This window comes from Vibrio sp. A11 (assembly GCF_013048705.1).
GTDB classification, from domain to species: Bacteria; Pseudomonadota; Gammaproteobacteria; order Enterobacterales; family Vibrionaceae; genus Vibrio; species Vibrio metschnikovii.
The window spans coordinates 173,015-228,425 of record NZ_VHSI01000007.1 but is presented as its reverse complement, the minus strand read 5'-3'; the positions used below and the strand labels follow the sequence as shown (position 1 = coordinate 228,425).

The window sequence follows — 55,411 nt, the reverse complement described above, 5'->3', positions numbered from 1 at the left end:
CTGAAGTGCTCTTTGATGGTATTAATATTCATGGCAACACCTTAAAAAAGGAGCATAAGATCACAGCCCGCACGTCAGGTCAAACTTAACCTCGCATTGCGCAAAAAACGTTCATGATCTTGCCCTGCTTAGAAGGTATTCTAGCTCGGCCAGATCAGAATTTCTTATCTATATTAAAATTAATGTGTACTCCAGAGTTATGGATCGCCGCACAAATAAGAAGACGAGCGCTAATGATGGCATGGACTCCGGGCTTGGTCATGGATTATTCTCGCGCACTACATCGTATGGTTCACGCAACGACGGTTCCGTGGTATAAACGCCGCTTGTGGAAAATGAGGAAACTAAATTTAAATTTATCCACAAAATAAATTCTATTCATTATTTTTATTAATTTCGACAGGCATCAATTTTATGCAGAAAGTATATATTATATTAATGGTTTCTATCCTTGCAGAAACCATGGCAACAACGATGATGAAAGCTTCTTATGGTTTTACTCGATTTCTGCCGAGTTGCTTTGTGGTTATCGGGTATTGCATCTCTTTTTATGGTTTATCTCAAGTCGTACAAACCATGAATATTGGCATCGCTTATTCGATATGGGCAGGGATGGGTATTCTACTGGTTTCTATCATGTCGTTTTTTATTTATAAACAAAGTTTAGATGTCCCAGCATTAATTGGTATCACTTTCATTGTCGTAGGTATCATGATTATACAAATATTCTCTAAATCCATCACTCATTAATCGCTACCATTAATGTGAGCGATAAGGAATCTTTTTCAAAGAAAAAGACATCAACAGACATTTCCAGACAATCATCGATGTCAATCTTAAGTAAACTTCACTTAACCAAGGTCTTACACCTTTATCAATAACGTTTATAGAGTAAAAATCAATGAAAAAAAACATCGTGATGATCATAGCAGGGTTATTATTACTTTCAGGTTGTGCAACACCTTATCAAACAGAAAAAAACTTTTGGTCCTTTGGTAAAGGATTCGATGTACAAGCCCTTGCTCAAGATACTTGGCAAATCAGTTTTATTGGTAATGATTACACAGACAGAGCCATTGCTCGTAAGTATATTTTGCGTAAAAGTGCAGAGTTAGCGAGTCAAGCTGGGTATGCTTACTTCACCCTCTTGGATGAAGATATCAATGTTGATTCTGTTGCTAAAAACCAAATTTCACAGGCTGAAAATAAGCAAAAATGGTTGTATTCAACCACCCAGATCACCAGTGAAACAACCATCATGGCAATCAGCAAAGGGCTTCATCAACCTTCAGATGCTTATAAAATGGTTTATGAAAGCCAGTTTATTTTGAATAGCATTAAAGTCGAACAATAACGAGCGTGAATAAACAACACCGATCGTCGCTAAGCATACATTCACTTAGTGACGATCATAAATATCAGCGTTGATAACGATCCGTTAGTAGGCAACTCCGACTCGTTGCTGTGCAAACGACGCGGTATCTAACATATCCAGCATTGCCACTGCATAATCACTGACCGAAATCCGACTGTGGCCATCTTGATCTGCGAGTAACTGATCACCGCCAATGCGGTAAGCTCCTTGCTTATCTCCGGGGAAAATCTCAGCCGCAGGGCTAACAAAGGTCCAATTCAGTGGACTATCGCTACTTCTAAAAATCGCCAAAGCTTCGCCTTGTGCTAATGCTTCTGGTTTATATTCGCTTGGAAAGTCCGGTAAAGAGACCAGTGAAACGCCCGGTGAAACTTCTAACGAGCCGGCTCCCCCAACCCAAAGTAAACGTTTTACTCCAGCTTGAGGTAATGCACTCAATAACTGCTCAGCAGTCTTGGCAACAATACTATGATCCCCACTTGCTCGACCGCCAATGGACACCATAGCGACATCTATATCTGCAAATAACTGAGCAAAATTGGCTTGATTGTGTACATCAAACTGACGTACTTCGACATTCGCATCGGTCATTTTAGCGGGATCACGCACCATAGCGACAACATCGTGCCCACGAGACAGTGCTTCTTGTACTAAATGACTACCGATCCAACCCGAGGCTCCAACAATAGCAACTTTCATTTTTTAACACCTTAATGTTTAATTTATCAACAGATGCTAGTGTAGTCGCCTCTGAGCGAGTGATAAATGGTAAGAAAGGATGTAGATTGTATCTAACTAAGATACTAATGAGAGAGAAGCATGGATAAATTAACCGCAATGCGCAGCTTTGTAGAAGTCGCCAACATTGGTAGTTTCACTCAAGCGGCAGAAAACCTTAACTTAAGTCGCTTACAAGTCTCACGCCATGTACAAGAAATTGAAGATTGGTTAAAACAGCGTTTGCTGCATCGGACGACACGCAAAGTGAGCCTAACAGCATCTGGGGAAGAAGCGCTAAGACAGTGTGAAAAAATCCTCAATCAAACGGCAGAATTAGAAATGCGAGCACTAGAGCAATCGCAGTCATTGTCTGGGCGAATTCGTATTTCGGTACCAATTGGCTTAGCACGTTATCTACTGCTTGATGCGGTTGAAGCGTTTACTGATCTGCATCCACAAGTAACGATTGATATTCTTGCTTCCGATCGCTTAGCTCAACTGGTTGATGAACGGGTAGATATTGCGCTGCGATTCACTAATCAGCCTGACGAACAATTAATTGCTCGACGTCTTTTTCAAGTCGATACGGTTGCTTGTGCTGCGCCGACTTATCTTGCTCAACATCAACCGATTGTACAGCCGAGTGACCTAACTGAGCACAACTGTTTTGTCCATCTTTCACATCATAAATGGGAGTTTCTTCGCCATAACCAAACCTACAGTGTCAATGTCAATGGTACGATTCGAGCCAACGATATGAGCCTAATCTGCCGGGCAACATTACACGGTAAAGGCATTGCCCTGCTCCCTTGTGATTTAGCCAATCGCTACTTAAAAGATCGCGCTCTAATCCAGATATTACCCGACTACCATTTAGCAACCAGCGCATTGTGGGCGGTGTATTTATCGCGCAGCTATCAGTCGCCTCTAGTGCGGCAATTTATCGATTTTGTCAGCACACAATGGGACGATCTAGACATGACGATCCCTTCATGAAAATGGAGGTAAATCAAACCGATGCTCAAGAAAACGCTTTCCTAGACGAGTAAATAAACATAATTTTTCCCTTCCGTTCGCAGTAAATGGAACGCCGACTATACTCAATAGGTAATAGCGTGGATGAGGATTAACTATGTTTAAAAGTATCAAAGTGATCTTTTTTAGCCAAATTGTGTTGGCTATTACTCTGATTCTATTGGGAATGGGCGCAGTAAAATATAATGTTTTCCAAAAGCAGCTCTATCAAAGCCTAAGTGCGAATATTGAACATGCTACTCATCGCTTATCGATCAGTCTACCTAAGCCGATTTGGGACTTCGATTTTGACTCAGCGAAGGCAATTGTATTATCAGAGCTCAATGAGCCTGCGATTAGTGCAGTACAGATAAAAGACAATAATGACAAATCCATAATCTTTTATCTCAATCATCCTGAATACCCCGAGATCACCAATATTGATCCCAAATCGTATACAGGAAAAAAAGAGCAGGAATTCTTTATTGATGATTTTGGTAATATCAAAAAAGTCGGTTCGATTGTTTTATATTACAATGATTTTGCTATCGCCGAACAATTATCTGAATTGATGCAAAAAGTTATCATCGAGATACTAATTCTGGACGTTTTGCTCTCTTTAATCACTCTTTTACTGTTGCGTATCACGGTATTAAAACCTCTTGCTAACCTTACCGATAGGGTCATGGACCTTGCTTCTGGAGATGGCGATCTCACACAACGGATTGAGCCTGCCAAACTCAACGAATTTAAAGATATTACCTTAGGGATCAATCGATTTACCGAGTCTTTAGAAACCATTGTTCAAAAAATCATCCAGTCAACGGAACACCTGCATCAATCCTCGCTCGCCAGTAAAGAGATTGCGAGCGACAATGCCGTAAAACTCAATCAACAACAACACACGTTAGATTCTATCTCACACGCTGCGGTTGAGATTCAACACTCGATTCAACAAGTTAATGAATCAGCTTTAGACAGCGCCCAGCACGCCAGCTCATCCAGCACGTTAACCGACTCGATGCACAGTACGATTGAAACCACCTCGCACGAAATGAAGAAAATGCAGGAGAAAATGCTATTGCTTAACAGCAAAATGACCACTCTTTCTCAAGAAGGTGAAAAGATTAACACCATTTTAAATGTGATTAATGACATTTCAGAACAAACCAACCTACTGGCACTCAACGCAGCCATCGAAGCGGCTCGAGCTGGCGAACAAGGTCGAGGATTCGCGGTGGTCGCCGATGAGGTCCGTAACCTAGCCGTGAAAACTAGCCATTCTACTGAGCAAATTAAAACCAATATCAATGCTCTCAATGAAGCCACCTCAATGGTTGAAAAAGAGTTACATGACATCGCACTGACTCTAGAAAAAACCTCTGAACGCTTTGGAGAGTCTCACTCCGTTATCGAAAAAATGAACCTGATGGCAAAAACCATCAAAGAGAAAAATCAACACGTGGCCGATCTTGCCAAAAGTCAAAATGTATCGATTGCCTCGATTAGCCGCTCATTACTTGACGTCGTTGACGCATCCAAAGCCGTGGCTGATGGTGCTCAAACCAACTTAGGTATGTCAGTAGAGGTGATCAATATTGGAGAAGAAATCAAACAACAAGTCGCTAAATTTAAAACCCATTAATTTCCGGTGAGAGGAGGTAATCGTTCATTACCTCCTCTAGGGATACCACTTCAATCGTCATCAAGAGGGAACACCATGAAGTCAATTATCACCGCCAGTTTATTGGCCGTATCTTCTTACAGTTTTGCATCAAGCTTAAACGATCTAAATTTTATTACTGAAATCTATCCGCCCTTTAATTATGAAGAACAAGGGAGATTAACGGGAATCGCTATTGATGTGCTTGAATCAGCCTCAGAAGCCGTCAATGACCCTGTCAAACGCGAAAGCGTACAACTTCAACCATGGGCGAGAGGTTACGCTGCGGCGTTAGAAACGCCAAATACAGTTCTATTTTCCATGACACGTACTGAAGCTCGAGACAACCTCTTTAAATGGGCGGGGCCGATTGTCGAAAGTCGAGTCGTGCTCTGGGCACCAAAAGCCAAAGGCATCAAAATTTCCACACCGAGCGATCTCAATAATTATCGCGTGGGTGTGGTGAGAGAAGATATCGGTGAGCAACTGCTGCGTAATCTCGCGGTCAATCCTAATGCGTTAAGACCTTCAGCATCACCGGAAATGGTCGCAAGGCAATTGGATGCTAATCGCATCGATCTGTGGGCTTATGGCGATAATGTCGGTGTATTTATTATGCGTGAACAAAATATCGATCCCAGTCTGTACGAAATCGTCTACGTACTACATGAATCGCAAACCTATTTCGCGTTCCATAACAGTACTAACGAGCAATATGTTGAAAAACTGCAGAACGGAATTAATCTCATCAAAGAGAGCGGTAAGCTCGATGAAATCATTGCCGGTTACCGTTAATAATTAGCTCTACAGAGTTGCTATTTTAGACTGGTGAATAAAGCCTATCTTGATCTGAAAAAATAAGGATCATAAAACAATTAAGGCTGGTAGCATCTTATCTACCAGCCTTAGTTTTATTGAGTGCGTTTGTGCTTCGGCACGTAATTAAGAATTGATATTGGCACTGGATGCTTAGGCTCAAATCCTGCGATTTCTCGCCGTTCAATCAAATGCCCTAAACGGCTCTCTATCATGCATAAGTTTTTGAAGTTGTCTTTCGATACCAAAGAAATCGCTTCGCCTTGTGCCTCAGCTCGACCTGTCCGTCCGATACGATGGACATATTCATCGGCGGGAAACGGCAGATCATAATTGACCACTCGCGATAATTCATCGATATCGATACCACGCGCTGCGACACCGGTCGCAATCAAATATTTGATCTTTCCGGCTTTAAAATCTGCTAACAGTTGCTCGCGTACTGCTTGGCTACGACCGCTATGAAACGCTTCAGCGGCAATGCCTCTTTTTTCTAATTGCGCAGCCAATTTGGCAGCGCCGTGTTTGGTCTCGATAAAGATCAGCGCTTGGTCCCATTGATATTCATGGATTAAATGACTCAACAATGCTGATTTTTGATCTTTATCGACCGTAATAAGCCACTGGGTAATGTTGGACTTCGAGGCTTGGTTCGCTGCAATGCTGATCTCATGAGCTTCACCCACCGCAGTTTTAGCCAGCTCACGAACCTTATTCGATAAAGTCGCGGAAAAGAGTAAAAATTGCGCTTCCGTTGGCAAACGTTGAATGATTTTGTTAATCGCTTCAATAAAGCCCATATCGAGCATGCGATCCGCTTCATCCAGCACAACCACTTCAATTTCATCAAAATGTACCGCTCGTTGAGCGTACATATCAAGCAGCCGTCCGGGGGTGGCAACCAACACATCCACACCGTCAATCAGTTGCTGTTTTTGTGCCTGCTCATCAACGCCGCCATACATCGCTAAACTGGTTAACGCTGTGTATTGAGCATACTGTTTGACATTATCCGCAACTTGGATGGCAAGCTCACGAGTCGGCACTAAAATCAGCGCGCGAATACGTTTTTTGCGCTGAGTTTGTCCTTGCATCAATCTATCTAAAATCGGTAGCACAAAGCCGGCTGTTTTACCGGTCCCAGTTTGCGCGGCAGCAATCAGATCTTGGCCTTTTAAAATAACCGGGATCGCTTGCGTTTGAATGGTGGTCGGAGTTTGATAACCAAGCTCAGCGACTGATTTGATCAGTGCTTCGTTTAGCCCAAGTTGTGTAAATGACATAGCAGACTCTAAATAAAATGGCGTAGAGCAAAAACGCTCTACAATATCGCTCATTCTAACATGAAGAATGCGATGCTGTTGATCTTTCGAGATTAGTGATTTCGAAGCCGTTCAACAGCACCTCGGTATGAACGCTTTACTTGCTTCATACCTCATTTAAGTCAGACATGATGTCGCATGTGATCACGCCAATTTTTGCTGCGCTATCAAACGGTATTGGACGATGTCTTCGATAGTCAGTACGGGCATATTGTGTAAAAGGCCAAAGGCAACTATCTCTGGCGTTTTAGCCATCGTACCGTCCGGATTGGTTACCTCACATAACACACCAGCGGGCAATAATCCTGCCATTTGCATTAAATCTACCGTACCTTCAGTATGACCACGTCGCGTCATAACACCGCCTTTACGGGCACGTAGCGGAAAGACATGACCTGGGCGGGCTAAATCGTCGGGTTTCGCTTGCGGATTAATCGCGGTTTTAATCGTGGTCACACGATCTTGAGCGGACACTCCAGTGGTCACACCATGACGAGCTTCTATCGATACCGTAAACGCGGTTTGGTTTTTGCTGTCGTTGACGGGCACCATCGGTGGCAGTTCGAGTTTATTGGCCTGCTCATCGGTTAAACATAGGCAGACAATCCCGCTGCATTCGCGGATCATCAACGCCATTTGTTGGTCGGTCAACTTTTCTGCAGAATAGATAATATCGCCTTCATTTTCACGATCTTCATCATCAAGCAATAAAACACCGCGCCCTTCACGTAAAGCGTGTAACGCGTTTTCTACTCGAGTGATTGCATCGCCAAATTCGGCAAGTAGTGACAACTGATTCATGGTTTACTCCTAATAATGACCAGAATCAGGGCAGTTTTATGAGGCAAAACGAAAGGCACCATAATGGCAAGCTGAGTAAATCCTCGCTAGACACTATTGGCGTATTTGTCATTCTCTCTCATCCGGACTATGACCGTCGGCTCTGGCTTCTCACCAGATCTGCTGACCTCGACGAATCGAGCGCTCGTGGGCTGGCCCTAATGGACATACCACCGGTGGGGAATTTCGCCCCGCCCTGAGAATTTTAATGTAATGAGTTAAGGTCAAGCTAAAGGCCTCCTTTAACTTGACGCTTATTATGGTAATACTTCACGCCTCGTTTGCAAAGCCACAAGCGGATAGATTTGAGACATGCAGACACAATAAAAAAGCCCCATGATCGACATGAGGCTTGATAGAATTTACCTGTACCACATTAATCTAATTCAACTAAATTCTTTTGAAAGGTTTTGTGCTGCGCTTTAACCGCATCTTCTGGTTCACCGGTTAGCAAACTAACAGCCACAATCGCTAGGGTTGAAAAGAGTATCCCAGGAACGATTTCATATACATCAAACCAACCGCCAGTCAGCTGCTTCCAAACCACAATTGTCACACCACCAACGATGATCCCCGCTAAAGCGCCATTACGATTCATACGCGACCAGTACAGACTGAGCACTAATGCAGGACCAAAAGCAGCACCAAAACCCGCCCAGGCATAAGAGACTAAGCCAAGCACTGAGCTATCCGGTGTCATGGCCAACACTAACGCGACGATTGATATCAGCACAACGGAAAAACGTCCTACTTTAACGATCTCTTCTGAAGTCGCCTCTTGTTTGAAAACTTGCTTATAAAAATCTTCCGCTAGGGCAGACGAAGAGACCAACAGCTGTGAATCTGCGGTACTCATGATGGCCGCTAAAATCGCCGCTAGGAGAATACCAGCGATGACTGGATGAAACACAGCGTTAACCAGCAGCATAAATATCCGCTCACCATCATCGAGCTGAATCGACCCATTTTGCGTAACATAAACTAGGCCAACTAAACCCACTAACATCGCTCCAAACATCGACAGTGCCGTCCAAAATACAGCAATCCAACGCGCTGTAGTTAAATCCTTGTTTGAACGAGCCGCCTTAAAACGAGCCAAAATATGTGGTTGACCAAAATAGCCAAAGCCCCAAGCCACGAGGGAGAGAATAGCAATACTTGAAAGAGGCTTACCTTGAATATCATCCCATAGAGTCAATAATTGCGGGTTAATCGCGCTCAAATCTGAACTCAATTGACTAAAGCCACCATTCATTGCGGTGATCGGGACAATCAGCAACGCCGCTGCCATCAATAAACCTTGCACCAAATCGGTCCAAGATACGGCCAGAAAACCACCAAATAAGGTATAGGACACCACGCAAATCGTGCCAATGATCACCGCCGTGGTGTAATCAATCCCAAAGACGGTTTCAAATAATTTACCACCCGCGACTAAACCTGAACTGGTATAGAAAAGAAAAAATAACAAAATGAAAAAGGCTGAGATGGTTTGAATCAGTTTCGATTTATCATTAAAGCGCCGCGATAAAAACTCAGGCAATGTCAGGGCGTCGGTGGTAATACTGTAAGTGCGTAACCGTTTTGCTGTAATTAACCAGTTAGCCCATGTTCCCAAGAGTAAGCCCCCCGCGAGCCAAAAGGCTTCAATCCCTGCCGCATAAGCGTAGCCGGGTAAACCTAATAACAACCAACCACTCATATCCGATGCCCCAGCCGAGAGCGCAGCTGGCCATGGCCCAAGGGAACGGCCCCCTAGAAAGTAGTCTGATGAGTTTTTGGTTCGCTGATAGGCAAACACACCGATCGCCAACATCAATATCAGATAGATAATGAAGGTGGTCGTAATAGCAAAGCTATTTTCCATTGATATTTCCTCTATTTACTAAGATCGCTTTCCCTCCTCTCTTATTTAACAAGAGGAGGGTCAGGATTAATGGGCTTCGTTGCCTAACTCTAAGAGCGTCGCGTTACCACCCACTGCTGTTATATTTATAGTGCGCGTACGTTCGGTAATAAAACGCAGCGATAAGTGTGGATCGTGTGCCACGGGAATCGTGGTGAGATCGGTTTCTGAAACAAGATTAATAATGGCACCAGTACGCTGAGCAAGTTGGCGATTAAGGCGATGTTCAAACGAGGCAGAGCCAACGTAGCCAACACTGCGAATGTCTGATTCAATTAATGCCTGATACGCATCCAACGGGCTAAACTGCAGTAAATTAATCGGTAAGGACGACTGCTGATTAGCTTCCGTTAAGGCTGCTATAAGCTCTCGGTCATCACTGCAGATAATGACGCTATTGCCCGCCACCAACGCACAGCATAACTGGGCCACTAATGCTTGCTTAGCCGTTATACTCACGTCATTTTGGATAAGTAGCGTGACTCCTCGCCCTGCGGTATACAGTTCATTGGTTTCGCCCGTAGGACCAATCAAGGAGTGTAAACGCGCCAGTAATGCACTGGCTTGCTCAAGGTGAAAAGAGACTACATTGGCTAATCCAGGCATACTTTCTTTTAACGATGATTTCAATGACAGTAAGCACTCACATTTAAAATCAAAATCGGTTAAGTTCCAGTTTTCCCAAGCTGAGAAAGCATCGGTAAAACGGGTGACTTGATGTACCATAAATGACTCCTTAGTTTTATCGACTAGCTATATTGTGCTTGAGTAAAACGATATAAATAATGCGGCCCACCCGCTTTCGGTCCGGTGCCAGATAACCCTTGACCACCAAATGGCTGCACTCCAACCACTGCACCAACCTGATCGCGATTGATATAGCAGTTACCGACTCGCGCATGTTTCTCTATCCAACGGTAAGTGGTTTCGTTACGGCTATGAATCCCCATCGTCAAGCCGTAACCAGTAGCATTGATCTGCTGAACTACCTGAGCCAGCTCGTTGGCTTGGTAGCGAACAATATGCAAAATAGGTCCAAACTGCTCCTCACTTAAACAATCAATTCCTGAGATTTCAAACGCCGTTGGTGCTACGAAATCGCCATATTGACAGTCCTCAGCTAACGTTAATTGCGCAATTTTTTTCTGAGTCTGGCTCATGTGAGCAATGTGTTTCTCTAAACCTTGCTTTGCCTTCGCATCAATCACTGGGCCGACATCGGTACTGTGCAAATAAGGCATCCCGACCGACAGCTCCTGCATCGCACCTTGGATCAAACTAATCACACGATCAGCGATATCTTGCTGCACAAACAATACCCGCAGTGCTGAGCAGCGTTGACCCGCCGAAGCAAAGGCAGAACGTAACACATCGCGCACCACTTGCTCGGGCAGAGCCGTACTATCCACGATCATCGCATTTTGCCCTCCCGTTTCAGCAATCAAAGGCACAGGCGTCGACTCTCGCTCAGCCAATGTTTGATTAATCCGCTGAGCGGTAGCTGTCGATCCCGTAAACACCACACCAGCAATCGCAGGATGTGAAGTCAACGCATGGCCTATCTCCGAGCCGCGACCAGGTAAAAATTGAATTGCATAGTGAGGGAAGCCCGCTTCAAGCATCAGTTCAACGGCACGCGCAGCGATCAAGCTGGTCTGCTCGGCTGGTTTCGCCACCACGGTATTACCAGCGACTAAAGCTGCCGTAATTTGTCCAAGGAAAATCGCTAATGGGAAATTCCACGGGCTAATACACACAAATACGCCTCGTCCTTGACGCGAAACTTGACGTGTTATGCCATCAAAACTGCTGATGGTGAACGGAGCCAACCCTTCGACTTGATTCGCGTAATAACGACAAAAATCTACGGCTTCACGAACTTCATCAATTGCATCATGAATCGTTTTTCCCGCTTCCTGATGACAAAGCGCACAAAGCTCGGCCAAATGCGATTCCAGCAAATCGGCTAATTTCAGAAGCTTTTCAGCACGTTGCTGATCAGGAGTCTGCTGCCATTCTGAAAATCCAGCCTGAGCAATCGCAATGGCTTCGGAAACATGATCATGGGTTGCATGATAAACTTGCCCAACGTCAACACGGCGATCATAGGGAGCGGTGACTGCAACCGGAGAAGTGCATTCCTTGATCATGCTTTCGATCTGTGACTGACCATTGAGTATCGGTCCTGCTTGCCATTGTTGACTCAAATAACCATGCACTTGATCTTCGAATGGTTGCGCTTCACTTTGAATATCAATATTGATCCCATCTGAGTTTTTGCGTTCAGGGAAAATCTGTGGCGGCAGAGGAATGTTAGTGTTGTGTAACGTCTCAAACGCCAATAACGCATCAACCGGATGCTGAGTTAAGCTCTCAACCGGACAGCGCGCATCGACTAAACGATGGACAAAGGAGCTATTCGCGCCATTTTCTAATAAACGGCGGACTAAATAAGGCAACAGATCCTTATGGCTACCAACGGGGGCGTAAATACGTACCGATTGCTGGTACGCTTTCATGGCATGATGATATAAGCCGTCACCCATCCCGTGTAAACGCTGAAACTCAAATTCTTTATGGCTTGCCATGACCGCAATCGCCGATACAGTGTGAGCGTTATGAGTCGCAAATTGAGGAAAAAGATGTCCGCGAACCCCATCACTCAGTAAAAAACGAGCACAGGCTAAATAGGACACATCGGTCGCTTCTTTGCGGGTAAAAACGGGGTAGCGTTGATAGCCTCGTTGCTGTGACCATTTAATCTCACTATCCCAATAAGCGCCCTTAACGAGACGTACGGGGATACAACAACTGTATTGCTTTGCCAGCGCAGTCAACCACACTAAAGTCGGTAACGCCCGCTTAGAGTACGCCTGTACGACTAAGCCAAACTTTCCCCAACCTTGAATTTGTTCACTGCAATACAATTTTTCAAATAGTTGTAACGACAGCTCTAGGCGATCCGCTTCTTCGGCGTCAATGGTGATCGCCACATCCAATTCCATCGCTCGTTCTAATAATTGCAGCAAAGTCTGGTAAAGCTCATCCATGACACGGGCTTGATTAGCCACTTCATAGCGAGGATGTAAGGCTGATAGCTTAATGGATACCGATGGGGCTGGGCTGGTATCCAAACCATATTGGTCTCGGCCAACCGCCTCAATCGCCATTAAATAATCTTTTAAATATTTATTGGCATCGCTGGTGGTTAACGCTGCTTCACCCAACATATCAAACGAATAGGTGTAACCTTTATCACGCATTACCCGGCCATTTTTTTGCGCTTCGCTGATCGTGCGACCCAATACAAACTGATGACCCATGATTTTCATCGCTTGATGCATCGCCTTACGAATGACTGGCTCAGAAAGTTTATTGACCAAACGGTTTAAGGCTTGAGCCGGACTTTGCGCTTGGTTGTCACCCAAGCCAATGACTTTACCAGTCAGCATCAATCCCCAGGTCGAAGCATTGACAAACACAGAATCCGAATTTTTCAGGTGTGATTTCCAATCGGCGACCGATAATCGGTCTTTAATAAACGCATCCGCTGTTGGTGCATCAGGGATACGCATCAGAGCTTCTGCAAGACACATCAATAAAATACCCTCTTGAGTGTCCAAGCTGTACTCTAAAAGCAGAGCATCGATCATCTGCACCGATTTCTTGTCTTGGCGAATCGCCGCGATCAATTGTGTCGTTTTGGTCGCAATCAACACTTTTTCTTCATCGCTAGGCGTTGCCAAAGGCAGTAATTGCATTAGCCATTGAGATTCGTCCACCATATAAAGTGGCGAGATCTGTGCCCAAAGCGTACTAAGCGGTTGCTCAATAAACTTGGGGTTCAACACATCTATTGCTGTAAACATGCGTTTTCCTCAATCTCCTATCCGAGGGATGTGACTCGGATTTCAGTCAATGGCAAGCAGTGTATTTTGAGCGCAAGCACAATACTTGTCAAAAACTCCGGAGTTTTTGTGAAAATCTCGTCTTTTTAACAAAACAAAAACAAAATAACAGCAATTAAGGTCATAAGAAAAAGCAAAACCACTGATAATTTTTCAAAAAAACAACGTTACTATGTCGTCAAGAACACAGCCATCGATGCCAAGAAAAACAATCACCATACAATATCAGATGGACAACACAGAATTCAGCGAGACCAGCGCTGAGGATCACTGTGATAGGCTTGCGGACAAAGAGTCCGCAAAGCGCAGTAAACCATTTATCGACTACACTGCTTTTTGTATTGAGAAGGGGAGATACCTTGTAAACGAGAAAAGGTATGAGTGAACGCACTTTGATTTGAAAATCCTGCCAATTCAGCAACTTGGCCCAAGGTGAAGCGAGATTGCTCAAGGAGTTGTTTCGCCACATCCACACGTTTACTCAAGACATATTGGTGTGGAGTAATCCCCAATTGCTCTTTGAATAATTGGTGAAACTGACTCTCACCTAAATAAACGCTGCCGGCTAATTGAGCAACTGATATCCGACGACTTAAATGCTGCTCGATATAGCGATCGATCGCGTCTAAATCAAAACGAGCCTCTTTACGATGGACTTCAAACGCCGAAATATGACGCAATAACAAGGCTAGCACGGTATCACTGCACGCTCGACTCAGTAATAAATCGTCCGGACTGGCATGCATCTCCAGCACTAACATCTGAATGAGTTTTTGGATCTGCTTATCGAGTTGAAAATAAATGTCGCTACGCGCTAGTTCATTGATTCTCTGTAACGTTAAAGGATCATCCCCTTGTGGTAAGGGCAAGTTCAACACCAAAATGTTCGACTGTCCTACCGTCGCGCCGAAAGCATGCCCTGTACTTGAAGTTACGACACATCCTTGTCCAGGGCCAACAATATTACCGATGCCCGATACCTCAAAATCCGCTTGTCCTTTCAAGCCAATCACAATTTGTGTGTAACTATGATCATGGCAATCCATATAAGCCGGTAAAGTAATTAATTCCGCCGGACGAGGCGACAAAAGTTTGGCTCTTTCTGGGTTATTCACTAAATATTGACTCATGAGCACTGCACCATGGGATGACCTCTTTGCATGTTATAACATTTTTATCAGAAACCAAGCTTGATAGTGAAATAAGTCTCATCTCACTATCAATACCGCCAACAACAAGCAAAATTAGCGCTCACTGAGAGCAATAGCTCCTGATCCGAGGCTTCGGAACAATGATCAAGTGCACATAAATTACGGTCAATGAGTATCCAATTAAAAAACGTTAAAGCAGATCGGAAATCGGAGCTTGCATATTTCAAGAATCTGCTCAAAATGGAGTAAGTACATTTATAAAAGATACAAAATCAGTGACCTACTCACTAGATTTTGTATACAATTGTGCCTTCAGGATGAGAATTTTTTGCGATGAGCCAGCGTATTGATAACGCTGTCAAAAGTTTGTCTTTCTCCACTATAATGTGGCTATGTTAATTGTTGCAGGGACCTAATGATCAAATATCACCTCCCAGCGCTACTGCTTGCGCTAAGCCCTCTGTGGGTATCGGCATCGGTGTTCGCGGAAGAAGTTACACAGGTTGATCCTGTGGCCGCTATCGATGAAAAAATAACCATTAAACAAAGTGAAATTGACACTATCGCTGCGGAATTTGAAGCAGAAGGAGCTCAACTTCAACAACTTAAAAACGAACAAGCACGTTTAAAACGTGAAAGTGATGAGCTTAATGCACGGCAAAACCGGGCAAAATCCGCTCTGGACAAACAGTATAATCGCCTTCTTGAAGATCCAGACACTGATTTAGTCACCTTCCAACAACGTTATCAGCAGGCTTGGGCCGATGTAAAACAAAACCAATCGGAACAACTTACTAATCAGCAAGCGATAACTGAAAGTGATATGCGTTTATCGCAAATGAAGCAGCGTCATGCGCGTTTGAAAACTGAGTTTACGAACTTGCAAGAGAGCAAAATGGATGCTCGAGTTAAACGTCTCGAAGCTGAGCTTCGTCAAAGCCGCGTCTTGGAAGCCAGCTTCCGCACCACGTGTTCTACCAGTATGACTCTGGGCGAATGTGCCAATCAAGGTCAGCAGTTGACTCGTCAGCGTGCCGTGAATACCTTTAGAGAGCAACTGCTTGATAATTTGACTGAATCGGTCATTGCTAAGCAAAATCTTCGTGGTGTAGAACTCAACATTCACGTCCAAGAAAGCCAGGTGATTCGCAGTGGGTTTGAAGGTAACAACGAGTATTTCACTCATATTCAGGCTCAGCTACAAGCTCGTCCAGAAGCCGTCGCCGCCTGTAAGCTGTTAAACCTATCTAGTCGCTATTGCTTAAAAAACGCCACCGAAGCTGTCAATAGCAAGAATGAAAAGCAGTGGGCCAATGTGACTATTCGCTCAGATCAGTATCATGATTCTGTCACCATTAACGGTATACAATACGGCAGTACGCCTGTGGAAGTTGTTTTACCCGCAGGACGTCATCAAATTTCTGTGACGAAGGACGGATTTGAGACCTATAATCAAACCGTAACAATCAACGGAAATGACACTATTTGGGTAAGACTTCGCCCCAGTAGAAACGATTAATTCCTGTAAATCGACCCGTTTTCTGGTCTGATTTCACAAAGCTGTCGTTTAAACGCCGTTTTGGTCCTAAGTTATTGAAAGATGACTTCTGACAAAACGGCGTTTTCGTTTAGAATAGCGACAATAATTTTTAAAAAACTTAACTGAAGTAGGCAACAATGCGACCAGGTTTACCCGTTCTGTTATTAGCACTTTTACCTTGCTTAGTGACAGCACCCACGTTAGCTGAAGGCACACCTTCCTCAGTCATGGCGATTGATGACGCATTATTTACGCATCATACCCAGTGGCAAGAAGCGAAGAAAGCAACTCAACATCAGCAAACGGTGGTGGACACTCAGCAAGCTGAACTCGCTCGTTTAACTGCCTTAGCGAAACAACTCAATACCGCGTTTAATTCAGCGAAAACAGCCCTTGAACGTGATTATTTGAAAATGATTGATGAACCGCAATTAGACATTAGCGGTTCACAAAACGCTTACCAAACAGCTTGGTCTGAAGTTAAGAAGAATCAGCAAGACACTTTACTTGCTGAACAAACCTTGCAAGAAATGCACAATCAGCTCGTTCAATTACAAGCTAGCCAAGACGCTATCCAACAAAAAATCACTCAACTGGATCAAGATAAACTCCGAGCAAGAGCTGAGCGATTACGAACAGAACTGAGTCGTGTCGGAGAACAAAAAGTTAGCTTTACCAATGTGTGTAATGCGGCGATGACCTTGGCACAATGTAGCCAGCAAACGACTGATTTAGCTCAGCAAAAAGCGGTTAATCAATTTCAAACTTGGCTAATAGAAGAAACCACCGAAGCGCCATTAATCAAACAGCATCTGGCTTCCGTTTCGCTCAACATTCATTTACTCAGACATAAAACCGTTGATTCTGGCTTTTACGACGGTAATCGCTTTAAAACTGTGCTCGAAGCGCAATTAGATGCAAGACCAGCAGAAAATGTGCCTTGTACATTACTCAATATTGATAGCCAATACTGCTTCGCCCCTGGTGATGGTAGTCACCCTAGTCAACAAAAAGAAGTGGCTTGGGTCAATGTCATGATTCGCTCGAATCAACATAACGATCAGGTCACGATTAATAGCGTGCGTTATGGTAGTACTCCGGTTGAAATTATGCTTCCCACGGGTCAGCACCATGTTGTGATAAAAAAGGAAGGCTTCCATCCCTTTGATCAACAAGTCAATATCAGTAACGATCACACCTTACGTGCCGTATTACGTGAAATCGTCAATGAAGTAAAAGCCGGTGATAAGTTCGCCGATACTCTGAAAAATACTCAGCAAGCCCCGCAAATGATCACTCTACTCGCAGGGGAGTACTTATTAGGGGAGAACACATCTCGTCAAGTTCGCCTTGATCATGCTTTCGCTATTAGCGCAACGCCAGTCACCGTAGGGCAATTTAAGCAATTTATTCAACAAACGGGTTATAAAACCGATGCTGAACTGAAAAATATTTGTCTGGCAGTACAAGGAACAACGGTTGCTCCTGTATCAGGAAGCGATTGGAAAAATCCCGGCTTTCAGCAAACAGCTCAATCACCTGCCGTCTGTATCAGTCGTAGCGACGCAAGAGCTTATACCAATTGGTTAACTCAACAAACTGGGTTTCGTTATCGCTTACCGAGTGAAGATGAGTGGGAGATCGCCGCTCGCGCTGGGCGGAGAACTGATTACTGGTGGGGGAATGATTTTGGCGCTGGTCAAGCCAATACTGGATGGAGTGGTACGCCATGGTCAAATAACCGTACATCACCCGTCATGGCATTTTCACCAAACCCATTAGGCTTTTACGATATGGTTGGTAACGTTTGGCAATGGACATCAGACAATCCCGGTATCGCTAAAGGTGGAGCATGGAGTTTTTCACCTGAAATGGCTAAAGCCTACCATCAACTCTTTGTCTCGCCGTCTACGGCGGCCAACTATCTCGGATTTCGCGTCCTACGCGAGCTATAGCGCAAGCATTAAATACAATAAAGGGGGATAAGTCACTTATCCCCCTTTATCATCTCTAACCCGTTTTATGGCGCTAAACGCTCTATCTGCCACTGCTGATCAGATTTGCTGTATAGAAAACGATCATGTAGACGATGCTCACCACCTTGCCAAAACTCAATACTTTGCGGTTTGATTCGATAGCCTCCCCAAAATTTAGGCACAGGAATTTCTCCTTTAGCAAATTTTTGTTTCAGTTCGAGATACTTACCTTCTAATACACCACGAGCAGAAATGCGGCTACTTTGCTTACTCGCCAATGCGGCAAGCTGGCTCTCTTTAGGTCGAGAGGTGAAATATTTCATGTTCTCAAAGGCAGTCAGTTTTTCCGCGACGCCAGTAATGTGCACTTGACGCTCTAAAGGATGCCAAGGAAAGTGCAAACTGACTCGATGATTATGTTCAATATGCTGCGCTTTACGACTGGCTAGGTTGGTGTAGAAAACCAAGCCTTGCTGATCAATATTTTTTAGTAAAACAATTCGTTGAAAAGGTTGACCATGTTCATCTACGGTCGCAACCGTCATCGCCGTCGGATCAGCGAGTCCGGCATTAATCGCTTGCTCTAGCCAAAAATTGAATTGCTCGATAGGATCGAGCAATAAGTCCTTACGGCGTAATCCACCTTGTGTGTACTCACGACGAATATCTGAAAGATCCATGTCTACTCCTCTTTTTTGGCTATGATTGTGCGCCGATAGCCTAACGATCTCAAGTAGAACGGATTGATTTCGCCCGTCGAACCCTCACCGTGCAGAGTCTCTGGCTTAAATTCCAATATCCTCTTGATCCAATTTGGAGGAAAACTTAATCTCATGTTGATTAAAAATAATCATCGAAGGCCCATGAACTCGCTTTGTGACCACTTTTTCATCACCATATTGAATCGTCACGTGAGTGAAGACCTTGCCTTTAACTTCAATGGTATTGATTTCCAACATCTGTTCAAACTCTTCATTTAATAAGTCTACCGCCACCTTTACTTTTTCCATCCGTTCACTTGATTGCGCCTTATGCTGATCAATCTGTGACGCTTCTTCCTCATTACGCTCGGCTTTAGGACGCTTTTTAAACTCTAATTCCCGGCGAATGACTTCCATCGTGCTCTCTTGAGCTTGTTTATAATACTCTTTATGTTTAGCGATTCGGTCACGGTACCATCCATAGCGAGCAAATGCTTCAAGCGTTGTGGCCGCATCGCCTTCTACTCCTAGATTAAAGCACACGACTTTTCCGCCAACTTTCGCACTACCGCCGCTGAGTGTGCCTTGTTTTTCCGCTTTATCTAAAACAGTTAGATCGCCCCCACAGCGAATATCATTGCTCAGGCTATGCACAGAAAGCTGGATATTTTCCGCGGCTTGTAACTCAGAAAATTGGGCATAATTGGCCTTAATACTGCCTCCCGATTTAACCACACAGGTTTTCGCTTCATCATCATAAACCGTATGGCCAATAATCCCTTTACCGATCTCGATATCACCTTGAGCTTGTACATCTGCCGATTCAACAAATCCACCGATCACAATAGACCCCGTCGCGCGGACAATCATTCCCGGCTCAACATCTCCGGCAATAACCACACTGCCTTTAAATTTCACGTGACCAGTTGCGACACTGACGTTATTTAGACACAAGGCGCTTTCTACATCGACCGTTTTATTCTTAATGATCGGCATTCCAGATAGACTGGATAACAACAAATTAGGATCATCAGGAGAGATGTGTGTCCCTTTACCCGCAACCAGTACCCCTTCGTTACCCGGTTTAGCAGGAATGACTTTCCCCAACACGGTAAAACCCGGCTCACCCTGAGTTGCAGGCTTACGACGCATCACTGGATCGTTTTCTTCGACGGTGATTGTTTCTCCCAGATTTCTCATATCGACTTTATGCGGATCGGCCGTTTTTTGCGGAGCTAAAATGCGGGTTGTCACATCATCCACTAAAGGGACAAATTGCACGTCTTGACCTTGAATCGGCGCTTTACCCTGAGCAATCGGTTGAGTAAAGGTTTCTCCGGGTTTTAAGGTTTTACTCACCAGTAAGACTTTTTTTAAAGCTTGTTTATTTATGCCTTTAATTACATAAGCTTGCGCTAAAGCATGCACTAACTCACTGCCATAAAGACCACGCCCCCCATAAGCGCCTGTGACCACCATACTGGCTAGCATATCTTGTTCACTCAAGACGACTTCAACAGCCGCATTTCTTTTTTCAGCAATGATGATGCCTTCACGAGCCTCTTTTTTACCTTCTTTGACACAATTGATAAAACGATTCACCGCCTCTTCGAGCAAATAGAATTTCCCTGCTCCTAATCGAGCTAAAGACTCACTCAATCCCGTTTGAGCTAATTCAGGGTTTGCATTGCTATCGCTCGGTAAGCGCGCAATAACGCGACTCTTGTCTTCCGAGAGAGTAATCAGATCCTTCCACATAATACTCAACCTTACCGCATCTCTTTGGGTTAAAGAGCAGTGTATAAAAAATGTCTGAATCACTAAATAATTCGATGTTCAAATTAAGGCCCCCATCACTGGATATCGGCTTTAAGTTAAAAAAAGGCCATATTAAAGACCTAACCTCGACATTCGTTTAATGCTCGTAATCCTCAATGACCACAGAGACGTCTGGAAAAGCGTACCGAGTATCAAAACGATATACGGCTTGAATTTGCTGACCGTGGTTTATATAACGAATCGATTCACATAACTCGGTTGCAAATAGTAAATCTTGATCATCATGCGTCAACTCCGTTTGCTCAGTATTAACGTCTGTCAACGGTCGCCCATTATGTTCGAGAATAAACAACACCCTTTGCTGCTGAGGTTGATAATCGACCTGAAAACGGATCCAGTAATCGTCAGCTAATTCCTCAAGCAACTGCTCTCGCTGTTGGTGGTAAAGCACAAAACCGTCAGGATGACTTTTGAGAGCCGTCGATAAACCAAGTAAGCCTTGTTCAATAATCTTCGTAAACAGTTCCGATAAAATTGAACAGATAAAATCCAGATGATCGCCAACTTGAATAATCCCTTTTAAAAATAAACGAACTTCATTCATGACGATGATCTGCTTTAATACCGAAGCGGAAAAATAGAGTTCACTTTTACAAGGAATTAAACTGGGAGAAGAACCGAGCGTCGGCTGAGTATTTTGGGCATTAATGATCGGAAAAGACATGGCAAGGATAGAGAGATCTTCATCTTGCCCTGCTGGTGAAAAAGCGTGCACCGCCGAATCAATCAGGCTGATGAACGATTGAGTCGATGCTTGTGTCAATAATGTTTCCAGCCGTTTTCGACCAAACACTTCGCCGTTTTGATGACGAGTTTCAATAACCCCTTTCGTGCAGCAGACAATACTCTGCCCTGGTGAGAGTTTAAAGTGTTTGATATCACAACGAAACATTTCACTCGGTAGAACACCTAAGGGCTGATGTGTCGATGCCAAGCGTTTCACCAACTGACGATTCGGCGATAATATATAACCGTCAGGCATTCCTCCCCCCCACCAAGAGATTTCAAAACCGTTGGAGTGTATTTCAAATAAATGAGCCGCAACATGAATACTTGGGGGCAAAAACGTTGCCAATTCTTGATTAAGCTCGACAACCATTTCGCTTAATGCACAACCTCGTTCCGCCAATGCAAAAAAAGCGCGAGTCGCAGGAATATTAGCAATCGCAGCAGGCAACCCATCGACACTAGAATCGGCGATCATCACATAAATTCCACCATAACGACGCCGAGCCACCAAGATCAAATTACCGTTAAAAATCGTTGAAGGCGTAGAGATGTAATGAATACCATAAATCGGTTCGATTTGTGCACTCATCTCTTCGACCAAATTACTGAAAATCGACTCTGCTACCGAGTAATCATGCTGGACTTGATCTTGGAATATTTGTAACTGATCACGCTGCAAGATCAGTTGCTGATGCATTTTGACAATCCGATAGTGCGCCTGTATTTTGGCTAATAAGACACTTTTTTCGATTGGTTTAGGAATAAAATCATCACCGAGAGCAAGGCAGCGAGAAAAAGAGTCTTGATCATCCAATGCCGTGAGAAACAAAATAGGAATATGCTGATCAGGAAAAGCCGTACGGATCTCTTTTGCGGTAGTAAAGCCATCTTTTACTGGCATGATCACATCGAGAAGAATAATGTCGGGTAAAGGATCCATCTTTTTCATTGCCGCGACCACCGACCACTTCCTGACCATCGGCAAAAAGATCAACATGCGGCGTAATATGACTCAACATAATACGGCACAATTCTCGGTTGGTCGCATGATCATCGATGATCAACACTCTCATACTCGGCCTCACTGACTGTGCGTGTTATTCATTTTTAGACGATTAAGGCCTGTTAGCCTTAGCTATTTCATCGGCTCTATCGATAAAAATGAGCCAAGAACATCGCAAGAGTAACAAACCCTATGCATAAAAATATAGTTCAGTTTATGAGTTAGAGCGAATAGCTTTGCTGATCAAAAGAAGAAGCCAATGATCTATCAACCAACAATAAATACATCAATGCCCAAATCAAACTTGTAGAATATTTTGTTTGGGCATGATGCTGGGCTTTCGATTGTTTTGTGTTGTCCTCCCATCATCGATGATGGCTGAGAGTCGTTAGCGGTAAAAATCAGTCCCTAAGAGCTTTGATTAAAACCGAGGTATCCATCCGGCCAAGCCCCTGAGCAGACAAATCACGATAATGTTGCGCCGTTGCTTCCGTCATCGGTAAAGACAAGCCATGACGCTCAGCCTCATCCAGACAAAACTGCAGATCTTTGATCATCCAATCAATAGCAAAACCAAAATCAAAGCGGTTCTCAGCCATACTGATTGCACGATTCTCCATTTGCCAAGAGCCTGCGGCGCCATTTTTTAAACAAGCGATCATGGTTGGAACATCCAAGCCTGCTTTTTCAGCTAATAACAAGCCTTCAGACAGTCCATTTAAGATGCCAGCGATACAAATTTGATTGACCATCTTAGCACTTTGCCCTTGACCAACCTCCCCCATCCGTATTGCAGAACGACCATAAGCGGCAAAAACAGGTTGTAGCTTTTCAAATAGCGTTTGCTCTCCGCCACACATAATGGTCAATTGCCCATTCTCAGCGCCAGCTTGTCCACCAGAGACCGGAGCATCCATAAAGCTTATTCCCTGCTCTTTGGCCGCTTGTGCAAGCTCTCGGGCAAGCTCAGCGGACGTCGTAGTGTGATCGACTAACATAGCATTTGGCTTCATTGCTGATAGCGCGCCATGCTGGCCAAGCGTAATGCTACGGACATCATCGTCATTACCGACACACATCAGCACGACATCAGCATCAGCGACACATTCAGCGATGGTCATTGCCGCGCGGCCAGAGAATCGCTGAGACCAAGCAATGGCTTTTTGCTGATTACGGTTAAAAACACTCACCTCAAAACCCGCATTGGCTAAATGCCCAGCCATCGGATAACCCATCACACCTAAACCGAGAAAACTGACTTTCATGATAATTTCCCTATATTGAATAAGATTGACATGCTAAAGACGTAAAAAAGCCGAGACAAGCTCGGCTATTAATCATTACTCGACGTCAGCGTTATGGTAAACCTGCTGAACATCATCACAGTCATCCAGTAAATCGAGGAATTTCTGGAATTTTTCAGCATCTTCACCCGTCACAGCGGTACGATTTTGTGGTACGAAGGTGATTTCTTCAACATCTAAGACTAAATCAGGAAAAGCATTAGCCAATGCCGTTTTTACTTTGAAAAACTCGGTATGAGGTGCAAACACGGTAATCACATCGTTGTCTAACTCAATATCCGTCACATCGGCGTCTTCCATCATCAGCGCTTCAAGGATCGCCTCTTCGTCACTGCCTTTGAATTGAAAGACCGCTTGATGATCAAACATGTGTGCAACAACGCCTGGAGTTCCAATTTTCGCTCCAGTTTTCACAAAGCATTGACGAACGTCTTGATAAGTACGGTTACCGTTATCGGTTAAACAATCAACGATCACGCTTGCGCCGCCTGGGCCAAAACCTTCATAGCGGGCAGGTTGATAATCTTCACCGCCACCGCCTGTTGCTTTATCCAACGCTTTATCAATAACATGGCCAGGAACTTGATCTCTTTTCGCTTTAGAGATCAGGTGGCGAAGAGATAAGTTCATATCTGGATCTGTGCCACCATTTTTTGCACACATGTAAATTTCTTTACCGTACTTGGAATAAACTTTAATTTTTGCGCCTTGAGTTTTCGCCATAGAGGCTTTGCGCACTTCAAAACTTCTTCCCATCGGGATCTTCTCTCTTATTCAATTAAATACGATGGTTACAGCAATCAAGAGTGATCTTGGCTGTTTAATCATGAACGCTACGCTACGCCCATTACTCGTTTGTACTTATCTACTGACTGCTGAAACCAAGCTTTCTCTTGTTCAGAGTTCAGCTTGGTTAGCTGCTTAGTGATCGCTTCCGGTCCACATTTAGCCTGCTTGATCTGCCAAACTAAAAAAGAGGCCTGCTTATCAAGCTCTATCTTGTTTTTCTGCTCCGCATCCAGCAACGCAAGGTTAAAAGACATTAGTAAACCCACAATCAGTAAAAACGTGATGCGAAATATAGCATAGGAATGGTAAAAATTAAGAGTCAAAATCGTGCTTTGGGCTGCTTTAAGCCAAGAAATCATCAAAAATAAAGGGCGGCCTTAACCACCCTGCTTTATTAACGGTTTCATGCACTTTAACCGTAAAACCACTTGAAGAGGATCATTCGTCACTCTTCAAACGCAATCATCTTTCGTGATTTAGTGCAGAAGACCTAACTCTTTGGCTTCTTCAATCGTTAAACCACTTTCACGAATATCGCGTAGCATTTCAATGCGACGACGAGCCTGCGCAGACTTCAGCGTTTTGCTAGGACGCTGCATTTCTGCTTCTTCCGTAACCTCAACATCCCATTTATTGGCGATGTTAGTCATTTCATCATGGTCAATTGAATTTATAGACATTGCAACCTCCGAACAAACCATGCTAGGAACCAGTTATCTGTAACAAAAGGCCAAAACCTTGTTAAGCAGATTTTAGCGAGAGTGTGACTTAAGCAATGGTTCATTTATCATAATCGATAAATGACTCAATTATTTTCTGCTCACCCTGAGTATAGAAGTACATCGAGCGGATTATCGGTAAAAAATTCACTAAATCAACTAGTGCGGAAAAATATTTTACTGATCAGTTCGTTAAATAGGCGGTCATAGATAATTCAATCATTGATAAGTAATGAAAGCATGATCAAGGCGGGTTGCTGTTGTTCTCAGTGGTTTGAAAGTCTTCGTGCTCATCGGTGAATTCTATTCATTTTACGAAACTATCTCTCGTTATCGCCCAGAAGCGGTAACGAGAGATAGTTTAGGGGACGTGATTGGATAGAGAATAACAGCGGATTAAACGCCGATAGCCACTTCGTCTAAGGCACGGAACACCGTGTCGTCGATATGCTCTTCATAAACTAACTTACAGACTTTACGACGAACCGCTAAGCCAGAGATTAATCGCTCGATTGAAAGGTGCTTATTGCGGTGCTGAGTATTATACAGCTCGATCACCTTACTCAACGTGCTGTAAGGTACGACGCAATCATCCACTTTTAGCCAATCGAGCTTATCAATCAATTCCTGACACTCTTCACGAATGGATGAAGGGGCATGCCCAGTCATGGCTGCTAAAGCCGTTATGCTTCGTTCTAGCGCCTCTGCTGAGGTATATTTGGATAAGGTTATGGTGATTTCATCTGCGTTGATCTCAACCAGATGCTTACGTAACTTCACTCGTCGCCCTAATCGACCACGAGGCGTCGACGGTTTACGTTGTATCGGTTCAAATTCACCATCAATAATTTCGGATAACTCTTGAAGCCTTTGTTTTGAAACCATTTCATTTCGCAATGGGTTCGGTAACGTTGGCGCCATATTACGCTTACCTGCATTAGTGGTCTTGGCGCGAGAATAACGCAGTACCTCTTCTACATCACATTTTATGGCAACTTGATAATCAACCACTTTACTTTGTTCAACCAGCTCACTGATCGTTAAATGGTAACCCCATAAATTAACCGTAAAATCACCGGTTTTATCTTGATCGTTAGACAATCGTCTTAACTCGCGGATCAGATCCATCGAAAAACGCCGCCATTCGATATTGCGAGCTAATTTCTGATTAAGCTCACTCAACATCATGGTATCGGTATGGCGACGTGACATTCTGCTACGAAAATACGAATAGAGTTGGAAGACTAATGTATGTTGTTTAAGAATTTCAGGTGGAAACAAGAAGAAATAGTCTTTGGTCATCAATTCTTCAAAAAATGAGGGCTCCCATACCAAAATATACAGATTGGGTTTAATGCGAATTTCACCATCGCTGCCTTCTGTGGGTGCTTCTTCAGACGCGGTGATCGTGCGTGCTAGAAAACGAAAACGATCACTTTTAAAACCTTCAGGCATGTTCTCACTCAGCCAGCGACCGGTTAATTCGTGTAACTGAAAATCGGTAAATTCAATACGATCAATACTATCACGAATCGAGTCTCGCGCTGGACCACTGTCTTTTTTACCTCTTAACGACAAAATATCTGTGATATACAACGGAGTTTTATTAGGAACGTATTTCGCATTGAGCTGATAATCTTCTTGATGATGATCGTGATATTGTACTGTTAAGGTAAACAGAGCAAACAGGGTCATAAGATCATCGACCGTCATGATGTTTTTAGATGATCGCGTTTCAATCACAGCACGAGTTCCTGAGATAGATACCATCGATTTTTGATAACTTTTGCGTGTGCGTGGTGGTGCTAATGCTTGATCAATGATCCCTGCCCAGTTGGTTGGAGAGACAACAAATTGCTCAGCTTCGTCTTTCATTGCTGGAGGCGTATTAAGACCATGCTCATGCAACAAACGTTGGTTAACTTGTGTTTGTGCTAGTGCCTTTGAACGTTTACGTTTTTCACTTTGTTTTACGGATTCGGTGATGAGACTGGTTGAACCTAATACGGAGATCAGCTGATTAGGATTAACAAACTGATGGAGCATGGTTTTGCCTGCCAGACCTTCTTCAAAACGAACTGGGATCTGTTTAAATAGTCCAATGGCAACAGCGGCACGTAACCTTTGTTGAATAGCCGCTCTGGTCAACTGACCATCCGTTGCTTCGATCAATTCTGTTGTAGACACTAAACCATCTTTGCTGCGAAAGCCTCTAAGCGAGATTAAGTTTAACAATTCAATGATACTTTTAGTGACACCCTTGAAATGTTGATACTGTTCGATCCAGTCTACCGCGGTTTCTGAGACGACAAAAAGATGCCCATCTTTGTGGCTTCGTGGTGCTTTGATTAACAATTTTTCTTCTGATGCCATGATTAGTTCCGTATCACACAAGCCGTAATATCGCCATAGTTCCAAGAGCATAATCAAAAAAAGATCATAAATAAAGGAAAATTTCTGTTTTTTAAATAACTGATCTTTTTGATTATTCTGATCTATATTGATTAGTATGATCATATGATCTGGCAGGATTTTTACGCCTAACCTATTGTATTTAATTGATAAAAAAATAGTTCGATAAGAAGCATGATCATGACTTATTCGCAACGATGATCAATGGTTATTAGAAAGCATGATCAAACGATCACTGAAGCGTGATCATGTGATAGACGAATCAATGATCATTATGATTTCGGATCAATGATCACGGTTTCTCTACAGGTTATCCACAGGCAGCTTATCGTTGAAGCCTCTTTTCTCAAATTGATGGTTCATTGATACGTAAACATGACAGGAAGCATGATCATCAAATCGGTATTTTGAGATCTTTGATTAAAGCGCGTATCTATTTTCGATTCGGTTTTACCTTTTGGGTCCATCATTTTAACGGTCAGTGTTTATTTGTCTATTTTCCTGTGTTACGAAAGCATGATCATGTTGATTATGATGATTTTGCACGGTTTCTGTTGCTGTTTTTATTGGTCATCGTGAAAGAGAGATAATCGATAAAGCCTGATTGCAACTGACGTCTTCCGTAAATTATCTGGTATTTATCATGCTTCCGGTGATTTTTCTTCACTTGATCATCTTTCCGATCTTGGATCCTGCGATTAACGGATCCGAATAAACGTGATTCGTCGATTTTCTTCCTTGATCATGTTTCCATCATAGGGGTTTTACCTAGGAAGCATGATCATCATTCAAGCCATGATCATGCTTCCTATTTTCTCCCTCCTCCATTCTTAAGATCGTACACAGTATTTAAGATGGATTTGAGTCTCGATAACCTTATTCAGTGGTTTTTGGTGAATATAAACCGAAATATTGAGAGTATAGATCTGCAAATAGCCTTGTAAGGTTGGTAGAGTCATGCAGATGACCACATTGACGCGTTGTTTCACTATTTCAGGTTATGATTGAAATGACACCAACCGTAATTTATCGATGATGGATAATCGTTCCGATGATTACTAATCTTCAATTTTTAGGTCAAGTTTTATACGAAAGAGAGGTTTTATTATTGTGATAAGTCTATCTTGATTATTTTAAAGGGATTTTTAATGGTTTATATCCCTCCCCTCGCGGGTGGTTAGAAAAATGTGTGGTTTTATTACCTGATTAGGATGGTTTCTTTTGTGATATTTTTGTTGATGACGTTCCTTCTTCTTTTGGCTACTGATTGGATAATAATGGATAGCAGAGTTTACATTGTAAATAAGTGACGCTGTGACACTTTTATAATTTTGCTTTTGTTGCCTGGTTATCCGTAGAAATTAATCAAAAAACTGTCAGCATTTTGTCATATGTTTCTCTATTGGTGTTATAAAATCTATTTATTGTGATTTCCATCCTAAATTGTATGTTCACCTTTTTATTGTATTGTATGTTTATTGCTGTACAATTGTGGTCAGTAACGGATGATGAGAATGGCTATGAAAAGAGAACAAACGATAGAAAATCTCTACAGGCTCGCCGAGCAAACTCAGCAAGTGCAAGCTGACCGAATAGAGATTGTATTAGAAGAACGTCGCGATGAGCACTTCCCTCCGATGTCAAAAGCATTGATGGAAACACGTTCGGGCTTAACACGACGTAAACTTGATGAAGCGATTGCTAAACTAGAAGCCGCTGGTCATCAATTCACTAAAAATAATGCTAACCATTACTCGATTTCATTGGCTGAAGCACACATGCTTATGGATGCTGCTGGTGTATTGAAGTTTCACCAGCGTAAAAAAAATACTGAGAATAAGCCTTGGATCATTAATGTTCAAAACCAAAAAGGCGGAACAGGTAAGTCGATGACGGCGGTGCATTTAGCGGCTTGCTTAGCACTAAATTTGGATAAACGTTATCGCATTTGTTTGATTGACTTAGATCCGCAAGGGTCTTTACGTCTATTTTTGAATCCTCAAATTAGTTTGGCAGAACACAGTAATATCTATTCTGCGGTTGATATTATGCTCGATAATTTTCCCGAAGGGACCGAGATAGATACGGCATTTTTGAAAAAAAATGTGTTGCTGCCCACCCAATACCCGAATTTAAAAACCATCTCAGCCTTCCCTGAAGACGCCATGTTTAACGCTGAAGCTTGGCAATCACTGTCTAAAAATCAATCGTTAGACATTGTTCGTTTATTGAAAGAGAAGTTGATTGATAAAATTGCCGATGAATTCGACATTATCATGATTGACACTGGACCACACGTTGATCCTTTGGTGTGGAATGCTATGTACGCGTCAAATGCATTATTGATCCCTTGTGCGGCAAAACGTCTTGACTGGGCATCAACCGTGAATTTTTTCCAGCATTTGCCAACGGTTTATGAAATGTTTCCAGATGATTGGAAAGGGCTAGAGTTTGTTCGTTTAATGCCAACGATGTTTGAAGACGATAATAAAAAGCAAGTTTCTGTATTAACCGAGATGAACTATTTATTGGGCGAGCAAGTGATGATGGCTACTATTCCACGCAGCCGTGCTTTTGAAACTTGTGCTGATACCTACAGTACCGTGTTTGATTTAACGACGAGTGATTTTGAGGGCGGTAAAAAAACCTTAGCCACAGCGCAAGACGCGGTGCAAAAAAGCGCACTTGAGCTAGAACGTGTTTTGCATTCACATTGGCTTTCTTTAAATCAGGGGTAAGTAATTCATGGCCATAAAAACATCTGATCTGAACGCTAAATTGTTCGGTAAAGCCGATAAAAGACGGGCCTCTACCCCGCAAGAGGCACAAGCCGCTGCTAAAGCCCAAGCGCAGATCATTGAGTTAACCGTTGCCGGTGAAGCGATGGTAACTTTTGAACTTATTCGTATACCGGCTTCAGAGATTGATAGTCGTACTTCTGTTTTTACTCAAAATGCGCGTGAACAATCATTCCTTAATGAACATGCGTTGGCCGATATTCTCAATACGTTACGTGAGCGTGGGCAGCAATATCCGGCTGTCGGTCGTCGGCTTGAGAACGGACAAATTGAGATCCTAGATGGTAGCCGCCGTCGTAAATCGTGTTTGATTGCCAAGCAAGATTTTTTAGTTTATGTCGCTGATAATATCACTAGCGATCATGCTAAATTTTTGTCTGATGTAGCGAATGCACATAAGCCCTTATCTCTGTATGAAAAAGGCAAAGAAATGCAAGCTCAGCTTGATAGTGGAGCAGCAGAAGATCAAAAAGCGTTAGCTAAGATGTTTCAGTGCAGTGAGGCGTTAGTCAGCGGAGCGCTAAAGGCGGCTTCACTACCTCTAGCTCTGTTACAAGCTTACCCAAATGTGGTTGAACTTGGTCGACCGACCATCGTTAAATTACATAAGCAATTTAATGAATTAACACCTGATCAGCAAAAAGAGTTGTTGGATAAATGTCAGCAAGCCAATGGCTTTGTTTGGCAACACTGTCAGTCTCAAGGGGTTACTCGGATCACCAAAGAGGTCACAGAAACGATAGAATCTTGGATAGAGCAGCTTTCGCCCCCGAAAAAAACGCCGAATAATAAAATTGAGCTGGTCAAAGGCCGAGTCAACTATCAGCGTAAAGGGCCGCTATTAACGCTGAATATCCAAAAAGTTGATGATCAATTGGCTCAAGAGATTTTAGACTTTCTCGAAAAGAAACTTAGTTAACTCGCTATCGTTTTCTTTCAACATAAAAAAAGACAGCCCATTTTATGGGCTGTCTTTTTTTATGTTAAGTGTATGGACGATTATTGATTACGCAGACGCTGCCAGTAGCGTTCATAAATAACGAGCGCTTCTGGGCCTACATCGTTAATAAATTCGCCTTTTTGCATCTCTTCATCAGAAGGAAAAATCGACGGATTATTACGTAGTTCGTCCGCTAATAAAGCTCTTCCTGATTGAGTTGCGGATGCATAACCTAAACTGTTTACGATCTCGGCTTGATTCTCAGCTTGATACATAAAATTAATGAATTTATGGGCTAGTGCTTTATTATTACTACCGGAAGGAATGGTAAAGTTATCCATCCATAGTACAGCACCTTCTTCAGGCATCACGAAGGTGAGCTCTGGTAGCTCTTCTTGGCCTTGGAAAGCGTTGCCATTCCACTGCATGCCTAGGGCGACTTCGCCAGAAACATAAGGAACATGCGGTGCATCAGAGTTATACAGCAACACATTACGTTTTAAGGCAACCAATGATTGATAAGCCTTTTCTATTTCTGCTTCGTTTTGGGTATTGATACTAAATCCATTGAGTTTCAGTGCCATACCAAATACATCACGCATATCATCAATCAGCATGACTTGACGGACATATTTCGGGTCCCACAGATCGGCCCAACGAGAAATTCCGTTAGGCAAATAAGCAGCGTTGTAGCTAAGGCCAGTAATGCCCCAAATGTAGGGCAAAGAATACTGGTTCTTTGGATCATGCGCTTGACCTAATAACGATGGCATAGCACCTTTCATATTTGGAATTTGTGCGTGATCCAATTCGCTCAATAGCCCTTCACGAGCCATTTTTTCAATAAAATAAGCGGAAGCAAAAACCACATCATATCCGCTGCCTTTAAGAAGTTTGAGCCTAGTGTACATGGATTCATTATTCTCGAAGGTTGAATAATGGATCGAAACGCCTTCTTGAGCTTCAAACTGTTTGAGTGATTTTTCTGGCAGGTAGCCACCCCAAGCGTAAACATTCAGTCTTTGTGCTTGCGCACTCACTTGAGCAGAAGTAATGACGGCTGCGAGGACCAATCCTTTGATGAAAGATTTCATTGCATTTTCGTTCCTTAAAGTCCAGCCCAATGCTGGTGTTCAGATGCATAATTAGTTAAATCGGTGTTTCAATAAAGCAAATATAATTTATCGTTAAGAACAATTATTTTAACCTTCTCAATTCTTTGGCTTAGCATGATGTTTATTGTGTCGCGCATGCCGATACCGTATCCACTTTACCTTTGTGCTACCATTGCCAAATCATGATGAAATGTGAATCTGTATGACGACTTTAACGACCGATTATCTTAACTACTTCCAATCTCTCCAACGCTGTGCACAACAGCGTAATCACCGCTTTGCCGTTTATCTGTCTGGTGAACTAACATGGAGTCGACATGTTCTTCAAGCATGGCTTGCAACAGTAGAGGAACATCGTGTTGTACAACTTGGTGGTGTTCCGTTTTTCGCCGCTTCTTCGTTAGCGTATAACCAAGGACAGCGTCTTTTAGGTCAAGAATGTCATGTATTGATCATGGATTTTAGCCAAGGATTTGATGCTAATAGTTTTAGTGCTGCCTTAGGGACGTTAATGGGTGGCGGGCTTCTGTTTATTATCGGTCATCAGGTTAATCCTACCGCCGCTGATAATATTTGGCTTACTCGAGCACTTGAGCAGTTATTGATTGTTACCGAAAGTTATATTCCTGCCCTTCCTAAGTCTTTCCTTGTTCCTGAGTCATGCCATACCCAAGAACAAGCATTAGCGGTTGAGGCGATGCTTCGAGTGGTTACTGGACATCGTAAGCGCCCATTATTACTTACCGCCGATCGCGGTAGAGGCAAAAGTAGCGCTTTAGGTATCGCTGCTGCCAAGTTAATGCAATCGCGAACGCTCAAGATCATCATTACAGCGCCACGCTTATCGGCGATTACTCCGGTGTTTTATTTTGCAGCGCAAGGTTTACCCGGTGCAAAGGTAAGTAAAGATAAAATTGATTATCAAGCCTCTCAATTACAGTTTATTGCTCCAGATGAGCTGGAGCAACATGAGCATGACTGTGATTTATTGTTGGTCGATGAGGCAGCAGCACTGCCGTTACCGTTTTTGTATCGTTTTGTTGAGCGTTATCATCGAGCGGTCTTTTCGACCACTATTCATGGCTATGAAGGTTGTGGGCGAGGTTTCACGCTCAAATTTCAACACTGGTTAGCACAGCATCGACCACAAACGCATTGCCTACATTTGGAGCAACCTATTCGCTGGGCTGCGCAAGACCCTCTAGAGACTTGGCATCGAGAGACCTTTCTCCTCAATTATGATTTACGGTCGGATTTAGCAGCGATCACGCTCGATAATATCGATTATTTTAGTGTATCGAAAACCGAGTTATTGGCGTCACCTAGTTTGTTAAAAGAGGCGTTTGGTTTATTAGTTAATGCCCATTATCAAACTTCGCCGAATGATCTTTTCCATTTGTTGAGTGACGAAAAATTAACGCTCTACGTTGCTAGCCATCAGCAGTGTCTGGTTGGGTGTCTATTAGCGGTGCAAGAAGGCGGGTTGGACCAAGAGTTAATTGAATCGATTCAGTTGGGTCAGCGTCGTCCTCGGGGGCATCTTGCCCCGGTTACATTAGCCAATCAGATGGGAATAACAAAGGCTGCGCAGCAGCAATGTTGGCGAGTGATGCGAATAGCGGTTCATCCCCAGCGACAACATTTGGGTATTGGCAGCCAGTTACTGACTCACTTTATTGAACACCATCCTTGTGATTATGTTGCTACCAGCTTTGGTGCTACGCCGGAGCTTATCCATTTTTGGCAACGCAATGGTTTTCATAGCATCAAGTTAGGTTCACAACGTGATCAAGCGAGTGGTTGTTTTTCATTACTGATGATCTACGCTCGACACGTTGAATGGCTCTCTCAAGCTCGTCGGCAATTCCAAGCACATTTGCTCTACGAGTTGAAAGATAGTTTGCAGTGCTTAGCTGCAAAGACGGTTTGTTTGTTATTGAGCGAAGCTAAAACCGAGAAGCGAATAACGTTGCCGGTTGATTTATTGACTCGTTACAGTATGGGCGGGGCGAATTATGAAAGTGTCGCAGTGTGGATTGAAAAACTCCTCATTCATTCTGCTTTTCAATCCTCAATGGTGATCGAAGATTTATTGATTGAAAAAGTCATTCAACAGCGTACTTGGACAGAGTGTGCAGCGACACATGGCTATACCGGACGTAAACAAACAGAGCAAGTATTACGTCACCAGCTCGCTCGGTTATTGAGTGATTTACAGTGTAAACTGAGCCTTCAATAAAACGAGGATTGAAATTTACACTGTAAACTGGAAAGCGTGTGACTGAGTCTACGAATTTAATCAATCCTCATTGGTATTGAGAGTAACTACTGACTACTTTTATAAGGGGTTGCTTATATTCGATTTCGATAAAAGGACACAACCCCTTAATCATTAGACGCTCATTTTACTTAACGCTGCTGCTTAGCTATGCTTGTGATTGGTCATTGTTGAGATTACTGTGCTGGTTGCCGACTTTAAGTGTTTGAGCTTGAAATCATGATCGATGATTTCGCTAGACGATAAAAGAAATTATTGTCAAGCGAGAACACCCTAGGAGTCACTATGGCTATTTCACGAAGGACGTTTCTTAAAGCAGGCGTTGGGGTTGGCGCGGTAGGGGTAGGTTATCGGCAGATAAATAAAACCAAAACTCAAGCTAACATTGTCATTGTTGGGGGGGGGGAGCGGCCGGTATTGGTATTGCCAATCAATTGGGACATTATTTGGACGGCGCAACGATCACCGTGATAGAACCACGTGGTTTCCACTGGTATCAGCCGGGCCAAACGTTATTACTTGCCGGTGCTTATACACAAGTCAGTGATGTGATTAGTCCCAATGAACGTTTTATTGATGCTAGTGTGCGTTGGGTTGAAGATTCCGTAATTGAGTATCGGCCTGAGCGAAATCAAGTGGTGACTGAAAATGGTCTGTTAGTGAACTACGACTATTTGATTGTCGCGACGGGTGTTGAACTTCGTTATGACTTAATTGACGGGTTTGATCCGCAAGAAATTGGCCAAAACGGGATAACGAGTATTTATTACAGCCCGCAGGCCGGAATCGCTAGTCATCAACAAGCTCAAGCATTTGCCCATAGCCAAGGTGGTAAAGCCATCTTTACTCGACCGCAGGGGGCGATGAAATGCGCTGGAGCGCCAATGAAAGCGACCAACTTGGTAGAATACTTTGTCGCCCAGACCGGTCATCGAGATAAATTTGTTTTTGACTATTTTACGGCAGAGAATTTCCTTTTCTCAGTTAAAGTATTTGACCAGCGGATACGTGAGATTTGGCAGCAACGCAGCATTAACTCACACTTTCAGCGTACCTTAACCTCAGTCGATACGAGTAGAAAACAAGCCACATTCCAATTAGCGGACCAATCGACACACACCGTTGATTGGGATTTTATTCATGTTGCTCCCCCTATGACGGCCATAAAAACCATCAGAGAATCGCCATTGGCAGATAACGAGCAATTTAAGGGCTACCTAGAGGTCGATCAATATACGATGCAGCATAAGCGTTACAGCAATATTTTTGGCTTGGGAGATAATGTAGGGACGCCAATCGGTAAGACGGCGGCGTCTGTTAAAACGCAAATTCCGGTAGTGACACAAAACTTAACGGCACTAATAAAAGATAAACCATTAATGGCGAAATGGGATGGTTACACGTCATGTCCGATGATCTTAGATGTGGGTCATGCAATGCTGTGGGAGTTTGACTTCACTCTTCAACCGATGACAGCGCTACCGTTTCAAGTCGTTGCCCCTCTAAAAAGCAGTCGCTTTGCTTGGAAGGTAAAAGAATCTGTGATTAAACCGATTTATGACATGATGCTACGTGGTTACACACCGATGTAGATCATTTTCTAGGAAGAGAAAAAACTCGCTACGTCTCTTTATCGCAAGACGTAGCGAGTCAGCTTCGGCAAGAATCAACCGGTTATATTCCCTTAAACTGATTAATCTTAGCGGCTAAATGAGTCATCTGTTTTTCTACGCCGATCACCGAATGTTCACCTTGCTGGGTAAGTTGTTCGGTGCGGCTACTTTGTTCATTTAAATTTTCTATGCTTTGATTAATTTCTACTACCGCTGCACTTTGTTCTTCAGCACCTTGAGCGATTTGTTGGTTCATTGAAAAGAGCGCTTGTAGAGTGGTGTTTAATGCTTGCACATCTTTTACTGCTTGATGATGAGTGGTCAAACTGTGTTGGCTATTTTCATGCACGACTTCAATTTGTGTGGTCACTGAATTCGACGCCGATCGAAGCTTATTGATGATGTCTTGGATCTCGGTGGTAGACTCACTAGTGCGTTGGGAAAGCGAACGCACTTCATCAGCAACGACCGCAAATCCTCGACCATGTTCTCCAGCCCTTGCGGCTTCTATCGCCGCGTTTAACGCTAACAAGTTGGTTTGCTCGGAAATAGAGCTAATCACTTCGAGAACGCGAAGAATATTTTCAATATGGTTGTTAAGCTGTTGCAGACTCTGCTGGCTGGTTGCCATATTCGAACCGAGTTGTTCTATATGGGTAAGGCTGCTGTGCATCGCAGAGAGGGCATTTTGTAATGAGCTATTGCCTTGTGCGGAAAGCTCGCCTGCATGGCTAGCGAGTCGTGTCGCTTCTTCGGTTCGTTCGGTAATATGTTGACTGGCCTGAGAAATGGTTCCTAAAGCACTACGCTGTTCCTCTGTTGCTTGATTGGTTTCTTTAGCGTTATGTTTCAATTGTAAAAATGCCACTTGCGATTCCGCTACAGTTTGATTAACAGAACTTAATGAATCTCTGAACCGCTCAATAAAGAGGTTAATTTTCTGCGATAAATTCGCTACCTCTGCACCATCAAAAATATTCACTTTGTGGTTTAAATCAAGATGCTGGGCAATATGATCAATCTCACTGCTTAGTTGTTGAATCGGTTTAGTTAACGCCGTAACGACAAAGTGCATGATCACTAAGGCAACGGCGATAAAAATTAATGTAAACAGGAGCGATTGAATAAATTGAGCCATGATTGGTGAGGTAATTTGAGATTTGGGTATTTCAACAACCACAAAACGGTCTAAATCCGCTAACCAATAAGATCCAATTAAATAAGCGTCTTGGTTGACGGTAAGTTCAGTAATAATGGGAGCGGTTTTACCCGCACTAATGGCTTGTTGCAGTTGCCCGCTGGTATGATTCGCTAACACAGAATCTTTGGGAGCGACTTGGATTTTTCCGTCGCTCGATGCCAGCATGGCTCGCCCATTAGAGCCTATCCTAAAGCTTTCGATCATACTGACCAAGCTACTAACGTTGAAGCCTAACCCGGCGACCACATAAGGTTGATTGGTTCAAGGATTGACTTGTGTACTGCGATAATTAATAAAAATAACGTATTGCCTACCTACTTGATCTTGGTTCATGTTCAATTCAATGGGTTTGTTTTTGCCGAGAAAGTTGGGATAGAAATCTTTAAAGGGGTAATCGGCAAGGCGAGTGGCTCGATGCTGACCATCATAAGTAAAAATATATTTTCCTTCTGCGCTATCTAAGACGGCAAAAGCATTGTCTGCTCCGAGTCGAGTCATCGCATTTTCTAATGCCTGATGAGCTACGGCGGGATTAGCAATGGATTTTTGTTCCGCGCTCCAATCCAGCAAACCTGAATGATGAGCAAGAAAATTCGACCCTGTGATCGCCGGTTGTAGCTGATTACTGATTTCAAAAGCGAGTCCGCGTAATTGACTCGGCAGAGTGTGCGACTTAAGCTCATTCAATTGATCATTTGATGTGCGGATTGCCTGTTGCCCCATGGCAATCAATGTACAAGTCACCAGTATGACGGATAGAACCCAGTTAATTCTGCGACGAATTGATAGCGTTTTCCAATACATAACATAAGCCTCATTTATTATTATTAACCAACCTATAGTTCATAGTGTTTGTTTGCTAAAGTGAGTAATAAATGAACGAAAATATAGTTAACTATTCAGTAACATTCTGATGTGACGACGATTTTTAATCATAAAAAGGTTAATCCAACAGCAGTGAATGATCTTATTCTCTGTATTCGCGTAAAGGTTTAGCTAACCCTATCCATCTCTGAAGCAAGGATCTGATCACGGCATGAATTTCAAAACGGTTCGATTACTATTAGGCGATCAGCTCAATGCTCAACACTCTTGGTTTAAGAAAGTGGATGATGATGTACTGTACATTATTGCTGAACTTCATCAGGAAACGGGCTATGTGACTCACCACATCCAAAAAGTCGTCGCGTTTTTTTTGGCGATGCAAGAATTTGCTAAAGCAAGGCAGGAAGAAGGTCATCAAGTCGTTTACCTGACCCTCGATGAGACACAGAATTTTAGTGATCTACCACAATTAATCGCGCACTACGTACAACAGACTGGAGCCATGAGCTTCGAGTATCAGCGCCCTGATGAGTATCGTTTACTCGCACAGCTCGCAAACTTACGTTTTGCTAATACTGTTATTGGTTGTGTCGATAGCGAGCACTTTTTGCTGCCGTTTGAAGAGATTGAACAACATTTCCCTAAAGGCAAGCATAAAATGATGGAGCATTTTTATCGGCGGATGCGACAACGTTTTACGGTTTTAATCGAAGATGGCAAACCGCTTGCTGGTCAATGGAATTTTGATGCCAGTAACCGCAATAAATTAAAAGCACAAGATATTGCTCAGTTACCAGAACCTTTGCTGTTCAAAAATAACCCATCGGACGTTCTTGCACGCCTAAATCGACATGGAATACAAACGATAGGGCACTTAAAGGGCGATTTGTTTTGGCCAATCAATCGCGCGCAGAGTTTGACATTGCTTGCTCATTTTTGCCAAGTGTGTTTACCACGCTTTGGCCAATTTCAGGATGCGATGACCCACTTACATCCTGCGCAATGGAGTCTTTATCATAGCCGATTGTCCTTTGCTCTTAACAGTAAGCTCTTACATCCTAAAGAAGTGATTGATGCAGCGGTTGCGGCTTATCAGCGTGAGAGCCAGATCGATCTTGTCCAAGTGGAAGGCTTTGTTCGCCAAATCCTAGGCTGGCGTGAGTACATACGTGGCATCTATTGGGCCAACATGCCGCACTATGCTCAGCTCAATGCACTTCAGGCCACCTCCCGCTTACCTAGCTATTTTTGGACGGCAAAAACAAAAATGCATTGTATGCAGCGAGCGATCGGTCAATCACTCGATTTTGCTTATGCACACCACATTCAGCGTCTGATGGTGACGGGAAACTTCTGCTTATTAACTGGAATCAATCCCGATGAAGTCGATGCTTGGTATTTAGGTGTTTACGTCGATGCCATTGAGTGGGTTGAAATGCCAAATACACGGGGAATGGCTTTATTTGCCGATGGTGGCATCGTCGGGACTAAACCGTATGCGGCTAGCAGTTCTTATATTAATAAAATGAGCGATTATTGTAAGACCTGTTTCTATGATAATAAAGCCCGCAGTGGTAAGGCTTCCTGTCCATTCAATAGCCTTTATTGGCGATTTATGCATCAGCAGCGTGATCGTTTAGCAGTCAATCCCCGTATTGGAATGTTGTATCGCTCATGGGACAACATGACGGATCAGCAGCGAGCGGATATCTTACAGACGGCAGAATACTACGTGAGTCACCTGGAGGAGTTATAATGGATATTTTGGTGGTTGGCGCAAATGGTGGAATCGGTTTAGCCATCGTAAAGCAGTTATTATTGGCCTTACCTGAAGCGAATATTCATGCGACTTATCATCGCCAATGCCCCGATTTCACCTCTCAACGTGTCACTTGGTCTCAGTTGGATGTCACTCAAGAATCTGACGTTGCTTTATTCAGTAAGCGTTTTTCGACACTGGATTGGTTAATTAACGCGGTAGGTATGCTGCATGCTCAAGATCAGGGTCCAGAGAAGAATTTGCAAGCATTGAATAGTGATTTTTTTATGCAAAATATTACCATTAACACCTTGCCTACGCTGTTATTGGCCAAGTATTTTTCGCCGCTGATGAAAGCCAGTGATGCTGCTAAGTTTGTGACTATTTCTGCCAAAGTGGGCAGTATTAGTGATAACCGTCTTGGCGGATGGTACAGCTATCGGGCCTCTAAAGCCGCACTGAATATGCTACTGAAAACTCTCTCTATTGAGTGGCAGCGCACGATTAAACGAGGTGTCGTCTTGGCGCTACATCCAGGGACCACCGATACGCCGCTGTCTAAGCCTTTTCAAGCCAACGTACCCGCCGATAAGTTATTAACGCCAGAGCAGGCTGCACAGCATCTGGTTGAGTTAATCATTCAAGCGAATTTGCAACAAACAGGACAGTTTTTGGCTTATAACGGAGAGCGCTTACCTTGGTAATCACGTTCTGTCCATTCTACAGACGCTAGGCTGAGTCTTAACGTTTTATCCTAAAACAGATAGAGGGTTTTCGCTATCTTGACCGAGTTGGCGTATGATGCGCTCATCGCCTTTATTATTGACCTTTATGACTAAATCAATTCCTATCCATACCGAACTCAATCCTGATCCATCTTCGTCAATTACCTGTTCCACTTGTCAGGCTTGTTGCTGCCGATTAGAAGTCATGCTCATTAGTGACACAGGGGTTCCTAAGCAGCACGTCGCGGTTGATCGATGGGGCGGAGAAACGATGCGTCGTTTGGATGACGGATGGTGCTCGGCGCTCGATCGTGAAACTTTTATGTGTACTATCTATGAATTGCGCCCTTGGGTTTGTCGTGCCTTTGAAATGGGCGAATATGAGTGCAGAGAAGAAAGAGATTTATTTCTTTAATGTTTAGCTTATGGATTTAACTTGTTTTTAAACCATAAGCTGAGAAGGTTATCTTAACGTTAACCTTGACCATGCTTGATTGTCACCGTGACTCTGTTAGGTCGTTAAGTGAGGCGGTTTATAGATCAATTGATTTCTACCTCGTCGCTTGGCTTCATACAACATATCATCTGCCCGATTTACCAAGGTGGAAATATCTTGGTAGCCACAAAATAGCCCAACACTGATCGTGACTGAGAAGGAGCGTTGATTATGGCTAAAGGATAAACTCGCGATCTGCTTGATGAGTTGTTCGAGCTTCTCAATGACTATCGGAAACTCTTGTTTAGAATAGAGACAAAATTCTTCGCCACCAAAACGTGCTACCAGTTCATTATCTTCATGATTAAAAAGATTTTGCATGCACTGAGCGACCGATTGTAAAACTTGATCTCCCATGGCATGGCCGTATAAGTCATTCACTTTTTTAAAATGATCCAGGTCTAGCATCGCAATACTGATCAGGTTTTTCGTTGTATAAATATGATCAAAAAAGAAGCGTCGATTCCACAATCCAGTTAATACATCTTTATTGGCCAGATAGAACATCCGATCGTTAGAATCCTTTAAATTTAATAAATTATTCACCCGACAATAGAACTCATCTTGATTAAAGGGTTTATGCAGAAAATCATTTGCTCCGGCTTTAAGAAATTGTGAGGTAATAGAGCGATCATTACTTGCCGAAACCCCAAGCAGCATAAATTTATGGCGTGGGTACAAGGCTAGAGTTTCTTGGATCATCGTGACGCCATTTTTAATCGGCATATCATGATCGACAATCACGAGCGTGATTTGTGGATGCTGTTTCAGTATTTCTAAGCCTTGTTGACCATTCTCGGCTTCTAAACAATGAATATAACAACGCTGTAATAATTGACACATATGACGCCGTACCATCACCGAATCATCAACCACTAAAGCGGTATGGGTTAAGTTGTTAATCAAGCGATCAATGAGTGGCGCTAAATACGCGACAGATGCAACGCTGTCTTTAAGGATGTAATCGAGTATCCCTTTGTTGACGAGCCGTTGACGAATGTCCTCATTAACGTGAGCAGTGAGAATAATACTAGGGATGTTTTTTTCGATCAGCAGATCGACGATTTCTCCATCTTGCGCATCGGGTAAACAGTAATCCAATACCGCACAGAGTATATTGGTCGATTCTGGAGCGTCGAGTAAACGACGTGCCGATTGATAGTCATCGGCAATCAGTAAATCCACCTTTAGCTTTGAAAGAAGGGCAGTTAAGTAATTTCGATAAGCTCGACTGTCTTCAACGATGAGTACGGAATGTTGCACAGTAATACTCCCAATGGTTCTAATCGGACGCTGTTCCCATATTTATCGGGTGTTACCTGAGCCATTAATTGAAAGTCGCCAACGCTATCTATAAGAGCTGGCTCGTTATTCGTTTGTTATTGTTCTCTTTCTCAACTCGACAGTTGTAACGTTTAATTATTAAGTTCGGTATTCTTTATGAAGCGGTTTCCGTTTTGATCAAAGACTCTGAATCCAATCACCTCGTTTATCAAGGTGATTGGAGATTCATTCACTGGTTGCTTATCTGCAACGCTTAGCCGTTTGGTTATCGCTGACGGTTTGTGACTCAGTGATGATCAGAGTCAGTAATTTACACTGTAAACACCTTAAACTTTAAACCGTCCAACTAAGTTATATAACTCATGCGCACGGCCATTAAGATCTTGGCTACTGGCTTTGTTTTCATTAGCCAGATCGGCAGATTGACTACTTTGGTCAGAAATGACCACAATTCGTTCGGAGATTTCTTGGCCAACAATACTTTGTTCTTCAGTCGCAGTGGCAATTAATGAGTTCATATCCATGATTACACCGATAGATTGTTGAATACTTTCCAGTGCTTTTGCTGCTTCGCTGGCTTCTTTGACCGTCGATGTGCTGCGATGTTGACTGGAGTCCATCGCTTTCACGGCGTTGTCTGAAGCAGACTTTAATTGCTGAATCATATTATGGATATCTTCCGTACTGTCTTGAGTACGGCTGGCCAATTTGCGTACTTCATCGGCGACCACCGCAAAGCCTCTGCCTTGATCGCCGGCTCGTGCGGCTTCAATCGCAGCGTTCAATGCCAGTAAATTGGTTTGTTCAGCAATATCTTGAATAACCACTAAAGAGCTGGAAATATTTTTGACATCGCCTTCGAGTTTAGAAATTACGGTACTGGCCTCGGCAACCTCTTTAGCTAAGGCTTGTACTGATCGAGCTGCAGATTCGACAATCTTATGCGCTTCTTGGGCATTGTCTTCCGCTTGTCTGGCCGAATTGGCTGCTTGATTGGCATTATTCGAGATTTCTTGAGCAGTCGTTGTCATTTCAGTCATCGCGGTGGCGACCTGCTCGGTCTCTTCGCGCTGCCCTGTAGCAATGATATCCACTTGAGCGGCTCGTTGCGTCATGGTATCGGTTTCTGCAACCACTTGTTGTCCGAGTTGATGGACGCGTTGGATAATCCCTTGCAGGCTGGCTACAAAAGCATTGAAATTACTGCTTAGGCGGGCAAACTCTGGAATGGTGAAGCTTTCCATCCGAGCGGTGAGATCGGCATCGCCACTGGCAAAAGAGCGAATCGAGTCATCCAGCATATCCAGTGGGCGCATAATGCTGCGATTTAAGAACAGCGCCATGACTCCGACAATTATGACAATAACAGTGGCAATCGTGGTTAATGTCCAAAGGCTTTGAGTCAGTTGCTGCTGGGCTCGTTTTTCCATGGCAGCAATTTCTGCATCGACGTCATCGGTATAAAACCCAGTACCTATGGTTAAATCCCATTGAGGAATATAAATCGAGTAGCTGAGCTTAGGTAAAGGTACCGATTCACCGGGTTTTGGAAAATAGTAAACCGAGAATTCATCTTTTCTCGCGTTATTAATGATATCTCGAATTAAAAAGTTACCTTGGGCATCGGTCATATTGATGAAGTTATCGCCTAATCCAGCTTTACTCTGACCAAGGAGAAGGCGAGTCCCTTTGCTGTCATAACCAAAAATATAACCGTCAAGCCCAAAGCGAATCTCTCGTAAGATGGTCAGAGCTTCCTCTAAAGGCGCTTGACGACGCAGTAATGGCTCGATTGCGGTACGCGAAATCTCCAAATAAGATTTCAGCTCGGTTTTTTTCATCTCCATCATCGCAAGGCGAGTATTATTCATCTGCCCTTGAGTCAAACTGCGCGTTTCTGCGAAGGTTGAATAGATCATACTTAAGGCAATCAGTAATAAAGGCACAATCGACAAGATATAGAGGCGCTGGCGTATGGTTAGATTCATGGTGTTTTCCATCTTTCATGATTATTAAGTTCAAACCAACTGAGACCATTTTGCCTACTTCATCATTTCGTGGCGTGAGAATGATTGGTTATCTTATCGATATCATTGTCAGCGATGCAGGCTATTAACATAATATTAGTGCAGATATTTAACGGTGAATGAAAGATTACTATGTGGTGTCTCACATTTTTATGGTTAGTGAAGAAGGAAGCGTATCTTACTACTGAAAAAAGTCTGACTTTGTGGTTGATGAATGTTTATTACGCGTTGCGGTGAGAGACCCTCGAGCGAGCGAATCGATATTTTTGTATTTCAACACTCCATTTCTCCTGTGCTATAATCTGTGCCCATTTATCGGTAAGAGCCTTAAGCCCCATGAGTTTAAAAAACGATCTGCAAAAATTACACAGCCGTCTTGATACTTGTTCCCATAAGTTAGAAGCGGCTAAGACTCGCGGTGATAGCGCTATGGTGAGCAAATTTACGGATGAAGTTGATCAGTTGACCAAACAACTTAATAGTCTGAAGAACAAAGCCGAATATGAGCTAAACAAAGAGCGTAAAATGCTCGCGGATATGCCGTTTTATCGTGAGTTAACCAAAGAAGAGCAAGCCGATTTAGGAAAGCTGAAAAAATCCGTTAAAGGACTAATTATTGTCCATCCCACCACTAAAATTGGTAAAGCTTTGCGGGTTGAAGTGATGACTGGTTTTGCGCCTAAACCATTTTAATCGGCGCTCGGCCTACTTATGATCAGTAGGCCGAGGCTTCAACATCAATTAATAGCCCATTAACTGTAATAAATTTTCTGCGGTGTGCATCGCTTCTTTACGGTTGGCGATATTCAGCTTCTGATATAAGTTACGAATATGCGTTTTGATGGTCGTTCCTGCCACATCAAGCTCTTGAGCAATCTGCTCATTACTAAAACCTGAATAAATTAACCCAAGCACTTGCCACTCACGTTGAGTCAATGGACTGGTTCGAACCAATTCAGGGATATTGGGATGGTTAATCAGCTTTTCGACAAATTTTTCATCAAAATGAATAGAGCGACTACGCTGAGAGGTTGAAATCTCTTTAATCAACAACTGGGCACGATGACGCTCTAGATCGCCTAATTCTCCGCGGTGAACCATTTTTTCCAGTAAATGACCAATTTTTTGTCCATCGATCAGAAAATTACCCACCATGCCCGTTTGATTGGTGAGACGCAGTGCTTCTTTGAGTTTGTCACGCGCGAGTTCATCATCATTGCCGAGCGAGGCGAGCGTGGCTTCAACAATTAAGTTGCGATTTAAGTCGGTCAGTAGTTGGTACTCACTCGCTTGCTGTTGTAAAAATGCTAAGGTTTGCTTGGCTTCTGGATACTGTTCTAGGCAAATTTGTGCGCGAGCAATATTGCGCCATTGCAGTTGGAAGAAATGGTTATAAGCTTTTTCTGGCCGATGGGTAGTGGTCAACCAATGCTCTATCGCGGCTTTATCCCCACGAGCTTGCCAATACAACAACAAAGATAATGAGGCGTTGGCCGTCCAGTCGACATGATAATGTGACTGCTTGATCAAGTGATGGACTTGCTCGATATAACGTCCGGCTTTATCCAGCTCTCCACGGCCAACCGCGATACGAGCCAACATCGAATAACTGTGTAAATGTTGACTCGGTGAATGTTGACCAAGCACTTCTAATCCTTTGTGCGCACACTCCTCTGCTTCATCTAACCGATTCCAACACCAAAGAATTTGGGCGCGAATACGCAATAAAAACTCATGTAAGGGAACTTGGTGTAAATGCTGTTCTTCCACCAGCTTGAAGGCGTTATCTTGCACTTCGAAAGCCGCTTGTACGTAGCCTTGGGCAATTAAGATTTCGCTCTGTTGTAATAAGGCCCAGAGCGCTTGATGATAGACTTGATATTGCCGCGCCAGTTTTTCGGTTTGTTGCATCATTGATAGTGCACGACTGAGGTGACCAAGAACGTGGTTCACTTCTCCGACAACCAACGTAGCAACAATGCGGCTTCGATACACGGTGCTGTCTAATTGGCTTAATGCCAGTTCAGCGAGGGTTAAGGCTTTCTCGGGCTCATTTTTGTTGATTGCGACTTGAGCCAATAGCGCATTAAACTCACCTTGCTGTTTACTACTGAGTTCGACGTTCAGCGCTTGCATCTCTTTTTCTGCCTGCTCAAGCATTGCGCCCACGGTATCGTAGCGATGTTGGCTTTGTGCCAACCAAGCTTGCAGTAAACAGAGTTTTGGTTCTTTATAAAGCTGTTGTGGCGCGAGGAGATTAATCGCCGACTCAAGGATATTAAGCTCACCTTGGTTGAACATTTTCCAACCATGTTGAGTCAAAATACTCGCTAAAAGATCGGTATCCTGCGCTAAGTTAGCATGACGTAAGGCTTGATGTGGGGTAGAGGCCTCAAGCCAAGCGCGCGCGGCGGAGCGATGTAATTCTTGCTCTTGCTGAGGGATCCGAGCCATCCGTTGATGAGCGAGAAATTCAGCGAACAAATTATGAAAGCGATACCAGTTGTGCTCACCTTCTAACGGATAGATAAACAGACCATAGCGATTGAGCGATTCAATCATACTTAGGGCATCGTCTCGTTGTGTTAAGGCGCTGACTAAGCTGTCGTTAAAGTGATCCAATACTGAGCACTGCATCAGAAAGTGGCGTGTTTCTTTATCCAGTAAATCAAACACTTCTTCGACTAAATAGTCCCATAAATGGGCATGGTTAAAATGAGCGACCGATTCAACGGATTGGGCTAAGGTGCGCTTTTGATGTTGTGCTTGCAAAGCGATGAGTTGTAATGCTGAAGGCCAACCTTCAACATAATTACGCAAGTTGAGAGCGGTGACATCATCAATACCTTCTACAACACGCTGATTGAAAAAACGCGTGGTCTCTTCAGTATCAAACGCGAGCAACTCATTACCTATCTCTATCATTAAATCACGTACACGCAGATTGGCAGTGCCCAGTGGCGGTGTCATACGGCTCGTGACGACTAAGGTGAGATTATCGGGCATATGTTTTAGGAAAAAGCGCATCGCTTCGTGAATCTCATCATCACTGATCAGATGATAATCATCCAGCACGACAAAGCACTCTTGATCAAACTGAGAAATCTCAGCAAAAACTTCGCTGAACAGTGAATGGGGCGATGAAAATTGGCGTCGTTCTGCCAATTTTTGTGCATTGGGGCAGCTTTGTTGAGTCGCTTTATTCATCGCTTGCAGTAAGTAATTCATGAAGCGAAAAGGATCATTATCACTTTCATCAATACTATACCAGCCGACATTCGGCTTATCGGCAAGCCATTGTGCGGCCATAGTTGTTTTGCCATAACCCGCAGGTGAGCGGAAAAGGACCAGTTTATAACAAGGGGCCTTTTGCAGGAGTTCTAAAACGCGCGGACGGACAATCGCGTTGTGCAGCCGTCCTGGGCGAGTTAATTTCGATGGAATCCACATGATATTTGTCCCGTCATCGTTAATGACAGGGATGTTACTGGAACTTGCCGCAGACTGTTATTGATCCCAGACGACTTTCTTGCCAGATTCACAGTTCTTCACTAACTACGCCCCAATTATGTGACATCTATCACTTATTGCTGGTTTTGAATAGCGTGATATTACTGTTTTGCATACGAGATTCACTGCAAATTAAGCAACAAAAAATAAACTCATGTGATCGTTGTTGCATTTTGAGTAAATGTTTATCTGGCTGACCGAGTTTTGTAAAACGGGAACACTATGCTGATTAAACGCGTTGCTGTGATCGTTATCACTCATCGTTTGTTTCTCTGTTTGATCGATGAGAGACAGATCACCTCTACGAGGCTGTCGGTGTATCTACGCCCTTGCTTCTCATCCTAATTTGCCATTTCGGTGGGAGGATGTTTTGCTGGAAGAGGCAATGCAGGATAGGCCACAGATGGATTAAACCGAAAAGTGAGATTTCTCAATGAAACCTACGCAACAGAAAACTTTTGATAAAGCATTATTTCAAGCAAACGTGAAACGCCACCTTACCGCGACCTATGCGACGACGATTGAACATGCTTCTAGTCGAGTATGGTACTTAGCAATGGGGCAAGCGTTAGCGGAACTAACCACCTTTGATTTATTAGAAACAGAACAAGACCCACGCATCGTTAATGCGAAAAGTGTTAACTACTTGTCACTTGAGTTCTTAATTGGGCGGTTAACGGGTAACAACCTGATCAGCATGGGGCTGTATGAGCAGGTTGGCCAAGCAATGAGTGAGCTTGGACAAAATCTGACTGATTTATTAGAAGAAGAACGCGATCCGTCATTAGGTAATGGCGGTTTAGGTCGTTTAGCGGCTTGTTTTATGGATTCATGCGCTGCGCAAGAGTATCCAACAGTCGGCTATGGTTTGCATTATGAGTACGGTTTGTTTAAACAATCGTTTGAGGATGGACATCAAAAAGAAGCGCCAGATGCTTGGTGTGGAATTGAGGGCTATCCATGGGAAGTGGCTCGTCCCGACATTAAGCAAGAAATTGGTTTTTATGGCCATGTGGAAGTGTATCACGAGCAAGGCAAAGAGAAGCGCCGCTGGGTACCGGGCATGTTGGTACAAGCGATGCCGTGGGATCTGCCTATTGTGGGTTACCAGAGTGAAACCGTTTACCCGCTGCGTCTTTGGGAATGTCGCGCTATTGCACCGTTCTCATTAGAGAGCTTTAATAATGGTAACTATTTTGAAGCGCAGCACGCGTTGATTGATGCGGGCAATATCACCAAAGTGCTTTATCCTAATGACAACCACGAAAAAGGTAAAACGCTACGTTTGATGCAACAATATTTCCACAGTGCGGCTTCAGTGCGTGATATTTTGCGTCGTCATCAAGCGGCTGGTTTCTCGCTACAAGACCTACCAAAATATGAAACCATTCAGTTAAATGATACCCATCCAACCATCGCCATTCCTGAATTAATGCGCATTTTCATTGATGAGCATGATTTGACTTGGGAAGCGGCATGGGAAATCAGTTCAAAAACCTTTGCTTACACCAACCATACGTTATTACCAGAAGCCTTAGAAACGTGGAGTGAATCGTTAATCCAACGCTTGTTACCTCGTCATATGGAGATCATTTACGAGATCAACCATCGCTTCTTACAAGACGTTCGTGCTAAATGGCCTGGTGATGTAACCAAACAGCAAAAATTATCGATCATTCAAGAAGGTTTCCACCGCATGGTGCGTATGGCTAACTTGTGTGTTGTCGGGTCGTATGCTGTCAATGGTGTTGCCGCCTTACACTCTGCGTTAGTGCAACGGGATCTGTTTCCCGAATTCGTTGAGCTTTACCCTGGTAAGATCCAAAACGTGACAAATGGAGTGACTCCTCGCCGCTGGTTAAAATTCTGTAACCCGGGATTAACCGCATTGATCACAGAGAAGATCGGTGATCAATGGCCAGCAGATTTGGATCAGCTCAAAGACATTGCCAAGTATGCCGATGATAAAGCGTTCCAAAAGCAGTTTATGGCCGTTAAGAAAGCCAATAAACAACGTTTGGCTGACTGGGTAAGCGACAATATGGGTATTGAGCTTGATACCAACGCTATCTTTGATGTCCAGATCAAACGTTTACACGAATACAAACGTCAGCATCTGAATATGTTGCACATTCTTTCGCTGTATCACCGCTTATTGAACGATCCAAAATTTGATATGCAGCCACGCGTGGTGTTCTTTGCCGCTAAAGCGGCACCGGGTTATCACCTTGCTAAAGAAATTATTTACGCGCTGAACAAGATTGCGGAGAAAGTGAATAACGATCCTCGTGTGAATCACAAACTTAAAGTGGTGTTTATTCCTGATTACCGTGTCAGCATGGCGGAAATCATTATTCCGGCAGCGGATGTGTCTGAGCAAATCTCTACCGCAGGTAAAGAGGCATCAGGTACCGGTAATATGAAAATGGCACTGAATGGTGCGTTAACCATCGGTACAATGGATGGCGCAAACGTAGAAATTCGTGAAGAAGTTGGTGATGAGAATATCTACATCTTTGGTTTAGATGTCGATGGCGTTGAATCGTTGAAAGCACGGGGCTACAACCCTTACGATTATTATCAAGCCGATCCACTGTTGAAAGCATCAATGGATTTACTGTTAGGCGATGAGTTTACTCCTGGTGCTCCGGGACAGCTGCGCGCGACTTATGACAGTTTACTGGATGGCGGAGACCCTTACCTCGTACTCGCTGATTTTGCTTCTTACATTCAAGCGCATGAAGCGATGGACAAGCAATATCGCGATCAAGCTGGCTGGGCGAAAAAAGCCATTTTGAATACTGCGTTGGTGGGTAAGTTCAGCTCGGACCGTAGTATTCGAGACTATGTGAATAACATTTGGAAACTAAAAGCGGTTAAGCGTTAATTAACCGACTATCCAGCCAAGACATTGCTTGGCTGGATAACCCTTTTTATACACCCTACATGATTTTTGAGGGGTAAGTAGTCCCTTCGGAGAAAGCGATGAAAGAACATAATGCATTAAAACAAGTCGCAGAGATGGCAAGAATTGCCGATAGCTATGTCAGCGCTTGGGGAGACGAGGCTACCGTTTCAGACGACACTATCCGTCGTCTTTTGGCGTCTTTGGGGTACGATACAACCAATGATCAAACGTTATTAGCGTCAGCTCAGAAAAAACATAATAAAGAAGTCTTGGATCCTGTATTGGTGATCTCAGAGGGTGATGCCATTGAGGTTCCGCTGTACCTAGGTGTCAGTGCTCGGGAAAGCGAATTTAATTGGCGGATAGAAACTGAGCAGGGAGAAGTACTTGAAGGCTATCTTCAATCACAAATAGTTCGTGATGAACGTGCAGAGGGTGGCCCTTTAGTGTTTGCGTTGCCAAGCGGTTTGGCGTGGGGATATCACACTTTATTGGTTACTCGTAAGCGGCGTAAAGCGCCGTACACAATGACGCTGATCATCGCGCCGCGAGCGTGCTATAAGCAACCAGCTTTGCTTCAAGGTAAAAAGCTCTGGGGACCAAGCATTCAACTCTATACCTTACGTACCCAACACAACTGGGGAATGGGCGATTTTGGCGATCTTAAACAGTTGGTGGCTGATATCGCTTCACGTGGTGGTGATTTTGTAGGGTTAAACCCGATTCATTCGCTATTTCCGGCTAACCCTGAAGGGGCCAGCCCATATAGCCCTTCTTCACGTCGCTGGTTAAATATCCTGTATATCGATGTGAGCTCGGTACCTGAGTTTGCGCTCAGCGCTGAAGCTCAGCAACAAGTCGGTAGTCAGGATTTTCAGCAACGTTTGCAAAAAGTTCGTGAAACTCACTGGGTTAATTATACCGAAGTGGCCGAGCTTAAAATGAGTGTCTTGCCGTTACTGTTTAATGAGTTTAAGCGCCGCCATCTGGATAATAATACCGATCGCGCGCGTGCCTTCTTAGCGTTTGTCGAGCAAGGTGGCGAAAGTCTTGTTCACCAAGCCGCGTTCGATGCACTGCACACGGATTTGCATGCACAAGATAACCAAGTGTGGGGGTGGCCAGTTTTCCCTGAAAAGTATCGTCATTTTGATAATGCGGCGGTACAAAAGTACATTGAAGAACATCGTGAACGTGTTCATCTCTACATGTATTTACAATGGGTCGCCGATACACAAATCAATGAAGTACAAGCATTAGCCGATGAAAAAGGCATGGCGGTCGGTTTATATCGCGATCTCGCCGTGGGAGTCGCTGACTCTGGCGCTGAAACCTGGGCGGATAACGGTAGCTTAGTTTTGGATGCCAGCATTGGCGCGCCACCAGATGTGCTGGGTCCTTTGGGGCAAAATTGGGGCTTACCGCCACTTAACCCACAAACCTTACACGCCACGGCTTACGATGCTTACATCAAGTTGCTTCGTGCCAACATGAAACATTGCGGTGCGTTACGGATTGACCATGTACTGGGCTTGCTGCGTTTATGGTGGATCCCAAAAGGTGAAAATGCCACTCAAGGTGCTTACATTTACTATCCAGTTAAAGATATGTTGGCTATTTTGTCGCTCGAATCGCACCGTCACCAGTGCAGTGTCATCGGTGAAGATTTAGGTACCGTTCCTGATGAAATTGTCGCATTGCTGCGCGATGCAGGGGTGCACTCTTACAAAGTCTTTTTCTTTGAAACTTCAAAAGAAGACGGCGGGTTTATTTCTCCGACTCATTATGCCGATCAATCGATGGCGGCCTTATGTACTCATGATATGCCAACGTTACGTGGTTTTTGGCACTGTGATGATTTGAAAATGGGCCGCGAGATTGGTTTGTATCCTGATGAAGCGCAGCTGCAAGAGCTGTTTACGGATCGTTTGAAGTGTAAACAAGGCATTCTGAATTCGGTTGATTGGCACGGTTACTTACCAGCAGGCATTGGACGTGATGCTCAGTTAGTTCCTATGGACTCTTACTTAAGTGAAGCATTGCAATTGCACGTTGCGGCCGGGTCTTCCGCGTTACTCAGTGTTCAACTCGAAGATTGGTTGGAAATGGATAAGCCTGTCAATATTCCAGGTACCGTAAATGAGTACCCCAACTGGCGTCGTAAGCTATCAATGAACTTAGATGAGATCTTTGCCCGCGACGATGTTAATCGTATTGCGACTAAATTGACCCAGATTCGCGCGAAAGCGAGCCAATAATAAACCGGAGTAGCCGCCTTTGGGCGGCGATGATACTGGCGTTGTTCACTCATCAATGTGCTGTTTATGACAATAATAGGGCATCTTTTGGGGTTAAGGTTAAGAAATAAACGCTAGGTCACTCCATGTTTTTACCGGGTTAGCTAAGATGTATCAGGCTAAATGATCGAATAAATTCCGAGTGTCTACTACAGCACAAATCGGATCTGTCAAACTCAAGGTCATGGATGCCATGCTAGCAAGCCCGCACTTAGCGGGCGTTTTTCCTTTTGATAGTCTTGGTTAGGAGTAAGTATATTGAACCCCGTAAAAAAGAAACCGCTGAAAAAAATCGTTAAGTTACAGCAGACCTATCAACAATTATTGCATGCTGCGTGTGCCGATCCCTTTGCCTTTCTTGGCCCTTATCTTCCACAAGAGCAAGGGGCACTGCGGGTATGGCTTCCTAATGCAGATAAGGTTGAGCTGCTCTTAGAAGGGCAACCAAGAATCGCCTTAGAGCGTGATGAGTTCGATGGGTTTATTCTTAAATCCGATCATGATCTGCGGTTTACCCATTACCAGCTGGCGGTCGATTGGGCCGGCACAGAGCAAATCATTGATGACCCTTACCAATACCATTCCTTATATGCTGAATTTGAACAGTTGCATACGCCCAAGCAGATGTACCATCATATGGGAGCGCAATTTGTTACCTTAGAGCGTGATGGACAGCAGATCAGCGGAACTCGTTTTTTAGTCTATGCGCCTCATGCTTCAGCTTGCAGTTTAATCGGTGCCTTTAACCACTGGGATGGACGTCGCCATCCGATGCAACGCCTTGATTACGGGATCTGGGGATTATTTATTCCTAATTTACCCGAAGGAACACAATATAAATTCGAACTGAAAGGTCCTCATGGGGAAGGCTTACCTCATAAGGCCGATCCATGGGGTTTCTATGCTGAGCAGTATCCTTCTTTAGCTTCCGTGACTTACGATCATCGCCGCTATCAATGGCAAGATACCCGCTGGCAACAGCGCCCCATTTCCGAAAAGCGCAAACAAGCACTGTCTTTTTACGAGTTGCATCCGGGGTCTTGGAAGCGCGGTGAAGATGGGCGCTTTTTAACTTATCGTGAATTGGCTGATCAGCTAGTACCTTATCTGGTGGATATGGGCTATACCCACGTAGAGTTAATGCCAGTTTCTGAGCATCCCTTTTATGGGTCTTGGGGATATCAGCCGATAGGGTTATTCGCTCCAACCAGTCGTTATGGCACGCCGGATGATTTTAAATATTTTGTCGATCAGTGCCATCAGGCGCAAATTGGAGTGGTGCTAGACTGGGTTCCTGCCCATTTTCCATCCGATTCCCATGGGTTAGCGAATTTTGATGGTACGCCGCTGTATCACGATCCTGATCCTCGCCGTGGCTGGCATCAAGATTGGAATTCCTATATTTATGATTTAGGCCGTGAACATGTGCGCCGCTTCTTAGTGTCTAACGCGCTCTATTGGTTTGAGATGTTCCATATTGATGGCATACGAGTCGATGCTGTTGCTTCTATGCTTTATCTCGATTACTCGCGTAGCCATGATCAATGGATCCCGAACGTTGATGGGGGACGTGAAAATTACGACGCGATTGCGATGTTGAAATGGATGAATGAAGAAGTGTATAAGCATTTCCCGAATGCCATGACCATTGCTGAAGAGTCAACGGCTTTCCCTGGCGTTTCTGCCCCAACCTTTGTTGGGGGGTTAGGCTTTGGCTTTAAGTGGAATATGGGGTGGATGCACGATAGCCTTTCTTATATCAAAGAAGATCCGGTGCATCGTAAATATCATCACAACACTTTAACCTTCCCATTAATTTATGCCTTTAGTGAAAACTATGTCTTATCGCTGTCACACGATGAAGTGGTGTACGGTAAACAGTCATTGATTTACAAAATGCCCGGTGAT

At 43.7% G+C, this 55,411-nt stretch carries 39 protein-coding genes, 1 pseudogene and 1 riboswitch (1 of these 41 only partly in view); of the genes and pseudogenes, 19 read left to right on the top strand and 21 right to left on the bottom strand.

The genetic code is table 11. The features are described 5' to 3' along the window. Positions 1 to 414 precede the first annotated feature (414 nt). The gene (locus tag FKQ60_RS09720; protein ID WP_040905217.1) at positions 415 to 750 is read left to right on the top strand and encodes an SMR family transporter; all 336 of its coding nucleotides are present in this window, start codon (positions 415 to 417) and stop codon (positions 748 to 750) included. Positions 751 to 901: 151 nt separating this feature from the next. Further along, positions 902 to 1,354 (top strand): hypothetical protein, encoded by a 453-nt coding sequence (locus tag FKQ60_RS09715; protein ID WP_170906392.1) that lies wholly within the window; start codon positions 902 to 904, stop codon positions 1,352 to 1,354. Positions 1,355 to 1,438: 84 nt separating this feature from the next. On the opposite strand, the gene FKQ60_RS09710 is transcribed toward FKQ60_RS09715, so the two are convergent. Further along, a complete protein-coding gene (locus FKQ60_RS09710; protein ID WP_170906391.1) occupies positions 1,439 to 2,074 on the bottom strand; it encodes an NAD(P)-dependent oxidoreductase in 636 nt (211 codons plus the stop codon). Between the two features lie 120 nt (positions 2,075 to 2,194). Here FKQ60_RS09710 and FKQ60_RS09705 point away from each other — a divergent pair, with 120 nt between their 5' ends. The 3 genes from FKQ60_RS09705 (at position 2,195) to FKQ60_RS09695 (ending at position 5,567) form a co-directional block, all read left to right on the top strand. Continuing rightward, a complete protein-coding gene (locus tag FKQ60_RS09705) occupies positions 2,195 to 3,091 on the top strand; it encodes a LysR family transcriptional regulator (RefSeq protein ID WP_170906390.1) in 897 nt (298 codons plus the stop codon). Positions 3,092 to 3,227: 136 nt separating this feature from the next. Beyond that, positions 3,228 to 4,754: a methyl-accepting chemotaxis protein gene (locus FKQ60_RS09700; protein ID WP_154170830.1), complete on the top strand. Its 1,527-nt coding sequence runs from the start codon at positions 3,228 to 3,230 to the stop codon at positions 4,752 to 4,754. 75 nt (positions 4,755 to 4,829) lie between these two features. Continuing rightward, entirely contained in the window at positions 4,830 to 5,567 is a 738-nt protein-coding gene (locus tag FKQ60_RS09695) for a transporter substrate-binding domain-containing protein (RefSeq protein ID WP_170906389.1), read from the top strand. A 116-nt stretch (positions 5,568 to 5,683) separates the two neighbouring features. On the opposite strand, the gene FKQ60_RS09690 is transcribed toward FKQ60_RS09695, so the two are convergent. The 6 genes from FKQ60_RS09690 to FKQ60_RS09665 form a co-directional block, all read right to left on the bottom strand. Next, entirely contained in the window at positions 5,684 to 6,871 is a 1,188-nt protein-coding gene (locus FKQ60_RS09690) for a DEAD/DEAH box helicase (protein ID WP_170905233.1), read from the bottom strand. 183 nt (positions 6,872 to 7,054) lie between these two features. Beyond that, entirely contained in the window at positions 7,055 to 7,711 is a 657-nt protein-coding gene (ribB, locus tag FKQ60_RS09685; RefSeq protein WP_154170827.1) for a 3,4-dihydroxy-2-butanone-4-phosphate synthase, read from the bottom strand. Between the two features lie 106 nt (positions 7,712 to 7,817). After that, positions 7,818 to 7,958, bottom strand: a riboswitch (FMN riboswitch). 168 nt (positions 7,959 to 8,126) lie between these two features. After that, positions 8,127 to 9,617: a sodium/proline symporter PutP gene (putP, locus tag FKQ60_RS09680; RefSeq protein WP_170906388.1), complete on the bottom strand. Its 1,491-nt coding sequence runs from the start codon at positions 9,615 to 9,617 to the stop codon at positions 8,127 to 8,129. Positions 9,618 to 9,683: 66 nt separating this feature from the next. Beyond that, positions 9,684 to 10,382 carry a 1-pyrroline-5-carboxylate dehydrogenase gene (locus FKQ60_RS09675; protein WP_170906387.1) on the bottom strand — a complete coding sequence of 233 codons (699 nt, stop codon included), beginning with the start codon at positions 10,380 to 10,382 and terminating at the stop codon, positions 9,684 to 9,686. Positions 10,383 to 10,405: 23 nt separating this feature from the next. After that, positions 10,406 to 13,525 (bottom strand): bifunctional proline dehydrogenase/L-glutamate gamma-semialdehyde dehydrogenase PutA, encoded by a 3,120-nt coding sequence (gene putA / locus FKQ60_RS09670; protein ID WP_170906386.1) that lies wholly within the window; start codon positions 13,523 to 13,525, stop codon positions 10,406 to 10,408. 356 nt (positions 13,526 to 13,881) lie between these two features. Continuing rightward, on the bottom strand, positions 13,882 to 14,694 hold the full coding sequence (locus tag FKQ60_RS09665) for an AraC family transcriptional regulator (protein WP_170906385.1): 813 nt from the start codon (positions 14,692 to 14,694) through the stop codon (positions 13,882 to 13,884). Between the two features lie 436 nt (positions 14,695 to 15,130). On the opposite strand from FKQ60_RS09665, the gene FKQ60_RS09660 reads away from it, so the two are divergent. After that, entirely contained in the window at positions 15,131 to 16,234 is a 1,104-nt protein-coding gene (locus FKQ60_RS09660) for a PEGA domain-containing protein (RefSeq protein WP_154170824.1), read from the top strand. 158 nt (positions 16,235 to 16,392) lie between these two features. Then, on the top strand, positions 16,393 to 18,210 hold the full coding sequence (locus FKQ60_RS09655; RefSeq protein ID WP_158145250.1) for a formylglycine-generating enzyme family protein: 1,818 nt from the start codon (positions 16,393 to 16,395) through the stop codon (positions 18,208 to 18,210). 65 nt (positions 18,211 to 18,275) lie between these two features. Here the strand turns inward: FKQ60_RS09655 and pdxH are convergent, their stop codons facing one another. The 8 genes and pseudogenes from pdxH to FKQ60_RS09615 form a co-directional block, all read right to left on the bottom strand. Next, on the bottom strand, positions 18,276 to 18,911 hold the full coding sequence (gene pdxH, locus FKQ60_RS09650; protein ID WP_004396844.1) for a pyridoxamine 5'-phosphate oxidase: 636 nt from the start codon (positions 18,909 to 18,911) through the stop codon (positions 18,276 to 18,278). Positions 18,912 to 19,016: 105 nt separating this feature from the next. After that, positions 19,017 to 20,690, bottom strand: a complete 1,674-nt coding sequence (locus tag FKQ60_RS09645) for a FapA family protein (RefSeq protein WP_158145251.1) — start codon at positions 20,688 to 20,690, stop codon at positions 19,017 to 19,019. 157 nt (positions 20,691 to 20,847) lie between these two features. Continuing rightward, positions 20,848 to 22,573, bottom strand: a pseudogene (locus tag FKQ60_RS09640) (SpoIIE family protein phosphatase). A gap of 331 nt (positions 22,574 to 22,904) precedes the next feature. Next, a complete protein-coding gene (locus tag FKQ60_RS09635; protein WP_161426038.1) occupies positions 22,905 to 23,768 on the bottom strand; it encodes an NAD(P)-dependent oxidoreductase in 864 nt (287 codons plus the stop codon). A gap of 75 nt (positions 23,769 to 23,843) precedes the next feature. Next, the gene (locus tag FKQ60_RS09630; protein ID WP_040905215.1) at positions 23,844 to 24,563 is read right to left on the bottom strand and encodes a YebC/PmpR family DNA-binding transcriptional regulator; all 720 of its coding nucleotides are present in this window, start codon (positions 24,561 to 24,563) and stop codon (positions 23,844 to 23,846) included. Positions 24,564 to 24,640: 77 nt separating this feature from the next. Next, positions 24,641 to 24,850, bottom strand: coding sequence for a DUF3283 family protein (locus tag FKQ60_RS09625; RefSeq protein WP_170905227.1), 210 nt, complete (start codon positions 24,848 to 24,850; stop codon positions 24,641 to 24,643). Between the two features lie 222 nt (positions 24,851 to 25,072). Further along, the gene (locus FKQ60_RS09620) at positions 25,073 to 25,276 is read right to left on the bottom strand and encodes a hypothetical protein (protein WP_004396838.1); all 204 of its coding nucleotides are present in this window, start codon (positions 25,274 to 25,276) and stop codon (positions 25,073 to 25,075) included. 435 nt (positions 25,277 to 25,711) lie between these two features. After that, entirely contained in the window at positions 25,712 to 27,688 is a 1,977-nt protein-coding gene (locus FKQ60_RS09615) for a replication initiator protein RctB domain-containing protein (protein ID WP_115152779.1), read from the bottom strand. A gap of 1,559 nt (positions 27,689 to 29,247) precedes the next feature. On the opposite strand from FKQ60_RS09615, the gene FKQ60_RS09610 reads away from it, so the two are divergent. Both FKQ60_RS09610 and FKQ60_RS09605 read left to right on the top strand, forming a co-directional pair. Next, positions 29,248 to 30,465, top strand: a complete 1,218-nt coding sequence (locus FKQ60_RS09610; RefSeq protein ID WP_040905504.1) for a ParA family protein — start codon at positions 29,248 to 29,250, stop codon at positions 30,463 to 30,465. A gap of 7 nt (positions 30,466 to 30,472) precedes the next feature. Continuing rightward, positions 30,473 to 31,444, top strand: coding sequence for a ParB/RepB/Spo0J family partition protein (locus tag FKQ60_RS09605; RefSeq protein WP_154170821.1), 972 nt, complete (start codon positions 30,473 to 30,475; stop codon positions 31,442 to 31,444). An 80-nt stretch (positions 31,445 to 31,524) separates the two neighbouring features. Here the strand turns inward: FKQ60_RS09605 and FKQ60_RS09600 are convergent, their stop codons facing one another. Continuing rightward, entirely contained in the window at positions 31,525 to 32,559 is a 1,035-nt protein-coding gene (locus FKQ60_RS09600; protein ID WP_170906384.1) for a spermidine/putrescine ABC transporter substrate-binding protein, read from the bottom strand. 223 nt (positions 32,560 to 32,782) lie between these two features. On the opposite strand from FKQ60_RS09600, the gene FKQ60_RS09595 reads away from it, so the two are divergent. The 3 genes from FKQ60_RS09595 to FKQ60_RS09585 all read left to right on the top strand — a co-directional run bounded on the left by FKQ60_RS09595 (position 32,783) and on the right by FKQ60_RS09585 (position 36,450). Further along, positions 32,783 to 34,819: a GNAT family N-acetyltransferase gene (locus FKQ60_RS09595; protein WP_170906383.1), complete on the top strand. Its 2,037-nt coding sequence runs from the start codon at positions 32,783 to 32,785 to the stop codon at positions 34,817 to 34,819. Positions 34,820 to 35,143: 324 nt separating this feature from the next. Beyond that, positions 35,144 to 35,329: a twin-arginine translocation signal domain-containing protein gene (locus FKQ60_RS09590; RefSeq protein WP_170906382.1), complete on the top strand. Its 186-nt coding sequence runs from the start codon at positions 35,144 to 35,146 to the stop codon at positions 35,327 to 35,329. Then, a complete protein-coding gene (locus FKQ60_RS09585; RefSeq protein WP_170906381.1) occupies positions 35,293 to 36,450 on the top strand; it encodes an NAD(P)/FAD-dependent oxidoreductase in 1,158 nt (385 codons plus the stop codon). The genes FKQ60_RS09590 and FKQ60_RS09585 overlap by 37 nt, the downstream gene beginning before the upstream one ends. Before the next feature lie 82 nt (positions 36,451 to 36,532). Here FKQ60_RS09585 and FKQ60_RS09580 read toward each other — a convergent pair whose 3' ends face one another. Both FKQ60_RS09580 and FKQ60_RS09575 read right to left on the bottom strand, forming a co-directional pair. Further along, positions 36,533 to 37,876: a methyl-accepting chemotaxis protein gene (locus FKQ60_RS09580; protein WP_170905222.1), complete on the bottom strand. Its 1,344-nt coding sequence runs from the start codon at positions 37,874 to 37,876 to the stop codon at positions 36,533 to 36,535. A 57-nt stretch (positions 37,877 to 37,933) separates the two neighbouring features. After that, positions 37,934 to 38,476 carry a cache domain-containing protein gene (locus FKQ60_RS09575; RefSeq protein ID WP_170906380.1) on the bottom strand — a complete coding sequence of 181 codons (543 nt, stop codon included), beginning with the start codon at positions 38,474 to 38,476 and terminating at the stop codon, positions 37,934 to 37,936. Positions 38,477 to 38,708: 232 nt separating this feature from the next. Between FKQ60_RS09575 and FKQ60_RS09570 the strand changes: the two genes are divergently transcribed. The 3 genes from FKQ60_RS09570 to FKQ60_RS09560 all read left to right on the top strand — a co-directional run bounded on the left by FKQ60_RS09570 (position 38,709) and on the right by FKQ60_RS09560 (position 41,396). Continuing rightward, positions 38,709 to 40,253: a cryptochrome/photolyase family protein gene (locus tag FKQ60_RS09570; RefSeq protein WP_170906379.1), complete on the top strand. Its 1,545-nt coding sequence runs from the start codon at positions 38,709 to 38,711 to the stop codon at positions 40,251 to 40,253. Then, complete coding sequence (locus FKQ60_RS09565; protein ID WP_170906378.1) at positions 40,253 to 40,960, top strand: SDR family oxidoreductase; 708 nt, start codon at positions 40,253 to 40,255, stop codon at positions 40,958 to 40,960. The genes FKQ60_RS09570 and FKQ60_RS09565 overlap by 1 nt, the downstream gene beginning before the upstream one ends. Before the next feature lie 127 nt (positions 40,961 to 41,087). Next, a complete protein-coding gene (locus FKQ60_RS09560) occupies positions 41,088 to 41,396 on the top strand; it encodes a YkgJ family cysteine cluster protein (protein WP_161424993.1) in 309 nt (102 codons plus the stop codon). Positions 41,397 to 41,492: 96 nt separating this feature from the next. On the opposite strand, the gene FKQ60_RS17795 is transcribed toward FKQ60_RS09560, so the two are convergent. Beyond that, a complete protein-coding gene (locus FKQ60_RS17795; RefSeq protein WP_170906377.1) occupies positions 41,493 to 42,740 on the bottom strand; it encodes a diguanylate cyclase in 1,248 nt (415 codons plus the stop codon). Positions 42,741 to 43,087: 347 nt separating this feature from the next. After that, positions 43,088 to 44,749 carry a methyl-accepting chemotaxis protein gene (locus FKQ60_RS09550; RefSeq protein WP_170906376.1) on the bottom strand — a complete coding sequence of 554 codons (1,662 nt, stop codon included), beginning with the start codon at positions 44,747 to 44,749 and terminating at the stop codon, positions 43,088 to 43,090. 375 nt (positions 44,750 to 45,124) lie between these two features. On the opposite strand from FKQ60_RS09550, the gene FKQ60_RS09545 reads away from it, so the two are divergent. Beyond that, positions 45,125 to 45,481 (top strand): YibL family ribosome-associated protein, encoded by a 357-nt coding sequence (locus FKQ60_RS09545; protein ID WP_072670822.1) that lies wholly within the window; start codon positions 45,125 to 45,127, stop codon positions 45,479 to 45,481. Positions 45,482 to 45,529: 48 nt separating this feature from the next. Here FKQ60_RS09545 and malT read toward each other — a convergent pair whose 3' ends face one another. Further along, a complete protein-coding gene (gene malT, locus FKQ60_RS09540) occupies positions 45,530 to 48,238 on the bottom strand; it encodes an HTH-type transcriptional regulator MalT (protein WP_170906375.1) in 2,709 nt (902 codons plus the stop codon). A 493-nt stretch (positions 48,239 to 48,731) separates the two neighbouring features. On the opposite strand from malT, the gene FKQ60_RS09535 reads away from it, so the two are divergent. The 3 genes from FKQ60_RS09535 to glgB form a co-directional block, all read left to right on the top strand. Then, positions 48,732 to 51,185, top strand: coding sequence for a glycogen/starch/alpha-glucan phosphorylase (locus tag FKQ60_RS09535; RefSeq protein ID WP_170906374.1), 2,454 nt, complete (start codon positions 48,732 to 48,734; stop codon positions 51,183 to 51,185). Between the two features lie 98 nt (positions 51,186 to 51,283). Continuing rightward, positions 51,284 to 53,464 carry a 4-alpha-glucanotransferase gene (gene malQ / locus FKQ60_RS09530; RefSeq protein WP_170906373.1) on the top strand — a complete coding sequence of 727 codons (2,181 nt, stop codon included), beginning with the start codon at positions 51,284 to 51,286 and terminating at the stop codon, positions 53,462 to 53,464. A gap of 297 nt (positions 53,465 to 53,761) precedes the next feature. Beyond that, positions 53,762 to 55,411, top strand: partial view of a 1,4-alpha-glucan branching protein GlgB gene (gene glgB / locus FKQ60_RS09525; RefSeq protein ID WP_332397885.1) — the 5' portion only. The gene runs 549 nt beyond the window's last position; the window shows 1,650 of its 2,199 coding nt (coding positions 1-1,650); the start codon lies at positions 53,762 to 53,764; its stop codon lies beyond the right edge, outside the window.

Coding starts and splice junctions, on each gene's coding strand:
- malT (WP_170906375.1), bottom strand. CDS start 48,238: ATGTGGATTCCATCGAAATTAACTCGCCCAGGACGGCTGCACAACGCG.
- FKQ60_RS09710 (WP_170906391.1), bottom strand. CDS start 2,074: ATGAAAGTTGCTATTGTTGGAGCCTCGGGTTGGATCGGTAGTCATTTA.
- FKQ60_RS09675 (WP_170906387.1), bottom strand. CDS start 10,382: ATGGTACATCAAGTCACCCGTTTTACCGATGCTTTCTCAGCTTGGGAA.
- FKQ60_RS09535 (WP_170906374.1), top strand. CDS start 48,732: ATGAAACCTACGCAACAGAAAACTTTTGATAAAGCATTATTTCAAGCA.
- FKQ60_RS09625 (WP_170905227.1), bottom strand. CDS start 24,850: ATGTCTTTTAACCTTGCGTTGCTGGATGCGGAGCAGAAAAACAAGATA.
- FKQ60_RS09715 (WP_170906392.1), top strand. CDS start 902: ATGAAAAAAAACATCGTGATGATCATAGCAGGGTTATTATTACTTTCA.
- pdxH (WP_004396844.1), bottom strand. CDS start 18,911: ATGGATCTTTCAGATATTCGTCGTGAGTACACACAAGGTGGATTACGC.
- FKQ60_RS09560 (WP_161424993.1), top strand. CDS start 41,088: ATGACTAAATCAATTCCTATCCATACCGAACTCAATCCTGATCCATCT.
- FKQ60_RS09575 (WP_170906380.1), bottom strand. CDS start 38,476: ATGTATTGGAAAACGCTATCAATTCGTCGCAGAATTAACTGGGTTCTA.
- FKQ60_RS09605 (WP_154170821.1), top strand. CDS start 30,473: ATGGCCATAAAAACATCTGATCTGAACGCTAAATTGTTCGGTAAAGCC.
- FKQ60_RS09645 (WP_158145251.1), bottom strand. CDS start 20,690: ATGTGGAAGGATCTGATTACTCTCTCGGAAGACAAGAGTCGCGTTATT.
- FKQ60_RS09720 (WP_040905217.1), top strand. CDS start 415: ATGCAGAAAGTATATATTATATTAATGGTTTCTATCCTTGCAGAAACC.
- FKQ60_RS09590 (WP_170906382.1), top strand. CDS start 35,144: ATGGCTATTTCACGAAGGACGTTTCTTAAAGCAGGCGTTGGGGTTGGC.
- FKQ60_RS09600 (WP_170906384.1), bottom strand. CDS start 32,559: ATGAAATCTTTCATCAAAGGATTGGTCCTCGCAGCCGTCATTACTTCT.
- FKQ60_RS09580 (WP_170905222.1), bottom strand. CDS start 37,876: ATGATCGAAAGCTTTAGGATAGGCTCTAATGGGCGAGCCATGCTGGCA.
- ribB (WP_154170827.1), bottom strand. CDS start 7,711: ATGAATCAGTTGTCACTACTTGCCGAATTTGGCGATGCAATCACTCGA.
- FKQ60_RS09700 (WP_154170830.1), top strand. CDS start 3,228: ATGTTTAAAAGTATCAAAGTGATCTTTTTTAGCCAAATTGTGTTGGCT.
- FKQ60_RS09660 (WP_154170824.1), top strand. CDS start 15,131: ATGATCAAATATCACCTCCCAGCGCTACTGCTTGCGCTAAGCCCTCTG.
- FKQ60_RS09610 (WP_040905504.1), top strand. CDS start 29,248: ATGAAAAGAGAACAAACGATAGAAAATCTCTACAGGCTCGCCGAGCAA.
- FKQ60_RS09565 (WP_170906378.1), top strand. CDS start 40,253: ATGGATATTTTGGTGGTTGGCGCAAATGGTGGAATCGGTTTAGCCATC.
- FKQ60_RS09545 (WP_072670822.1), top strand. CDS start 45,125: ATGAGTTTAAAAAACGATCTGCAAAAATTACACAGCCGTCTTGATACT.
- FKQ60_RS09665 (WP_170906385.1), bottom strand. CDS start 14,694: ATGAGTCAATATTTAGTGAATAACCCAGAAAGAGCCAAACTTTTGTCG.
- FKQ60_RS09705 (WP_170906390.1), top strand. CDS start 2,195: ATGGATAAATTAACCGCAATGCGCAGCTTTGTAGAAGTCGCCAACATT.
- FKQ60_RS09630 (WP_040905215.1), bottom strand. CDS start 24,563: ATGGGAAGAAGTTTTGAAGTGCGCAAAGCCTCTATGGCGAAAACTCAA.
- FKQ60_RS09550 (WP_170906376.1), bottom strand. CDS start 44,749: ATGAATCTAACCATACGCCAGCGCCTCTATATCTTGTCGATTGTGCCT.
- FKQ60_RS09615 (WP_115152779.1), bottom strand. CDS start 27,688: ATGGCATCAGAAGAAAAATTGTTAATCAAAGCACCACGAAGCCACAAA.
- FKQ60_RS09595 (WP_170906383.1), top strand. CDS start 32,783: ATGACGACTTTAACGACCGATTATCTTAACTACTTCCAATCTCTCCAA.
- putA (WP_170906386.1), bottom strand. CDS start 13,525: ATGTTTACAGCAATAGATGTGTTGAACCCCAAGTTTATTGAGCAACCG.
- FKQ60_RS09695 (WP_170906389.1), top strand. CDS start 4,830: ATGAAGTCAATTATCACCGCCAGTTTATTGGCCGTATCTTCTTACAGT.
- FKQ60_RS09570 (WP_170906379.1), top strand. CDS start 38,709: ATGAATTTCAAAACGGTTCGATTACTATTAGGCGATCAGCTCAATGCT.
- putP (WP_170906388.1), bottom strand. CDS start 9,617: ATGGAAAATAGCTTTGCTATTACGACCACCTTCATTATCTATCTGATA.
- FKQ60_RS09620 (WP_004396838.1), bottom strand. CDS start 25,276: ATGTCTATAAATTCAATTGACCATGATGAAATGACTAACATCGCCAAT.
- malQ (WP_170906373.1), top strand. CDS start 51,284: ATGAAAGAACATAATGCATTAAAACAAGTCGCAGAGATGGCAAGAATT.
- FKQ60_RS09635 (WP_161426038.1), bottom strand. CDS start 23,768: ATGAAAGTCAGTTTTCTCGGTTTAGGTGTGATGGGTTATCCGATGGCT.
- FKQ60_RS09690 (WP_170905233.1), bottom strand. CDS start 6,871: ATGTCATTTACACAACTTGGGCTAAACGAAGCACTGATCAAATCAGTC.
- FKQ60_RS09655 (WP_158145250.1), top strand. CDS start 16,393: ATGCGACCAGGTTTACCCGTTCTGTTATTAGCACTTTTACCTTGCTTA.